The 57,211-nt window shown below is 74.9% G+C and carries 50 protein-coding genes and 1 tRNA gene (1 of these 51 running past the window's edge); 17 read left to right on the top strand and 34 right to left on the bottom strand.

The genetic code is table 11. From position 1 onward, the window contains the following. Positions 1–260: 260 nt before the first annotated feature. Entirely contained in the window at positions 261–404 is a 144-nt protein-coding gene (locus tag HNR08_RS18490; RefSeq protein ID WP_146831862.1) for a chromosome partitioning protein, read from the bottom strand. Continuing rightward, complete coding sequence (locus tag HNR08_RS18485; RefSeq protein WP_146831859.1) at positions 401–1,360, bottom strand: hypothetical protein; 960 nt, start codon at positions 1,358–1,360, stop codon at positions 401–403. Before HNR08_RS18485 ends, HNR08_RS18490 begins: the two co-directional genes overlap by 4 nt. Positions 1,361–1,569: 209 nt before the next feature. On the opposite strand from HNR08_RS18485, the gene HNR08_RS18480 reads away from it, so the two are divergent. Next, positions 1,570–2,430, top strand: a complete 861-nt coding sequence (locus HNR08_RS18480; RefSeq protein WP_146831855.1) for an alpha/beta hydrolase — start codon at positions 1,570–1,572, stop codon at positions 2,428–2,430. A gap of 16 nt (positions 2,431–2,446) precedes the next feature. Here the strand turns inward: HNR08_RS18480 and HNR08_RS18475 are convergent, their stop codons facing one another. From HNR08_RS18475 to HNR08_RS18375, 21 genes are all read right to left on the bottom strand, one after another. Further along, on the bottom strand, positions 2,447–3,133 hold the full coding sequence (locus HNR08_RS18475; protein ID WP_146831851.1) for a nucleoside/nucleotide kinase family protein: 687 nt from the start codon (positions 3,131–3,133) through the stop codon (positions 2,447–2,449). 7 nt (positions 3,134–3,140) lie between these two features. Further along, the gene (locus tag HNR08_RS18470; protein WP_222595985.1) at positions 3,141–3,647 is read right to left on the bottom strand and encodes a mycothiol transferase; all 507 of its coding nucleotides are present in this window, start codon (positions 3,645–3,647) and stop codon (positions 3,141–3,143) included. A 74-nt stretch (positions 3,648–3,721) separates the two neighbouring features. Then, complete coding sequence (locus HNR08_RS18465) at positions 3,722–4,354, bottom strand: SRPBCC family protein (protein ID WP_146831848.1); 633 nt, start codon at positions 4,352–4,354, stop codon at positions 3,722–3,724. 114 nt (positions 4,355–4,468) lie between these two features. Beyond that, positions 4,469–5,899, bottom strand: coding sequence for a pyruvate kinase (pyk, locus tag HNR08_RS18460; RefSeq protein WP_146831844.1), 1,431 nt, complete (start codon positions 5,897–5,899; stop codon positions 4,469–4,471). Positions 5,900–5,987: 88 nt separating this feature from the next. Further along, positions 5,988–7,460: a glutamate synthase subunit beta gene (locus tag HNR08_RS18455; protein ID WP_146831841.1), complete on the bottom strand. Its 1,473-nt coding sequence runs from the start codon at positions 7,458–7,460 to the stop codon at positions 5,988–5,990. A 66-nt stretch (positions 7,461–7,526) separates the two neighbouring features. Next, positions 7,527–9,008: a glutamate synthase subunit beta gene (locus tag HNR08_RS18450; protein ID WP_146831839.1), complete on the bottom strand. Its 1,482-nt coding sequence runs from the start codon at positions 9,006–9,008 to the stop codon at positions 7,527–7,529. Then, complete coding sequence (gene gltB / locus HNR08_RS18445) at positions 9,001–13,572, bottom strand: glutamate synthase large subunit (protein ID WP_146831837.1); 4,572 nt, start codon at positions 13,570–13,572, stop codon at positions 9,001–9,003. Before gltB ends, HNR08_RS18450 begins: the two co-directional genes overlap by 8 nt. A 153-nt stretch (positions 13,573–13,725) precedes the next feature. Beyond that, positions 13,726–14,601 (bottom strand): prolipoprotein diacylglyceryl transferase, encoded by an 876-nt coding sequence (lgt, locus tag HNR08_RS18440; protein ID WP_146831834.1) that lies wholly within the window; start codon positions 14,599–14,601, stop codon positions 13,726–13,728. Between the two features lie 47 nt (positions 14,602–14,648). Then, the gene (trpA, locus tag HNR08_RS18435; protein WP_146831831.1) at positions 14,649–15,467 is read right to left on the bottom strand and encodes a tryptophan synthase subunit alpha; all 819 of its coding nucleotides are present in this window, start codon (positions 15,465–15,467) and stop codon (positions 14,649–14,651) included. Further along, the gene (gene trpB / locus HNR08_RS18430) at positions 15,464–16,738 is read right to left on the bottom strand and encodes a tryptophan synthase subunit beta (protein WP_246802859.1); all 1,275 of its coding nucleotides are present in this window, start codon (positions 16,736–16,738) and stop codon (positions 15,464–15,466) included. The genes trpA and trpB overlap by 4 nt, the downstream gene beginning before the upstream one ends. Positions 16,739–16,788: 50 nt before the next feature. Further along, complete coding sequence (gene trpC, locus HNR08_RS18425; RefSeq protein WP_146831825.1) at positions 16,789–17,604, bottom strand: indole-3-glycerol phosphate synthase TrpC; 816 nt, start codon at positions 17,602–17,604, stop codon at positions 16,789–16,791. A gap of 110 nt (positions 17,605–17,714) precedes the next feature. After that, positions 17,715–18,098, bottom strand: coding sequence for a DUF2752 domain-containing protein (locus tag HNR08_RS18420; RefSeq protein ID WP_246802852.1), 384 nt, complete (start codon positions 18,096–18,098; stop codon positions 17,715–17,717). A 55-nt stretch (positions 18,099–18,153) separates the two neighbouring features. Next, entirely contained in the window at positions 18,154–18,645 is a 492-nt protein-coding gene (locus HNR08_RS18415; protein ID WP_146831819.1) for a DUF4190 domain-containing protein, read from the bottom strand. 145 nt (positions 18,646–18,790) lie between these two features. After that, the gene (locus HNR08_RS18410; protein WP_146831816.1) at positions 18,791–19,111 is read right to left on the bottom strand and encodes an HGxxPAAW family protein; all 321 of its coding nucleotides are present in this window, start codon (positions 19,109–19,111) and stop codon (positions 18,791–18,793) included. Between the two features lie 47 nt (positions 19,112–19,158). Continuing rightward, positions 19,159–19,767, bottom strand: coding sequence for a Trp biosynthesis-associated membrane protein (locus HNR08_RS18405; RefSeq protein WP_146831813.1), 609 nt, complete (start codon positions 19,765–19,767; stop codon positions 19,159–19,161). Beyond that, entirely contained in the window at positions 19,764–21,335 is a 1,572-nt protein-coding gene (locus HNR08_RS18400) for an anthranilate synthase component I (RefSeq protein WP_146831809.1), read from the bottom strand. The genes HNR08_RS18405 and HNR08_RS18400 overlap by 4 nt, the downstream gene beginning before the upstream one ends. Continuing rightward, complete coding sequence (gene hisI / locus HNR08_RS18395) at positions 21,332–21,757, bottom strand: phosphoribosyl-AMP cyclohydrolase (protein ID WP_146831806.1); 426 nt, start codon at positions 21,755–21,757, stop codon at positions 21,332–21,334. The genes HNR08_RS18400 and hisI overlap by 4 nt, the downstream gene beginning before the upstream one ends. Positions 21,758–21,809: 52 nt before the next feature. After that, on the bottom strand, positions 21,810–23,639 hold the full coding sequence (locus HNR08_RS18390) for an ABC transporter ATP-binding protein (protein WP_146831803.1): 1,830 nt from the start codon (positions 23,637–23,639) through the stop codon (positions 21,810–21,812). Next, positions 23,636–25,513, bottom strand: a complete 1,878-nt coding sequence (locus HNR08_RS18385; RefSeq protein WP_146832077.1) for an ABC transporter ATP-binding protein — start codon at positions 25,511–25,513, stop codon at positions 23,636–23,638. The genes HNR08_RS18390 and HNR08_RS18385 overlap by 4 nt, the downstream gene beginning before the upstream one ends. 235 nt (positions 25,514–25,748) lie before the next feature. Further along, positions 25,749–27,230 (bottom strand): 30S ribosomal protein S1, encoded by a 1,482-nt coding sequence (rpsA, locus tag HNR08_RS18380; RefSeq protein ID WP_146831799.1) that lies wholly within the window; start codon positions 27,228–27,230, stop codon positions 25,749–25,751. 126 nt (positions 27,231–27,356) lie between these two features. After that, positions 27,357–28,382: a 6-phosphofructokinase gene (locus HNR08_RS18375; RefSeq protein ID WP_146831796.1), complete on the bottom strand. Its 1,026-nt coding sequence runs from the start codon at positions 28,380–28,382 to the stop codon at positions 27,357–27,359. A 121-nt stretch (positions 28,383–28,503) separates the two neighbouring features. On the opposite strand from HNR08_RS18375, the gene HNR08_RS18370 reads away from it, so the two are divergent. The 3 genes from HNR08_RS18370 to HNR08_RS18360 all read left to right on the top strand — a co-directional run bounded on the left by HNR08_RS18370 (position 28,504) and on the right by HNR08_RS18360 (position 32,247). Next, positions 28,504–29,367: a class I SAM-dependent methyltransferase gene (locus HNR08_RS18370; RefSeq protein ID WP_146831793.1), complete on the top strand. Its 864-nt coding sequence runs from the start codon at positions 28,504–28,506 to the stop codon at positions 29,365–29,367. A 101-nt stretch (positions 29,368–29,468) separates the two neighbouring features. Then, positions 29,469–30,767: an MFS transporter gene (locus tag HNR08_RS18365; RefSeq protein ID WP_221286384.1), complete on the top strand. Its 1,299-nt coding sequence runs from the start codon at positions 29,469–29,471 to the stop codon at positions 30,765–30,767. Between the two features lie 55 nt (positions 30,768–30,822). Then, positions 30,823–32,247 (top strand): GH1 family beta-glucosidase, encoded by a 1,425-nt coding sequence (locus tag HNR08_RS18360; RefSeq protein WP_146831790.1) that lies wholly within the window; start codon positions 30,823–30,825, stop codon positions 32,245–32,247. On the opposite strand, the gene HNR08_RS18355 is transcribed toward HNR08_RS18360, so the two are convergent. Together HNR08_RS18355 and polA are read right to left on the bottom strand one after the other, a co-directional pair. Further along, positions 32,171–32,788, bottom strand: coding sequence for a TetR/AcrR family transcriptional regulator (locus tag HNR08_RS18355; RefSeq protein WP_146831787.1), 618 nt, complete (start codon positions 32,786–32,788; stop codon positions 32,171–32,173). The two genes, HNR08_RS18360 and HNR08_RS18355, sit on opposite strands and share 77 nt — an antisense overlap. Positions 32,789–32,790: 2 nt before the next feature. Then, entirely contained in the window at positions 32,791–35,490 is a 2,700-nt protein-coding gene (gene polA / locus HNR08_RS18350; protein WP_146831784.1) for a DNA polymerase I, read from the bottom strand. On the opposite strand from polA, the gene HNR08_RS18345 reads away from it, so the two are divergent. Beyond that, entirely contained in the window at positions 35,489–35,908 is a 420-nt protein-coding gene (locus HNR08_RS18345; protein WP_146831781.1) for a PaaI family thioesterase, read from the top strand. The genes polA and HNR08_RS18345 overlap by 2 nt on opposite strands. On the opposite strand, the gene HNR08_RS18340 is transcribed toward HNR08_RS18345, so the two are convergent. Next, positions 35,821–36,507 carry a GNAT family N-acetyltransferase gene (locus tag HNR08_RS18340; RefSeq protein WP_146831778.1) on the bottom strand — a complete coding sequence of 229 codons (687 nt, stop codon included), beginning with the start codon at positions 36,505–36,507 and terminating at the stop codon, positions 35,821–35,823. The genes HNR08_RS18345 and HNR08_RS18340 overlap by 88 nt on opposite strands. A gap of 406 nt (positions 36,508–36,913) precedes the next feature. Here HNR08_RS18340 and HNR08_RS18335 point away from each other — a divergent pair, with 406 nt between their 5' ends. Genes HNR08_RS18335 through HNR08_RS18320 form a run of 4 tightly spaced genes read left to right on the top strand, consistent with a single transcriptional unit; the run spans position 36,914 to position 41,067 of the window. Then, a complete protein-coding gene (locus tag HNR08_RS18335; protein WP_146831775.1) occupies positions 36,914–38,320 on the top strand; it encodes a branched-chain amino acid ABC transporter permease in 1,407 nt (468 codons plus the stop codon). Between the two features lie 8 nt (positions 38,321–38,328). Next, on the top strand, positions 38,329–39,315 hold the full coding sequence (locus HNR08_RS18330) for a branched-chain amino acid ABC transporter permease (protein WP_146831772.1): 987 nt from the start codon (positions 38,329–38,331) through the stop codon (positions 39,313–39,315). Continuing rightward, positions 39,305–40,252 (top strand): ABC transporter ATP-binding protein, encoded by a 948-nt coding sequence (locus HNR08_RS18325; RefSeq protein WP_146831769.1) that lies wholly within the window; start codon positions 39,305–39,307, stop codon positions 40,250–40,252. Before HNR08_RS18330 ends, HNR08_RS18325 begins: the two co-directional genes overlap by 11 nt. Further along, the gene (locus tag HNR08_RS18320; RefSeq protein WP_146831767.1) at positions 40,249–41,067 is read left to right on the top strand and encodes an ABC transporter ATP-binding protein; all 819 of its coding nucleotides are present in this window, start codon (positions 40,249–40,251) and stop codon (positions 41,065–41,067) included. Before HNR08_RS18325 ends, HNR08_RS18320 begins: the two co-directional genes overlap by 4 nt. Positions 41,068–41,166: 99 nt before the next feature. On the opposite strand, the gene HNR08_RS18315 is transcribed toward HNR08_RS18320, so the two are convergent. From HNR08_RS18315 to HNR08_RS18295, 5 genes are all read right to left on the bottom strand, one after another. Beyond that, the gene (locus HNR08_RS18315; RefSeq protein ID WP_146831764.1) at positions 41,167–41,505 is read right to left on the bottom strand and encodes a DUF2277 domain-containing protein; all 339 of its coding nucleotides are present in this window, start codon (positions 41,503–41,505) and stop codon (positions 41,167–41,169) included. Next, entirely contained in the window at positions 41,505–41,882 is a 378-nt protein-coding gene (locus HNR08_RS18310) for a VOC family protein (RefSeq protein ID WP_146831761.1), read from the bottom strand. The genes HNR08_RS18315 and HNR08_RS18310 overlap by 1 nt, the downstream gene beginning before the upstream one ends. 116 nt (positions 41,883–41,998) lie before the next feature. Then, on the bottom strand, positions 41,999–43,264 hold the full coding sequence (locus HNR08_RS18305) for an ABC transporter substrate-binding protein (RefSeq protein ID WP_146831758.1): 1,266 nt from the start codon (positions 43,262–43,264) through the stop codon (positions 41,999–42,001). Positions 43,265–43,495: 231 nt separating this feature from the next. Next, on the bottom strand, positions 43,496–44,122 hold the full coding sequence (locus tag HNR08_RS18300; protein WP_246802858.1) for an ANTAR domain-containing response regulator: 627 nt from the start codon (positions 44,120–44,122) through the stop codon (positions 43,496–43,498). A 167-nt stretch (positions 44,123–44,289) separates the two neighbouring features. After that, entirely contained in the window at positions 44,290–45,069 is a 780-nt protein-coding gene (locus HNR08_RS18295; protein ID WP_146831752.1) for an alpha/beta fold hydrolase, read from the bottom strand. A 118-nt stretch (positions 45,070–45,187) separates the two neighbouring features. On the opposite strand from HNR08_RS18295, the gene HNR08_RS18290 reads away from it, so the two are divergent. Then, a complete protein-coding gene (locus HNR08_RS18290; RefSeq protein ID WP_246802851.1) occupies positions 45,188–46,234 on the top strand; it encodes a PQQ-dependent sugar dehydrogenase in 1,047 nt (348 codons plus the stop codon). 3 nt (positions 46,235–46,237) lie between these two features. Here HNR08_RS18290 and HNR08_RS18285 read toward each other — a convergent pair whose 3' ends face one another. Together HNR08_RS18285 and HNR08_RS18280 are read right to left on the bottom strand one after the other, a co-directional pair. Next, on the bottom strand, positions 46,238–46,804 hold the full coding sequence (locus tag HNR08_RS18285; protein ID WP_146831746.1) for a dihydrofolate reductase family protein: 567 nt from the start codon (positions 46,802–46,804) through the stop codon (positions 46,238–46,240). A gap of 54 nt (positions 46,805–46,858) precedes the next feature. Next, positions 46,859–46,932, bottom strand: a tRNA-Leu gene (locus HNR08_RS18280). A gap of 233 nt (positions 46,933–47,165) precedes the next feature. Here HNR08_RS18280 and HNR08_RS18275 point away from each other — a divergent pair. The 4 genes from HNR08_RS18275 (at position 47,166) to HNR08_RS18260 (ending at position 51,477) form a co-directional block, all read left to right on the top strand. Beyond that, positions 47,166–48,620: a basic amino acid/polyamine antiporter gene (locus tag HNR08_RS18275; RefSeq protein WP_146831743.1), complete on the top strand. Its 1,455-nt coding sequence runs from the start codon at positions 47,166–47,168 to the stop codon at positions 48,618–48,620. Positions 48,621–48,654: 34 nt separating this feature from the next. Then, positions 48,655–49,944 carry an arginine deiminase gene (locus tag HNR08_RS18270; RefSeq protein WP_146831740.1) on the top strand — a complete coding sequence of 430 codons (1,290 nt, stop codon included), beginning with the start codon at positions 48,655–48,657 and terminating at the stop codon, positions 49,942–49,944. Between the two features lie 23 nt (positions 49,945–49,967). Beyond that, complete coding sequence (locus HNR08_RS18265) at positions 49,968–50,747, top strand: putative protein N(5)-glutamine methyltransferase (protein WP_146831737.1); 780 nt, start codon at positions 49,968–49,970, stop codon at positions 50,745–50,747. Between the two features lie 94 nt (positions 50,748–50,841). Beyond that, complete coding sequence (locus HNR08_RS18260) at positions 50,842–51,477, top strand: isochorismatase family protein (protein ID WP_146831734.1); 636 nt, start codon at positions 50,842–50,844, stop codon at positions 51,475–51,477. A gap of 316 nt (positions 51,478–51,793) precedes the next feature. Here the strand turns inward: HNR08_RS18260 and HNR08_RS18255 are convergent, their stop codons facing one another. Further along, complete coding sequence (locus HNR08_RS18255; RefSeq protein WP_146831732.1) at positions 51,794–52,000, bottom strand: hypothetical protein; 207 nt, start codon at positions 51,998–52,000, stop codon at positions 51,794–51,796. A 204-nt stretch (positions 52,001–52,204) separates the two neighbouring features. Here HNR08_RS18255 and glgX point away from each other — a divergent pair, with 204 nt between their 5' ends. The 3 genes in view from glgX to treZ are tightly spaced (each overlapping or abutting the next) and all read left to right on the top strand, a layout consistent with a single transcriptional unit that may run on beyond the window. Next, positions 52,205–54,424: a glycogen debranching protein GlgX gene (gene glgX, locus HNR08_RS18250; RefSeq protein WP_146831730.1), complete on the top strand. Its 2,220-nt coding sequence runs from the start codon at positions 52,205–52,207 to the stop codon at positions 54,422–54,424. Continuing rightward, entirely contained in the window at positions 54,421–56,952 is a 2,532-nt protein-coding gene (gene treY, locus HNR08_RS18245; protein ID WP_146831728.1) for a malto-oligosyltrehalose synthase, read from the top strand. Before glgX ends, treY begins: the two co-directional genes overlap by 4 nt. Continuing rightward, positions 56,949–57,211 carry the start of a malto-oligosyltrehalose trehalohydrolase gene (treZ, locus tag HNR08_RS18240; protein WP_146831725.1) on the top strand. It continues 1,573 nt past the right edge of the window, so only the first 263 of its 1,836 coding nucleotides appear in the window; it begins with the start codon at positions 56,949–56,951; its stop codon lies beyond the right edge, outside the window. The genes treY and treZ overlap by 4 nt, the downstream gene beginning before the upstream one ends.

The following is a 57,211-nucleotide window of genomic DNA, read 5'->3' as shown; positions in this document are numbered from 1 at the left end:
TTCTCCGCCGCCCGAGCGCGCGGTGCGCCACGCTGTGGCGTCCGTCTCACATGCGGCTCCACCCGGCGCTCCCCGGCCGCAGCGGCCGGCGCGGTCACCCGGCCCGGCCGGGGCGCCGACCACGACCGCCGGCGTGACGCTCAGCACATCCGCCCTCTCCCGCACCGCGCCGACGAACCGTTCCGACGGCGCGGAGCGGTTCGACGTGGAGACGCACGCGCGCCTGGCGACGGACGACCGACGCCGGGCCCCCGGCCGCCTCAGGCGTCCCGGGCGTCCGCCTCGGGCTCCTCGCGGGTGGGCGCCTCGCCGTGGTGCTCGTCCGGCACGGGGTCGGGGTCGACCGCGAGGCTGGGCACGTCGGGCTGCTGCGGGTCGAAGCTGTCGGGCAGGTCCTCGCTCATGCGTCCAGCCTCGCACCGGTGAGCCCGGTCAGCACCCGCTCGGCGTCCGACCCCGCGGGCACGGGCAGGTCCAGCGCGGTGTCCCCTGCGCGGAGCGTCACCACCGCGACCCCCGGGTACCGCGGGTGCCGCCGGGTGGTCACGGCGGTCAGCCGGTCGAGGGGCAGGACGAGCCGGGAGTCCGAGTGCACCGGCGTCCGCCCGCGCACGAGCCAGGACGCCCGGCCGAACACCTGGAGCTCGCGGCCGTCCGAGCAGACCACGGCACCCTGGACCGTCATCGGCCGCAGCACGTGCGCGACCCGGCGCAGCGCGCACCGGGCCGGCGGGACCGTGCGCCGCGGGTGGGCGGCGAGGGTGCGCAGCCCGGGCTCGCGGTCGGCGACCTCGCGGTAGGCGGCCAGCAGCCCGATCTCCCGGTCACCGAGCGCACGCCGGGACAGCTTGCCGAGCCCCGGACCGGGGTCGACGCCGCCGGACGCTCCGGGCGCGCCCGTCGCCCCGGACGCCCCCACCGGCCACGCCAGGAGCCGTAGCAGGTCGACGAGCTCCTCGATGACGTCCGCGGACGACCCGGAGTACCGCACCCGCACGGGCGCGCCGGCCAGCGCGTGCACGGCCAGCCGCCCGTCCAGCAGGTCCACGGACGTCCGCACGGCGGCGACCCGGTCGTACGGGACGTCCCGCACGTCGTAGCGCGCGCCCTCGCGCCGGCTGAGCGCGACGAACCGGTCCGTCCCCAGCACGAGCAGGTGGTCGTACAGGTCCATGTCGGGCGTGGCGTCGCGGCGGGCGATGTCGCGCGGCACCTTGAGGACCAGCCGGCTGCCGGCGAGGTCCAGGGGGTAGTCCTGGTAGAGGCGTGGCACGTCCTCGGGGCTCCGCACCGGGTCGACCCACGGCCCGAACGCGTCGTACTCGGCCGTGCTCCGGGTCCTGCTCGCCGCCGCCGCCATCGCGATCGCCTCCCTGACTCCAGGATGCACCCGTGGTGACGCTCCCACCACGGAGCGGACCGCACCTTCCGCCGGACGGCCCGGGCGCGGAATGATGCGCGCGGGGGACGCTCCACGCCCCGGGTGCACCGCGCGAGACCACCGAAGTCGCAGCAGACCGCCGCGCCTGCTGCTCGTCAGCCGTCAGACACCACCGAACGGGAGCCGCCATGACCACCGCACCGCAGCCTGCCGCGAGCCCGGACACGATCGTCCTGGTGCACGGCCTCTGGATGACCCCCCGCTCCTGGGAGCACTGGGTGCCCTACTACGAGGCGAAGGGCTACCGGGTGCTGACCCCGGCGTACCCGGGCTTCGAGGTCGAGGTGGAGGCGCTGCGCGCCGACCGCTCGGTGATCGCCACGCTGACCGTCCCGGAGACCGTCGACCACCTGGCGTCCGTGATCGAGGCCCTGGACGCGCCGCCGATCATCATCGGCCACTCGTTCGGCGGCACGCTGACCCAGCTGCTGCTGGCCCGCGGGCTGGGCGCGGCGGGCGTGGTCGTCGACTCGGCGCCGACGGAGAACGTGTACGTCACGCCGCCGTCGCAGCTCAAGTCGCTGCTGCCGGCGTTCACGCACCCGTCGAGCCGCCACGAGGCGCTGGCGTTCACGCCCGAGCAGTTCCACTACGCGTTCACGAACACCCTGAGCCGCGCCGACTCCGACGCCGCCTGGGAGCGGTACGCGATCGGCGCTCCGGGGGCGTGGCTGTGGGCGTACGGGCTGATCGCCAACTTCAAGCCCGGCCACCAGGAGACGTGGGTCGACTACGACCGGGACCGGGCTCCCCTGCTGTTCATCGCGGGCGGGGAGGACCACATCATGCCGCCGTCGGTGAACAAGGGGAACGCGAAGAAGTACGCGAAGTCCCCCGCGGTCACCGAGTACCAGGAGCTGCCCGGCCGGTCGCACTGGACCTGCGCGGAGCCGGGCTGGGAGGCCGTCGCCGACCTCGCGCTCGAGTGGGCGGTCGCACACGCCGCCCCCGTCCCGGCCGCCGGGACCCCGGCCACCGAGGCCGGCTGACCGCGCCCGCGGCGGCTCAGGGCTCCAGCACCCAGCCCGGCCGCCGCGGGTCGTCCACCCGCAGCACGACGTCGGCCGTGCCCTCGGGGTCCGCCTCCGCGCGGTACCGCTCCTCGGCCGCGAGCCGCCACGCCTCGTCCTGCGGGGTGAGCCGCGCGAGCGTCCCCGGGCGCACCGCGAGGTGCACGGTCAGGTCGGCGGGCAGCCACCGGCCGAGCAGCAGCCCGCCGTCGAGCAGGAGCACGGCGCCGGGCGGGGCGGTCGTCCGGGCGGCCCGGGCCGAGCGCTCCCGCTCGGCGTCCCAGAGCGCGGGCAGGTACGTCCCGTCGCCGTCGGGGCCGAGCGGGTCCAGGACCTCCCGGATCAGGGCCCCGGTGTCGAGCGCGTCGTCCAGCAGCGCGTCCGGGTCCTGCCGGCCGTGCTCGAACCGCACGCCCGCCGGCCGCAGGAAGTCCCCGGCGGAGACCCGCAGCGCGGCGTGCCCCCGGGCGCGCAGGGGCTCGACCAGTGCGTCGGCCAGCGCCCCGGGACGGGTGGGCGGAGCGCCGTCCAGCAGCACCCGCCACCGCCGCCCCGGCTCGCCCGGCCCGGCAGTCGCGCCCGACCCGCCCGGATCCCCCGACGACTCCGCCGCCAGGCCCCCGAGGACGCGCTCGACCAGCCGGTCGACGACGACGTCCGGCGTGACCGGCTCGACCCGCACCCGCGGCTCAGCGGGACGTGACGACGCCGCGCACGAACGCGGCCTGGCCGGCGTGCTCGAGGACGTCGCCCAGCACGCTGACGAGCCGCACCCCCACGGTGACCGGGGGGTCCCAGCGCTCGTCGACCACCCGCGCGAGGTCCTCGTCCTGCAGCCGGGCGAGGTAGGCGTCGGTGGCCGCGCGCGTGGCGTCGGCGTACGCGGCGAGCAGCGCCGGCTCCGCGCGGACCTGCGCGACCTGCCCGGGGCTCTGACCGTAGCCGGTGGCGTCCCGGTCGAACGGCAGCGCGAACCGGTCGGCGAACCCCTGCGCGTGCCAGACCTGGTCGGTGCCGGCGAGGTGGGCCACCTGGGCGTCCTCGACGCGGGCGAGGTGCCACACCAGCCACGCGATCGTGTTCGCCTCCGGACCCAGCCGGGCGGTGAGCTCGTCCTCCCCCAGCCCGTCCAGGACGCCGTGCACCAGATCCCCGACCCGGCCGAACCCGTCGACCAGCACCCCGACCCCGTCCACGCCCGCTCCCTCCTCGCGCCCGGCGGCCGCGACCGGCCGCCGCAGCCGACGCTATGCCCCGGCCGTCGCGGGCGCTACGCGGGTGTCGCCTCGACGCGGTCCCGGACGCCGCGCAGCATCCGCGTGCTCATGAGCGTGCTCAGCGCCGCGACCACCTCGACCATCGGGCGCGCCGCCGGCGTGCGGCACAGGTACCGCTCGCGCACCACCAGGCGGGTGGTCCCGGCGTCCGGCCCGGGCCGGAGCACGAAGGACCACGTGAAGTCGTAGGGCGCGGGCGCGGCGTCGGTGCCCTCCGGGGCGGCCCCGGCGAGCACCAGCGCCCGGCGCGGCTCGGCGAGCACCACCTCGAGCCCGACCTGCGGCGCCAGGTGCACCCGGTCGCCCACGCCGAGGTCCTGCCACTCCGGCACGATCTCGTCCGCGGAGCGGATGTCCAGCCCGACGAGGTTCTCGAGCGCGTCGTAGGAGTAGAAGCCGCCGCGCCCCCAGCCGATCTGCACGAGCCACGGCCAGACCCGGTCCGGCTCCGCGGCGATCGTGATGCCGCGGGTGGCGGTCACGTGCGCGAACGGCAACACCCCGTCGCCGGGGAGGTCCACGGCGCGCTCGACCTGGGTCGCGCCCCAGCGCATCCCCTGGTGCCGCGCGACGGCGACCCCCGCGAGCAGCCCCGCCCCGACCAGTACCCGTCGCGCACGCGTCATGCCGAGCACTTCACCACGCCGACCGGGCGTCCACCAGGACCAACGGTCCCGGACGTGCGCGAGGGGCCCCGCAGCACGCGGCTGCGGGGCCCCTCGCGGGCGGTGCGGTGTGCGTCAGGCGATGCGGCCCGCGGCCTCGTCGCCGATCTTGTGCACGATGATCGAGTTGGTCGACCCGACGACCCCGACCGGCGTGCCGGCCACGACGACGACGTAGTCGCCCACCTCGGCGAGGCCCTGCGCGCGCAGGGTGGACTCGACCTGCTGGACCATCGCGTCGGTGTGCTCGACCTGCGGGACCTCGTACGTCTGCGTGCCCCAGCTCAGCGACAGGGTGTTGCGGACCGAGGCCTGCGGGGTGAACGCCAGCAGCGGGATGGACGAGCGCAGGCGGGACATGCGGCGCGCGGAGTCGCCGGACTGCGTGAAGGTCACGAGGTACTTCACGCCGAGCGTCTCGCCGATCTCGGCCGCCGCGCGGGTGATGGCGCCGCCGCGGGTGTGCGGGGTCGAGCCGAGCGGGGCGATGCGCTCCCGGCCGAGCTCCTCGGTCGCCTCGATGATCCGGGCCATGGTGCGGACCGTCTCGATCGGGTAGTCGCCCACGCTGGTCTCGCCGGACAGCATGACCGCGTCGGCCCCGTCGAGCACCGCGTTGGCGCAGTCGGAGGTCTCGGCGCGCGTCGGGCGCGGGTTGTTCGTCATCGACTCGAGCACCTGGGTGGCGACGATGACCGGCTTCGCGTTGCGGCGGGCCAGCTCGACGGCGCGCTTCTGGACCAGCGGCACCTGCTCCAGCGGGAGCTCGACGCCGAGGTCGCCGCGGGCGACCATGATGCCGTCGAACGCGTCGACGATCTCGGCCAGGTTCTCGACGGCCTGCGGCTTCTCGACCTTGGCGATGACCGGGACGACCCGGCCCTCCTCCTCCATGATCCGGCGGACGTCGTCGTAGTCGGCGGCGTTGCGGACGAAGGACAGGGCGATGATGTCGGCGCCGGTCCGCAGGGCCCAGCGCAGGTCCTCCTCGTCCTTCTCGCTCATCGCGGGGACGGAGACGGCGACGCCGGGCAGGTTGATGCCCTTGTTGTTGGAGACGGGGCCGCCGACCTCGACGCGGGTCACGACGCGCGGGCCCTCGACGGCCGTGACGCGCACGAGGACGCGGCCGTCGTCGATGAGCAGCGGGTCGCCGACGCGGGCGTCGTCCGCCAGGCCCTTGTGGGTGGTGGAGACGAGCTCCTTGGTGCCCGGCACGTCCTCGGTGGTGATGGTGAAGACGTCACCCTCGGCGAGCTCGTGCTTGCCCTCGATGAAACGCCCGAGGCGGATCTTCGGGCCCTGGAGGTCCACCAGCACGGCCACGGAGCGCCCGGAGGCCTTCGCGGCGGCGCGCACGTTGTCGTACACGCGCTTGTGCACCTCGGTGTCACCGTGGCTGCGGTTCAGTCGGGCGACGTCCATCCCGGCGTCGACAAGGGCCTGGATCTGCTCGGCGGACTCCGTGGCGGGGCCGATGGTGCAGACGATCTTCGCTCTACGCATGGGGGAAAGCCTAGGCCTTTCGTGACAGACGGTTCGGACCGAACGTCCTGGTGGGCACAGACCGGCCCGGACGTGCGCGGTTGATGGTCTACGGCCGCATCGCCACCGTGCTCGCGGTCACCGGAGCGGGCAGAGCGGTACTGCCAGACAGGTAGGAGTCTACGGCCGCCGCGGCGGCCCTCCCCTCCGCCACGGCCCAGACCACGAGGGACTGCCCGCGGCCGGCGTCGCCTGCGACGTACACACCCGGGACCTTGGTCCTGAAGTCGTCGCGGCGCTCGAACGTGCCGCGCGGGCCGACCTCGAGGCCGAGCTGCGCCAGGAGCGGCCCCTGCTCGGGTCCGGTGAACCCGAGCGCGAGCAGCACGAGCTGCGCCGGGATCTCCCGCTCCGTCCCGGGCACGGGCTCCATCCGGCCGTCGACCGCCCGGACCTCGACGAGGCGCAGCGCCCGCACCCGGCCGTCCGCGTCGCCGACGACCTCGGTGGTCGCCGCGGCGAACTCCCGCTCGCCGCCCTCCTCGTGCGCCGAGGACACCTTGAACAGCACCGGCCAGGTCGGCCACGGCTGCTCCGGGCCGCGCGCGGTCGGCGGGGCGGGCATGATCTCGAGCTGGGTCACGGACCGGGCGCCCTGGCGCAGGGCCGTGCCGAGGCAGTCCGCGCCGGTGTCGCCGCCGCCGACGACGACCACGTCCAGCCCGGTCGCCACGACCTGACCGGGGGCGTCCAGGCCGACCGCGACCCGGTTCGCGGGGCGCAGGTAGTCCATCGCCGGCAGGACGCCCGCCAGTTCCCGGCCCGGCACCGGCAGGTCGCGCGGCACGGTCGAGCCCACGCACACCAGCACGGCGTCGTACCGGTCGCGGAGCTCGTCGCCGGACAGGTCGACGCCGATCTCGACGCCGCACCGGAAGCGGGTGCCCTCGGCGGTCATCTGCGCGATGCGGCGGTCGACCACGGCCTTCTCGAGCTTGTACTCCGGGATGCCGTACCGCAGCAGACCGCCGGGCGCGTCGGCCCGCTCGTAGACCGCCACGGTGTGCCCCGCCCGCGTCAGCTGCTGCGCGGCGGCGAGGCCCGCCGGGCCCGAGCCGACGACGGCGACCGTCTGCCCGGTCTGCCACTGCGGGACCTGCGGCACGAGCAGGTCGCGCGCGAAGCCCTCCTCGGCGATCGCGAGCTCGATCTCGCGGATCGTCACGGCCTCCTGGTTCAGCCCCAGGACGCAGGACGCCTCGCAGAGCGCCGGGCACACCCGCCCGGTGATCTCCGGGAAGTTGTTCGTGGCGTGCATCCGCTCCACGGCGTCCGGCCACTGGTCGCGCCACACCAGGTCGTTCCACTCCGGCATGAGGTTGCCGAGCGGGCACGCGTGGTGGCAGAACGGCACGCCGCAGTCCATGCACCGCGACGACTGCCGGTGCAGCCGCTCCAGGTCCTCCGGGTGGCCCGCGCGGTGCGCGTGCACCTCCCGCCAGTCCTGCAGCCGGACCGGCACGGGCCGGTTCGGGGGCAGCTCGCGGGAGCGGTGGGCGAGGAAGCCGCGGGGGTCAGCCATGGTGCCCGAACCTAGGCCGCCCCCGCCGCGCTCCTCTGGACCGAACGTCCCGGGCGCGGGCCGGGCTCAGGCCCGCAGCGCGACCGTCCCGGCCGTCACCGGCGCCGGGAGCTCCGTGGAGCCCCCGAGGTAGGTGTCCACCGCCGCCGCGGCGGCCCGGCCCTCGGCGATCGCCCACACGATGAGCGACTGCCCGCGGCCCGCGTCGCCGGCGACGAACACGCCCGGAACCGACGTCGCGAAGTCGTCCGACCGCGCGACCAGGCCGCGCGCCGTGAGGTCCACGCCCGCCTGCTCCACGAGCTCCGCGGTCTCCGGGCCGGTGAAGCCCATCGCGATGAGCACGAGGTCGGCCGGGATGTCCCGCTCGGTGCCCGGGGTGGGCACGCGGCGGCCGTCCGGCAGGTACTCGGTGGTCGCGAGGCGCAGGTGCGTGACCCGGCCGTCGTCGTCGCCCACGAACGCCACGGTGGACGCCAGGTAGGCGCGCTCGCCGCCCTCCTCGTGCGAGGAGGACACCTCGAACAGCACCGGGTCCGTGGGCCACGGCTGGTTCGCGGGCCGCTCGGTCGGGGGCTGCTTGCCGATGGCCAGCGTCGTGACGGACGCCGCGCCCTGGCGCAGGGCCGTGCCGACGCAGTCCGAGCCGGTGTCGCCGCCGCCGATGACGACGACGTGCTTGCCGGCCGCGTCGATCGGGTCGGGCACGTCCTTGCCCGCCACCAGCGCGTTCGACCGGTGCAGGTACTCCATCGCCGGGTGGACGCCCGCGAGCTCGCGCCCGGGCAGGGGCAGCTCGCGCGGCACGGTCGCCCCGGTGGCCACCACGACCGCGTCGTACCGGGCGCGCAGCTGCGCCCAGGTGACGTCCCGGCCGATCTCGACGCCCGGGCGGAACCGGGTGCCCTCGGCGGCCATCTGCTCCAGGCGGCGGTCGATGTGCCGCTTCTCGAGCTTGAAGTCCGGCACGCCGTAGCGCAGCAGGCCGCCGATCGCGTCGTCCCGCTCGTACACCGCGACGGTGTGCCCGGCGCGGGTCAGCTGCTGGGCGGCCGCCAGGCCGGCGGGGCCGGAGCCCACGACGGCCACGGTGTGCCCGGACAGGCGCTGCGGCACCTGCGGGTGCACCAGCCCCCGGTCGAAGGCCTCGTCGATGATCGAGACCTCGATGTTCTTGATCGTCACCGCGGGCTGGTTGATGCCCAGCACGCAGGCCGACTCGCACGGGGCCGGGCAGATCCGGCCCGTGAACTCCGGGAAGTTGTTCGTCGCGTGCAGCCGCTCGATGGCGTCCGCCCACTGCCCGCGCCACACGAGGTCGTTCCACTCGGGGATGAGGTTCCCGAGCGGGCAGCCGTTGTGGCAGAACGGCACGCCGCAGTCCATGCAGCGCCCCGCCTGCCGGTGCAGCAGGGTCGGCGTCTGCGGGTCGTCGGCGGCGCTGCGGTGCTCGTGCACCTCGCGCCAGTCCATGAGCCGCAGCGGCACCGGACGGTTGGCGGGCAGCTCGCGCTCCCGCACCTTCAGAAACCCACGGGGGTCAGCCACGTGCCACCTCCAGGATGCCCTCCCACACGCCGGGCGCGCTCGGGTCCAGCCCGTCCGCCTCGGCCTTCGCCAGTGCCGCGCGCACGCGGGCGTACTCGCGCGGCTGCACCCGGGTGAACCGGGCGCGGGTCGCGTCGGGGTCCGCGAGCAGCTCGGCGGCCACCCGCGAGCCCGTCTCGTCGGCGTGCCGCCGCAGCAGGTCCAGCACCAGCGCCGCGTCCTCGTCGCCGAGCGGGTCCAGCCCGATCTCGCCGGTCGCGACCGACTGGACGTTCACGCGCTCGGGCTTGAGGTCCAGCACGTACGCCGTGCCGCCCGACATGCCCGCGGCGAAGTTCCGCCCCGTGCGGCCGAGCACCAGCACGGTGCCGCCGGTCATGTACTCGCAGCCGTGGTCGCCCACGCCCTCGACGACCAGGGTCGCGCCGGAGTTCCGGACGCCGAACCGCTCGCCGACGACGCCGCGCAGGAACATCTCCCCGGACGTGGCGCCGTAGCCCAGCACGTTGCCGGCGATGACGTTGTGCTCGCCGCTCAGCACGGCGTTGCGGTCCGGCCGGACCACGATCCGGCCGCCCGAGAGGCCCTTGCCGACGTAGTCGTTCGCGTCGCCCTCGAGCCGCAGCGTGATGCCCGCCGGCAGGAACGCGCCGAACGACTGCCCCGCCGACCCGTTCAGCGCGACCTCGATCGTGCCGTCCGGCAGGCCGGCGCCGCCGTAGCGGCGGGTGACCTCGTGGCCGAGCATCGTCCCGACGGTGCGGTTGACGTTGCGGACCGGCAGCTCGATGCGCACCGGCCGGGCGTCCTCCAGGGCGTCGGCGGCCAGCGCGATGAACTGGTTGTCCAGCGCGCGGTCCAGGCCGTGGTCCTGGTCGTGGACGTGGTGCAGCGCGGAGCCGGGGACCGGCTCGGGCTGCGCGAGCACCGGGGCGAGGTCCAGGCCCTGCGCCTTCCAGTGGTCCACCGCCTTGCGGGTGTCCAGCAGCTCCACGTGGCCCACGGCCTCCTGGATGCTCCGGAACCCGAGCTCCGCGAGGATCTCGCGCACCTCCTGGGCGATGAACTCGAAGAACGTGACGACGAACTCCGGCTTGCCGGTGAACCGGGACCGCAGCTCGGGGTTCTGCGTCGCGACGCCCACCGGGCAGGTGTCCTGGTGGCAGACGCGCATCATGATGCAGCCCGACACCACGAGCGGTGCCGTCGCGAAGCCGAACTCCTCCGCGCCGAGCAGCGCGCCGACGACGACGTCCCGCCCGGTCTTGAGCTGGCCGTCGACCTGCACCACGACGCGGTCGCGCAGGTTGTTCAGCACCAGCGTCTGCTGGGTCTCGGCGAGGCCGATCTCCCAGGGCGTCCCGGCGTGCTTCAGCGACGTCAGCGGGGACGCGCCCGTGCCGCCGTCGTGGCCCGAGATGAGCACCACGTCGGAGTGCGCCTTGGCCACGCCCGCCGCCACGGTGCCCACACCGAACTCGCTGACGAGCTTGGTGTGGATCCGCGCCCGCGGGTTCGCGTTCTTGGCGTCGTGGATGAGCTGCGCCAGGTCCTCGATCGAGTAGATGTCGTGGTGCGGCGGCGGCGAGATCAGGCCGACGCCCGGCGTCGAGTGCCGTGTCCGCGCGACCCACGGGTACACCTTCGGGCCGGGCAGCTGGCCGCCCTCGCCGGGCTTGGCACCCTGGGCGAGCTTGATCTGGATGTCGTCCGCGAACGTCAGGTACTCGGAGGTGACGCCGAACCGGCCGGAGGCGATCTGCTTGATCGCCGAGCGCCGCTCGGGGTCGTGCAGCCGCTCCGGGTCCTCGCCGCCCTCGCCGGTGTTCGACTTGGCGCCGAGCCGGTTCATGGCGATCGCGAGCGTCTCGTGCGCCTCCATGGAGATGGAGCCGTAGGACATCGCGCCGGTGCTGAACCGCTTGACGATCTCGCTCACCGGCTCGACCTCGTCGACCGGCACCGGGGTGCGGTCCGCGGTCCGCAGCTCCAGCAGGCCGCGCAGCGTCATCAGCCGGGAGGACTGCTCGTTCACCCGGTTCGTGTAGGACCGGAACACGTCCATCTGCCGCGTGCGGGTGGAGTGCTGCAGCCGGAACACGGTCTCCGGGTCGAACAGGTGGTCCTCGCCGTCCCGGCGCCACTGGTACTCGCCGCCGGTCGCGAGGCGGCGGTGCGCCAGGCGGTTGCCGTTCGCGGGGTACGCGTCCGCGTGCCGGGCGGCGACCTCGGCCGCGATGACGTCCAGGCCGATGCCGCCGAGCCGGCTGGTGGTGCCGGTGAAGTACCGCTCCACGAGCGCCTGGGACAGGCCGATGGCCTCGAACACCTGCGCACCGCGGTAGGACGCGATGGTCGAGATGCCCATCTTCGACATGACCTTGAGGACGCCCTTGCCGAGCGCCTTGATGAGGTTCTTGACCGCCTGCTCCGGGCCGACGCCCGGCAGGTAGCCGTTCGTCGCGAGGTCCTCGACCGACTCCATCGCCAGGTACGGGTTCACCGCGGCGGCGCCGTAGCCGATGAGCAGCGCCACGTGGTGCACCTCGCGGACGTCGCCGGCCTCCACGACCAGCGACACCTGGGTGCGGGTGTGCCGGCGCAGGAGGTGGTGGTGCACGGCCGACAGCAGCAGCAGCGACGGGATCGGTGCGCGGTCCGCGTCGGAGTCCCGGTCGGACAGCACGAGGAAGCTCACGCCGTCGGCGATCGCCGCGTCGCACTCCGCGAAGATCTCCTCGAGCCGCTGCTCCAGGGCCTCGCCGCCGCCGCTCGCCGGGTACAGGCCGCGCACGATCGTCGACCGGAAGATCCCGGCCATCGCGGGGTCCTTGTCGATCTTGACGATCTTCGCCAGGCCGTCGTTGTCCAGCACCGGGAACGGCAGCACGAGCTTGCGCGCGTGCAGCGGGGTGTCCTCGAGCAGGTTCGGCTCGGGGCCGATCGCGCCGCCGATGGAGGTGACGAGCTCCTCGCGGATGGCGTCCAGCGGCGGGTTCGTCACCTGGGCGAACATCTGGGTGAAGTAGTCGAACAGCAGGCGCGGGCGCTCGGAGAGCACGGCGACCGGGGTGTCCGAGCCCATCGCGCCCAGCGGCTCCGCGCCGGTCGCGCCCATGGGCGTGAGGATGACCTTGAGCTCCTCCTCGGTGTACCCGAAGGTCCGCTGCCGGCGGCGCACGGAGGCCGACGAGTGCGCGATGTGCTCGCGCTCGGGGAGCTGCTCCAGGTAGACCGAGTTCTCCCGCACCCACTCCGCGTACGGGCGCTGCTCGGCGAGCTGGGCCTTGATCTCGTCGTCCTCGATGATCCGGCCCTGGCCGGTGTCCACCAGGAACATGCGGCCCGGCTCGAGGCGGCCCTTGCGGACGACGGTCGCCGGGTCGAGGTCGAGCACGCCGGCCTCGGACGCCATCACGACCAGGCCGTCCTCCGTCACCCAGAACCGGCCGGGGCGCAGGCCGTTGCGGTCCTGCACCGAGCCGATCAGGGTGCCGTCCGTGAAGGTCATCGCCGCCGGGCCGTCCCACGGCTCCATCAGCGACGCGTGGTACTCGTAGAACGCCCGCCGCGCGGGGTCCATCTGGGCGTGGTTCTCCCAGGCCTCCGGGATCATCATCATGATCGCGTGCGGCAGGCTGCGGCCGCCCAGGTGCAGCAGCTCGAGCACCTCGTCGAACGAGCCCGAGTCCGAGCCGCCCGGCGTGCACACCGGCAGCAGCGGCGCCAGGTCGCCCAGCAGGTCGGACTGCAGCGTGCCCTCGCGGGCGGCGACCCAGTTGCGGTTGCCGCGCACCGTGTTGATCTCGCCGTTGTGGGCGATCATCCGGAACGGCTGCGCGAGCGGCCACGACGGGAACGTGTTCGTCGAGAAGCGGGAGTGCACGAGCGCGAGCTCGGAGGCGTACCGCGGGTCCGACAGGTCCGTGAAGAACGGCTCGAGCTGCCCGGTGGTGAGCATGCCCTTGTAGCTGAGCGTCCGGGCGGACAGCGAGGCGAAGTACACGCCCAGCTCGCGCTCGGCGCGCTTGCGGAGCCGGAACGCCCGGCGGTCCAGGTCGATCCCGGCGAGCTCGCGGGACGGGTCCGCCACGACGAGCTGGCGGAACACCGGCATCGAGGCGCGGGCGGTCGGGCCGACGAGGTCGGCCGTCACCTGCACGTCGCGCCACGCGAGGACGTCGAGCTTCTCCTCCGCCGCGATCGCCTCGACGGCGCGCACGGCGACGGTGCGCTCCTCGGCGTCCTGCGGCAGGAACGCCATGCCGATCGCGTAGCGGCCGGCCGGGGGCAGCTCGGCGTCCACCACGTCGCGCAGGAAGGCGTCGGGGATCTGCGTGAGGATGCCGGCGCCGTCGCCGCTGTTCTCCTCGGCGCCGACCGCACCGCGGTGGTCGAGGTTGAGCAGCGCCGTCAGCCCGGCGTCCACGATGTCGCGGCCGGGGGTGCCGCGCAGCGTCGCGACGAACGCGAAACCGCACGCGTCGTGCTCGGCAGCCGGGTCGTAGAGACCCTGCTGCGGCACCGCAGGGGAAGCACCGAGACGCACAGGCGACGCGGGCATCAGCACCGTCCTCTCGACCCAGGGAGGGCCGGGTAGAGCTATGGGGGGCTGGGACGTCATCGGCCCGGGCTAGGTGTGGCGACGATACCCGCCGGAAACACGGGGGCTCACATCGCGAGAAAGTGAGGTGGGTCACACGCGCGGGGCCCGCGGTCAGCGGGCGGTGCCGTGCTCCTCCACCTCGTCGTCCTGCGCCGCTGCTTCCCGCAGGAGAGGTGTGGTCTCGCGTCCTGGATGACGACGTCCGACGACCAAGAACGCTACCAGCGCCCCGAGACCGACGATGATCGACGTCCACACGTTGAGCCGGAACGGGCCGATCATCTCGGCGGGGTCGATCCGCAGCAGCTCGATCCACAGGCGGCCCGTCGTGTAGATCACCACGTAGAGCCAGAACACCCGGCCGTGGCCCAGGCGGAACCGCCGGTCGAGCCAGATGAGCAGCGCCGCCCCCGCGAGGTTCCACAGCAGCTCGTACAGGAACGTCGGGTGGAACAGCGTGCCGGACTCGTAGCCCGCGGGCAGGTGCGCGTCGTCGATGCGCAGGCCCCACGGCAGGGTCGTCGGGCCGCCGAACAACTCCTGGTTGAACCAGTTGCCGAGCCGGCCGATCGCCTGCGCGACCAGCAGCCCGGGCGCGAGCGCGTCCGCGAACGCCGGGAACGAGACGCCCTGCCTGCGGCAGCCGATGAACGCGCCGACGGCACCGAGCGCGATCGCGCCCCAGATGCCGAGGCCGCCCTCCCAGATGGCGAGCGCCTTCCACGGGTCGCCGCCGGCGCCGAAGTACGCGTCCGGGGAGGAGATGACGTGGTACAGCCGCCCGCCGACGATGCCGAACGGCACCGCCCAGAACGCGATCTCCAGCACCTGGTCGGGGTCGCCGCCCCGCTCCCTCCACCGGCGCTGCGTCAGCCACACGGCGACGACGATGCCGAGCAGGATCGCCAGCGCGTAGGCGCGCAGCGGCACGGGGCCCAGGTACCAGACGCCCTGCGACGGGCTGGGGATCGCGGCGGGGATGATCACGACGCGAGCCTAAGCCACGGCGGCGCGCGCACCGCCCGCCGGTCCGGTCAGCGGGAGCGGCGGACGCCCTCGGCCAGGCCGGAGGCCACCGCGGCGAGCGCGTCCAGGCCCGCGGCCTCGTCCGGCGCGTCGGCCAGGGCCCGGACGAACGCCGAGCCGACGATGACGCCGTCCGCGTACCGGCCGATGTCCTGCGCCTGCTCCGGGCGGGACACGCCCAGCCCGACGCAGACGTGCTCGGCGCCGGCGGCGCGGGTGTCGGCCACGAGCTGCTCGGCGCGGGCGCCGACCGTGGTCCGCTCCCCCGTCACGCCCATGGTCGACGCCGCGTACACGAAGCCGCGCGAGGCCGCCGCGGTCATCGCCAGGCGCTCGGGCGTCGAGGACGGCGCGACCAGGAAGACGCGGTCCAGGTCGTGCGCCGTGGACGCGGCGATCCAGTCCTGGCCCTCGTCGGGGATGAGGTCGGGGGTGATGAGCCCGGCGCCGCCGGAACCCGCGAGGTCGCGCGCGAACGCGTCCACGCCGTACCGCAGCACGGGGTTCCAGTAGGTCATGACGAGCACGGGCGCGCCGGTCGCGGCGATCTGCTCGACCGCGCCCAGGACGTCCCGCACGCGCGTGCCGCCGGCCAGCGCGTGGTCCACCGCGTGCTGGATGACCGGTCCGTCCATGACGGGGTCCGAGTACGGCAGGCCGAGCTCGACGACGTCGACGCCCGCCTCGACCATCGTGCGGGCCGCCGCGACCGAACCGGCCACCGACGGGTAGCCGAGCGGCAGGTAGCCGACCAGGGCGGCCCGGCCCTCGCCGCGCAGGCGGTCCAGGGTGGCGCCGGTGCGCGAGGTGGTCACGGTCCCGCTCACAGCTGCTCCCCCTCGTCGGCCTGGACGACCGGCTTGTCCTCGATCAGGTCGAACCAGGCCGCCGCGGTCGCGACGTCCTTGTCCCCGCGCCCCGACAGGTTCACCAGGATCACGGGCTCGCGGCCGTCCGGCGTCTCCCAGGTCGCGGCCTCGCGGCCGAGCTGGAGCGCGCCGGCCAGCGCGTGCGCCGACTCGATCGCGGGGATGATGCCCTCGGTGCGGCACAGCAGCTGGAACGCGTCCATCGCCTCCGCGTCCGTCACCGGGCGGTACTCGGCGCGGCCGATGTCGTGCAGCCAGGCGTGCTCGGGGCCGACGCTCGGGTAGTCCAGTCCGGCGGAGACGGAGTGGCTCGGCAGGGTCTGGCCGTCGTCGTCCTGCAGCAGGTACGACTTCGTGCCCTGGAGGACGCCCGGGGAGCCGCCGCTGAACCGCGACGCGTGCCGGCCGGACGCGATGCCCTCGCCGCCTGCCTCGAAGCCGAACAGCCGGACCGACGGGTCGTCGAGGAACGCGTTGAAGATGCCCATCGCGTTCGACCCGCCGCCCACGCACGCGGCGACGGCGTCGGGGAGCCGGCCGATCTCCTCCGCGAGCTGGGCCTTCGCCTCCTCGCCGATGAGCTTGTGGAAGTCCCGGACCATCTCCGGGAACGGGTGCGGGCCGGTGACCGTGCCGAGCAGGTAGTGCGTCGTGTCGACGTTCGCGACCCAGTCGCGCAGCGCCTCGTTGATCGCGTCCTTGAGCGTGCGGGAGCCGATCGTCACGGGGACGACGGTCGCGCCGAGCAGCCGCATCCGGGCGACGTTGAGCGCCTGGCGCCGGGTGTCCTCCTCCCCCATGTACACGACGCACTCGAGGTCGAGCAGCGCCGCGGCGGTCGCGGTGGCCACGCCGTGCTGGCCCGCGCCGGTCTCCGCGATGACGCGCGTCTTGCCCATCCGCTTCACGAGCAGCGCCTGGCCGAGCACGTTGTTGATCTTGTGCGAGCCGGTGTGGTTGAGGTCCTCGCGCTTGAGGAAGACCCGGACCCCGGGCGCGACGTGCTCCGCGAACCGCTTCACCTCGGTCAGCGGGCTCGGCCGGCCGGTGTAGGTGCGGTGCAGCCGCGCGAGCTCGGCGCCGAACGTGGGGTCGGCCAGCGCCTTGTGGAACGCGGTGTCGAGCTCGTCGAGCGCGGCGACGAGTGCCTCGGGCACGAACCGCCCGCCGAAGTCCCCGAAGTAGGGGCCCGCGTGCGTGGCCAGCGGCCCGCCGGGGGTCGTGCTCACCTGCGGACCGGTCCGACCCGTCGTCACGTGCTGCTCCTCGTCCCTCGTGCTCACTGCCGGACGGCGCGCAGCGAGGGGTGCGCCCCCGCCGCCACCAGGTCCGCGACCGACTGCCGCGGGGCGTCGTCCGTGACCAGCGCCTCGCCCACCAGCACGGCGTCCGCGCCGGCCCGGGCGTAGTCCATGACGTCGTGCGGCCCGCGCACGCCCGACTCCGCGACCTTGACCACGTCCGCCGGGATCGACGGGGCGACCCGCGCGAACGTGCCGCGGTCGACCTCGAGCGTCTTGAGGTCCCGGGCGTTCACGCCGATCACCCGCGCGCCGGCGTCGACCGCGCGCATGACCTCCTCGGTGTCGTGCACCTCGACCAGGGCGGTCATGCCCAGGGAGTGCACCCGCTCCACCAGCGAGGTCAGCACGGTCTGCTCCAGCGCCGCCACGATGAGCAGCACCAGGTCGGCGCCGTGCGCCCGCGCCTCCCACACCTGGTACGGCGTGACGACGAAGTCCTTGCGCAGCACCGGGATGTCGACGGCCGCGCGCACGTGGTCCAGGTCGGCCAGGCTCCCGTTGAACCGGCGCTGCTCGGTGAGCACCGAGATGACGGTCGCGCCGCCCTTCTCGTACTCCGCGGCCAGCGCGGCCGGGTCGGTGATCGTCGCGAGCGCGCCCTTGCTCGGGCTGGAGCGCTTGACCTCCGCGATCACCGTGACCGCGTCCTCGACGCGGAGCCGGGAGACGCAGTCCTTCGCCCCGGGCACCCGCGCGGCGCGCTCCTTGAGCTCCGCCAGCGGCGTGGCCGCCTCGCGCACCGCGAGGTCCTCGCGGACCCCCGCCACGATGTCGTCCAGCACAGTGCCCATCGCCGCCTCATCTCCCCCGCCATCGGCAACGGCACCCCGCGCGGCGCCGCCTCGGCCATGGTACGGGCGGCCGGCACGTCGCCCGACCACGGCCCAGCGTGTGGGACGGGTCACGGCGCGAGGAGCGGCGCCCAGGCGGGGACGTTGCGCGCGACGGAGTACGCCGCGACCAGCAGCAGGCCGCCCACGGCGACCCACGCGGGCGGGGCGGCGGGCGGGGTCCCGGTCCGCCAGCCCCGCACGAGCCCCCGGACCCAGAACGCGACCAGGACGGGGACGACGAGCACCCACAGCGGGTTCATCGCCCACGCCCCCGCCAGGTCGCCGGTCAGCAGGTCGCGCGACGCGCGCAGCACGCCGCACCCGGCGCAGTACCGGCCGGTCAGCGCGTACACCGGGCACACGCCCCACGAGCCGGGCTCGTGCGGGTCGACCAGCAGGAGCCCGGACGTGACGACGGCCGCGCCGCCCGCCAGCAGCAGCGGCGTCCGCACCGCCCGGAGGCGGCTCGGACGCGCGGCGCGGACGGGCGGCGCGGCCGGGGTCATCTCAGTAGCCGTTGAGGCTGTTCTGGTACTCGTCCCAGAACGCGTCCCAGCCGCCGAGCGAGACGATCGCGATGATGACGAACACCGTCGCGAGGACCGTGAGGACGGTGGCGATCCAGGAGATCACGAGGCCGGCCGTCGCCATGCCGCCGTTGTTCGCCTCGCCGCGGGCCACGGCCTGCTTGGCCTTCGTGCCGACGACGATGCCGGCGATGCCGGTGACGAACCCGCAGACGAACAGGCCCACCAGGCCCAGCACCAGCGACCACACCGCGAGGTTGTTCTTCGGGTAGTAGCCGCCGTAGCCGGCAGGCTGGCCGTACGGCTGCTGCTGCCCGTAGGGCTGCTGGCCGTAGGGCTGGGGCGCCGGCTCCCCGCCGGCGTACTGCCCGTACTGCGGGATGCCGCCGGGCTGCTGGCCGCCGGGCTGCTGGCCCTGGCCGGAGCCGTCGGGGGCGGAGTACGGGTCCTGCGGCTGGTTCGGGGTCGACATCTCGGCGGGCTCCTGTCGTGGGTCCGTGCGGGGTCTCTGCCCGGCGTCGCCGCTGCTCGCGAGCGTGCCGGAACCCCCCAGGTCTACCGGAGCCGGGTTCCGCCGTCCAGCCGGGGCCGGGCGCGTCGCCCGTCCGCGCGGGCGCTCAGTGGCCGCCGGTGCGCCGGGCCTTCGCGACCGTGTGCCGCCCGCCCTGGCCGAAGCCCGCGACCTGCAGCACCTTGCCGACCACGACGCCGCCGAGCGCGACGCCGATACCGGTCCAGAACAGCCACATCTGGCCGAAGATCAGGCCGAGCGCGCCGGCGACCGAACCGACCAGCACGATGATCGTCGTGGTCCACGCGGCGGTGGTGTGGCCGTGGTTGGTGGGCGGGGCCGACGGGGGCAGACGCAGGGTCTCCGTGCCGGGCTGCTGCTGGGCACCCGACACGACACCGGGGGGACGGAGCGACTGCTCGACCATCGTGGGCACACCTTTCATGACGTCGTGTCGTCACCCTAGCGGACGGTTCAGGTCGGGTCGTCCCCACGGGACAGCGCGTCCCAGGTGCTGCGCTCGTCGTCGCCGCCCGCGGCGGCGGGCGGCGCGCTCCCGCCCGCGCGCTCGTGCCGGTCCGAGGCGGCGGGCCAGCGGCCGGAGACAAGGGCCAGGCGCACGGCGGCCGCGACCACGACCACGCCGAGGCCGGCGGCGACGAGCGGCCACGGGCCGACCGCGACCTCGCCGACGACCCCGGACACGCCCGTCGCGTCCGCGGCGGCCCGCTCGGCGGCGGCGGCCGCCCCGCCCCACGCGGCCAGGCCGGAGGCCACGACGAGCACGCCCGCCGCGGCGACGACCCCGACCACCACCCAGCGCCCGATCCGGCCGACCAGCGCGACCGCGCCGGCGGCGGCCAGCAGCACGAGGGCCGCCGCGACCAGGCCGGGCGCGGCGGCGGAGCCCCGGACGGTGACGGCGACCTGCTCGCCCTGCGCGCCGGCGGCGGTGGCCGTGACCCAGGTCGGCAGCGTGGTGAGCGCGACCAGGCCGGACAGGAGCAGCAGGGCGAGCACCGACCCGGCGCGCCGGGGGGTGCGGGGGCTCCGGGGCGCCTCGGTGTCGGGCGCCGAGGTCACGACCGCTCCGCCCGCCGCAGCCGCGACGCCACCTGCACCGCCCGGACCGCCGCGGCGGCCTTGTCCCGGGACTCGCGGTACTCCGCCGCAGGGACCGAGTCCGCGACGATGCCGGCGCCCGCCTGCACGCTCGCGCGGCCGCCCCGGATCAGGGCGGTGCGGATGGCGATGGCCATGTCCATGTCCCCCGCCAGGTCGAAGTACCCGACGGTCCCGCCGTAGATGCCGCGCCGGGCCGGCTCGATCTCGTCGATCAGCGCGATCGCCCGCGGCTTCGGGGCGCCGGACAGGGTGCCCGCGGGGAACGTCGCGGTGAGGGCGCCGAGCGCCGTCGCCCCGGCGCGCAGCCGGCCGACCACGGTCGAGCAGATGTGCATGATGTGGCTGAAGCGGCGGACCGCCATGAACTCGACGACCTCGACGGTGGCGGGCTCGCACACCTTGACCAGGTCGTTGCGGGCCAGGTCCACCAGCATGAGGTGCTCCGCGCGCTCCTTCGGGTCGGCGAGCAGCTCGTCGTGCAGCGCGCGGTCCTCCTCGGGGGTCGCGCCCCGCGGGCGGGAGCCGGCGATCGGGAACGTGGTGACGTGGCCCTCGGTGACCTTGACCAGCGTCTCCGGGCTGGAGCCGACGACGGCGAAGTCGCCGCCGTCCGCGTCCCGGAGCTGCAGGTAGTACATGTACGGGCTCGGGTTGATGGTCCGCAGCACCCGGTACACGTCGAGCGGGTCCGCGGGGCAGTCCAGGTCGAGCCGCTGGGACAGGACGACCTGGAACACCTCGCCGTCGCGGATCGCCTCCTTGCCGGTGGCGACCGCGGCCTCGTACTCCGCGGCGGTGGACCGGAACTCCAGCTCGGGCACCGGGGCGTCCACGAGCAGGGCGGCTGCCGGGGCGGCGGGGCGGAGCAGGGCGTCCTGCATCGCGTCCAGGCGGGCCATCGCGTCGGCGTGCGCCTCGTCCACCCGCTCGTCGGTGCCGTCGAAGTTGATCGCGTTGGCGACGAGCCACACCGAGCCGTCCCGGTGGTCGGTCACCGCGAGGTCGGTCGCGAGGCAGAGCGTCAGCTCCGGCACGCCGAGCTCGTCGGGGGCGGCCGCGGGCAGCGTGGGCTCCCAGTGCCGGACCACGTCCCAGCCGAGCGCGCCCACCAGGCCGCCGGTGAGCGGGGGCAGGCCCGGGACGGCGGGCGTGCGCAGCACCTCGAGCGTCTCGCCGAGCACGGCCAGCGGGTCGCCCTGCGTCGGCACGCCGGCCGGCACGTCGCCGGTCCACACGGCGCGCCCGTCGCGGACGCTCAGGGTCGCGCGCGACCGCACGCCGACGAACGACCAGCGCGACCACGTGCCGTCCTGCTCGGCGGACTCGAGGATGAACGTGCCCGCCCGGCCGGCCGCGAGGGTGCGGTACAGGCCCACCGGCGTGGTGTCGTCGGCGAGCAGGCGGCGGACCACCGGGACCACCCGGCGCGTCGCGGCCCGCTCGCGGAACTCGTCCAGCGCGGGCCAGGTCGCGCCCCAGGGCACGTCCACGGGGGCCTCGGCGGGCGCCGCCGGCCCGGCGGTCACGGCTGCTCCCCCGCGGTGGCCGAGGGGCGCTCGCCCACGACGGCGTCCAGCGGGCCGCCGGCCTCGAAGCAGGTGCGCGTGCCCGTGTGGCAGGCCGCGCCGACCTGGTCGACCCGCACGAGCAGCGCGTCGCCGTCGCAGTCGAGGGCGACCGACTTCACGTACTGCGCGTGCCCGGACGTGTCGCCCTTGCGCCAGTACTCCTGCCGCGACCGGCTCCAGAACGTCACGCGGCCGGAGGTCAGGGTGCGGTGCACCGCCTCGTCGTCCATCCAGCCGACCATGAGCACCTCGCCGGTGTCGTGCTGCTGCACGACCGCGGCGACCAGGCCGGCGGCGTCCCGGGACAGGCGCGCCGCGACGGCCGGGTCGAGCGCCGAGGGGCGGACGGGGACGGACGGGACGGAGGAGTGCTGTGCCACCCGCCGATCCTCCCACGGCGCCCCGCGCGACCGCCCGGCGCGTCCACGCCGGTCAGCGCGTCTGCGCCACCCACGCCCGGTGCATCGCGGCGTACACGCCGTCGCGCCCGGCCAGGTCCTCGTGCGGGCCGACCTCGACGACCCGCCCGGCGTCCACGACCACCACCAGGTCGGCCGCCTCCGCCGTCGACAGCCGGTGCGCGATCGTCACCGTGCTGCGGCCCGTGGTCAGCGAGTCGAGCGCCCGGGCGATCCGCACCTCGGTCGCCGGGTCGACAGCGGAGGTGGCCTCGTCCAGGACGAGCAGGTCGGCGTCCGCCAGGTACGCGCGGGTGAGCGCGACGAGCTGCCGCTCCCCCGCGGACAGCGCCTCGCCGCGCTGGCCGACCGGCGTGTCCAGGCCGGCCGGGAGCTCCGCGACCCAGTCCGACAGCCCGAGCTCCGCCAGCGCCGCGCGCAGCTCCGGCTCCGCGGCGTCCGGGTCGGGGGCGGTGCCGTCGGCGCCGCGCAGGCCGTAGACCAGGTTCTCCGCGAGCGTGGCGTCGAACAGGAACCCCTCCTGCGGCACCATGACGACCCGCCGGCGCAGGTGCTCGGTGCTGACCGTGCGCAGGTCGGTGCCGTCCAGCAGCACCGAGCCGTCCGTCGGGTCCATCAGGCGGGTGATGAGCTTGGCGATCGTCGTCTTGCCGGAGCCGGTGGCGCCCACGACGGCGACCGAGCGGCCCGCCGGCAGGTGCAGGTCCACCTCGTGCAGCACCGGCGGCCCGCCCGGGTAGGCGAAGCCGACGCCGCGCAGCTCGACCGCCGCCGGTCCGCGGGGCGACGGCACGCCGCGCGGGCCGGGGTCGGCCACCTGCACGGGCGTGTCGATGATGCCCAGCACCCGGCGCCAGCCGGCGACGGCGTTCTGCAGCTCGTTGAGCACCTCGGTGGCCTGCTGCACCGGGCCGGTGAACAGCTGCACGAGGAACAGGAAGGCCAGCAGCTGGCCGACGCTGAGCTCGCCGGCCACGCCCAGCGCCGTCCCGGCGACCACGACGACCGCGAGCACGAGGTTCGCGACCAGGACGCCCGAGGAGAACACCAGCGACACGGTGTTCTGCGCGTGCACCATCGCGTCCCGGGTCGCGCCGATCCGGGCGTCCACGGTCCGCTGCACCCGGCGCTGCACGCCGTACGCCCGGATCGTCTCGGCGCCGACGACGGCCTCGGACACCGCGCCGAGCATCGCCCCGACGCGCTCGCGCACCCGGGTGTAGGCCGCGTTCACCCGCTTCTGCAGCGGCCGCAGCGCCACGACCAGGGGCCCGAAGCACAGCCACACCAGGATCGTGAGCTGCCACGAGTAGACGGCCATGAGCACCGTCGCGACGGCGACCTGCAGCGTCGAGACCAGCAGCATGATGCCGCCCCACTGCACGAACATCGAGATCGTGTCGACGTCCGAGGTGACGCGCGAGACCAGGGACCCGCGGCGCTCGGTGTTCTGCGTGAGCACGGACAGGTCGTGCACGTGCCGGAACGCCCGGACCCGCAGCTCCGCGAGCCCGGCTTCGGAGGCCCGGAACAGCCGCACGTTCACCAGCGCGGAGCACAGCCCGCCCGCGACCAGCGCGAGGGCGGCGGCGCCCACCAGCGTGACGACCCGGCGCACGTCGGGGCCGCCGTCCGCGAGGATGCCGGTGTCCATCACCTGCTGCACCGCCACGGGCACGACGACCTTGCCGGCCGCCGCGACGACGGCGAGCAGGAAGGTCAGGCCGATGCCCTGCACGAGCTGCGGGGAGACCTGCACGCCGCGGCGCAGGGTGCCGAGGACGCCGAGCGGCTCGGCGCCGCCGCCCAGGCCGGCCTGGTCGGCCGGGTCCGCCGCGCTCATCGCGCCTCCTCCTCGTCCAGCTCGGCCGCCACCAGCGCGTCGGCCTCGCGGTCCTCGTCGTCCTCCTCGGCGGACTCCCCCGCGGCCAGGGCCTCGGCCCGGCGGGCGGCACGGCGCTCCGACTCCTGCTCGTAGGCCGTCGCGAGCTCCCGGTAGCCGGGGTCGCGGGCCAGCAGCTCCGCGTGCGTGCCGCGGTCGACCACCCGGCCGCCCGCGACGTGCACCACCTCGTCGGCCAGCAGCACCGAGGACATCCGGTACGCGACCAGCAGCACCGTCGGGCCGGTGCCGCCGTCGCCCGTGTGCTCGCGCAGGCCGGTGAGGATGCCCTGCTCCACCCGCGGGTCCACCGCCGACGTGGCGTCGTCCAGCACGAGCAGGCGCGGCCGGCGCACGAGCGCCCGGGCGATCGCGAGGCGCTGCCGCTGCCCGCCGGACAGGTTCGAGCCGCGCTCGCCCAGCGGGGCGTCCAGCCCGCCGGGCAGCTCCCGGACCACGCCGTCCACCCGGGCGAGCCGCAGCGCGGCCCAGACCTCGTCGTCGGAGGGGGCGGCCGGGTCGTCGGCGTCGCACAGCGTGACGTTGCCGCGCACGGTGTCCTCGAAGACGAAGGTCTGCTGCCCGACCAGGACCACCTGGCCGGTCAGGTCGCCGGGGACGAGGTCGCGCACGTCCGTGCCGTCGACGGCGATGGTCCCGGTCGTGGGGTCGGTGAGCCGCGGGACGAGCGACACCAGCGTCGTCTTCCCCGCCCCCGTCGGGCCGACGACCGCGACCACGCGGCCGGGCGCGACGTCGAGGTCCACGTCCCGCAGCAGGTCGACCGGTCCGCCGTCCGGGCCGGGCACCCGCACGCCGACGCCGGACATCCGCAGCGCCGCGCCGCCGGGCCGGCGGGTCAGCGGCACCGCGCCCGCCGCGAGCTCGCCCTCGGCGTCGACGACGCGCGCCACCCGGTCGTGCCCGACCAGCGCGCGCGGCAGCTCGCCCAGCACCCAGCCGAACGCCCGCACCGGGACCGCCATCAGGGTGAGCAGGTAGGCCGCCGCGACGATGTCGCCGGTGTCGACCGCGCCGACGGACACCCGCCACACGCCGACCAGCAGCACGAGCAGCGTCCCGATGCTCGGCAGCATGTCGATGACCGGGTCGAAGTAGGCGCGCACGACGCCCACGCGGACGTTCGCGTCCCGGAGGGCGCCCGCGCGCTCGGCGAACCGGCGCTCCTCGCGGTCCTCGGTGCCCAGCGACTTCACCAGCAGCGCGGCCTCGAAGCTCTCGTGCGCGATGTCCGCCACCTCCGCGCGCAGCTGCTGCGCGCGGGTCGCGGCCGGGGACATCCGGCGCTGGAACACGAGGTTCGCGACGACGGCGGCGGGCAGCACCACGAGGGCGGCCAGCGCGAGCCACACGTCGGTGGACAGCAGCGCCACCGCGGCCACGGCGATCATCACGACGACGCCGAGCGCGAAGGGCAGCGGGTTGAACACGCCGGTCGCGGCCTCGACGTCCGCCGAGGCGTTCGACAGCAGCTGCCCGGTCGGGTGCCGGCGGTGCCAGCTCATCGGCAGCCGCAGGTACTGCCGGGTCACGGCGCGCCGGTGCATGGCCTGCTGGTCGGCCACGCCCATGCCCGCGAAGATGCGCCGCCCGGCGACCGCCGCGGCCAGCGAGACCGCGACCAGCGCGAGCACGCCCCCCGCGAGCCAGATGCGCCCGCGCGCCACGCCGTCCCCGGCGATGGCCGGGACCACGACGTCGTCGGTCGCCCAGCCGAGCACCCGGCTCACGGCGACCGTCAGCGCGCCGAACGCGGCGGACGTGCCGATGGCCAGGACGTACGTGCGCGGCTGCGACGCGATCCCGCGGCCCATGAGCAGCAGGGACCGCCGCAGCACCGACCCGGTCAGGGTGGCCGGACGGGGCGTGGTGGAGCGCGCGGGCACAGCTCGGCCTTTCACGGGGTGGATCAGCGGCGCCGTCGATCCTCTCACGCACCGGTGACACGGCCCGGACGGGCGTCCCGGCCGGTGAGACGCCGACGGGCCGGCCACCCGCAGGTGGCCGGCCCGTCGGACCGCTGACCGGGCGCAGGCCCGGCCGGTCGGCTCAGTTGCCGGTGAGCTTCTCGCGGAGCGCGGCGAGCGCCTCGTCCGACGCCAGCGTGCCGGTCGCCTCCTGGGCCGGGGCCGAGGAGTAGGAGGAGCTCGACGACGAGGAGGACGACGAGGACGCACCCTCGGACGCGGCCTCCGCGTCGGCCTGGACGGCGTCCAGGACCTGCTTGCGGTGCGCCTCCCAGCGCTCGTGGGCCTTGGCGTACTGCGCCTCCCAGGCCTCGCGCTGGGTCTCGAAGCCCTCGAGCCACTCGTTGGTCGCCGGGTCGAAGCCCTCGGGGTACTTGTAGTTCCCCTCCTCGTCGTACTCGGCCGCCATGCCGTACAGCGCGGGGTCGAAGTCCTCCGAGGTCGGGTCGAAGCCCTCGTTCGCCTGCTTGAGCGACAGCGAGATGCGGCGGCGCTCCAGGTCGATGTCGATGACCTTGACGAACACGTCGTCGCCGACCTGCACGACCTGCTCCGGGATCTCGACGTGGCGCACGGCCAGCTCCGAGATGTGCACCAGGCCCTCGATGCCGTCCTCGACGCGCACGAACGCACCGAACGGGACGAGCTTGGTGACCTTGCCGGGGACGACCTGGCCGATGGCGTGCGTCCGGGCGAACGCCTGCCACGGGTCCTCCTGCGTCGCCTTCAGCGACAGCGAGACCCGCTCGCGGTCGAAGTCGACGTCCAGGACCTCGACCGTGACCTCCTGGCCGACCTCGACGACCTCGGACGGGTGGTCGATGTGCTTCCAGGACAGCTCGGAGACGTGCACGAGCCCGTCCACGCCGCCCAGGTCGACGAACGCACCGAAGTTGACGATCGAGGACACGACACCGGGGCGCACCTGGCCCTTCTGCAGGGTCTGCAGGAAGGTGGAACGGACCTCGGACTGCGTCTGCTCGAGCCACGCCCGGCGCGACAAGACCACGTTGTTGCGGTTCTTGTCGAGCTCGATGATCTTCGCCTCGATCTCCTTGCCGACGTACGGCTGGAGGTCGCGGACGCGGCGCATCTCGACGAGGGAGGCCGGCAGGAAGCCGCGGAGGCCGATGTCGAGGATGAGGCCACCCTTGACCACCTCGATGACGGTGCCGGTGACGACGCCGTCCTCCTCCTTGATCTTCTCGATCGTGCCCCAGGCGCGCTCGTACTGGGCGCGCTTCTTGGACAGGATCAGACGACCCTCCTTGTCCTCCTTCTGGAGGACGAGGGCCTCGACCTCGTCACCGACCTTGACGACCTCGCCCGGGTCCACGTCGTGCTTGATGGACAGCTCGCGGGACGGGATGACGCCCTCGGTCTTGTAGCCGATGTCGAGCAGGACCTCGTCACGGTCGACCTTGACGATGGTGCCCTCGACGATGTCGCCGTCGTTGAAGTACTTGATCGTGGCGTCGACGGCGGCGAGGAAGTCCTCGGCCGTGCCGATGTCGTTGACCGCGACCTGCGGGGTGCCGGGCTTGGCGGGGGTGGAGATGCTCATGTAGGGATGGGCTCCGATGCGGACAGTTGTCGTGCGAACAGGGATTCGGCGGTGCCGCGCGCCCCACGCAGGGCACGCCACACCGCCGAATACCTTACCGGCCCCGGTGACGGCGGGTCAAAGCCGTCAGGCCAGGGCGCGCGCCACCCGGAGCAGCTCCGACGGGACGCGCTTCACCTTGCCCGCGATCTCGGGCAGCGGGACCAGCACGACCTCCTCGCCGCGCAGCGCCGTCATGACGTTCGACTCGCCCCGGGCCAGCGCGTCGATCGCGGCGACGCCGAACCGGCTGCCGAGGATCCGGTCCGCCGGGACCGGGCTGCCGCCGCGCTGCACGTGGCCGAGCACCGTCACGCGGGTGTCGAACCCGGTGCGCTCCTCGATCTCCGCCTTCACCCGCGCGGTGATCGCGCCCGCGACGATCTCGCCGAACTGACCGACCGGCGCCTCGTACGACATCGACGTGCCCTCGGCCGGGACGGCCCCCTCGGCGACGACGACGATCGAGAAGTTCGCGTGCGCGCGGTGCCGGTGCTTGAGGAACTTGATCACCTTGTCGATGTCGAACGGCTCCTCCGGGGCCAGCACGACCTCGGCGCCGCCGGCGATCCCGGCGGTCACGGCGATCCAGCCGGCGCTGCGCCCCATGACCTCGACGATCATCACGCGGTTGTGCGACTCGGCGGTGGTGTGCACCCGGTCGATCGCCTCGGTCGCGATGCCCACCGCGGTCTCGAAGCCGATGGACCGGTCGGTGCCCCAGACGTCGTTGTCGATCGTCTTGGGGATCGCGACGATCTTGACGCCCGCCTCGGCCACCTTCGACGCCGCGTGCAGCGTGCCGTCGCCGCCGATGCAGATCAGCGCTTCGATCCGCTCGGCCTCCAGGGTCGCCAGGACGCCGTCCATGCCGCCGTTCGACGCGTGCGGGTGGTACCGCGCCGTGCCGAGGAGGGTGCCGCCGCTGGGCAGCACGTTGCGGATGTGGTTGCGGGTCAGCGGCACGATGTCGCCGTCCACCACGCCGCGCCAGCCGTTGCGGAACCCGATGATGGAGTGCCCGTACTCCCCCTCGCCCCGCTTGACGACCGCCCGGATCGCCGCGTTCAGACCGGGGACGTCGCCACCACCGGTGAGCAGTCCGACTCGCACGCTGAGGTCTCCTTCATCCGAGGGTGGGGGTTGGCCGCGGCGCCGTCGCGCGACCTGACCAGGCTATCGGCACGCCGGGCCCCACCGTGAGCCGGAGGTCCCGGACGGCTACCGTCGGGGGGTGACGACCGACGACGCGCCGGGCCCGCAGCTCGCCTCCGCGGGGTACCGCGACGTGCCCGCCGCGGCCGCCGAGGGTGCCGGCCGGCGCTGGTGGGACGCGAACGCCGGGGACTACCTCGACGAGCACGGCGCCTTCCTCGGGGACGACGACTTCGTCTGGTGCCCCGAGGGCCTGCGGGAGGCCGACGCGCACCTGCTGGGCGACGTCGCCGGACGGCGGGTGCTCGAGGTCGGCTCGGGCGCGGCGCAGTGCTCGCGCTGGCTGGCCGCGCACGGCGCGCTGGCGGTGGCGACCGACGTGTCCGCCGGGATGCTCGGCGCGGCCGCGGCGGTGGACCGGGCGCGCGCCGCCGACGCGGGGCGCGAGGCCGGGCCGGTCGCCGGGCGGGCGGTCGCCGTGCCGCTCGTGCAGGCCGACGCCCGGACGCTGCCGTTCCCGGACGCCTCGTTCGACGTCGTGTTCACCGCCTACGGCGCCATCCCGTTCGTGCCGGACGCGCGGCGGGTGCACGCCGAGGCGGCGCGGGTGCTGCGGCCGGGCGGGCGCTGGGTGTGCTCGGTGACCCACCCGGTGCGGTGGGCGTTCCCCGACGACCCCGGGCCGCCCGGGCTCACCGCGGAGCGCTCGTACTTCGACCGGCGGCCCTACGTCGAGGCGGACGACCGCGGGCGGGTGCTGTACGCCGAGTACCACCGGACCCTCGGCGACCACGTGGCCGACCTGGTGGGCGCCGGGCTGGTGCTGGACGCGCTGGTCGAGCCGGAGTGGCCCGAGGGCCACGACCGGACGTGGGGCGGCTGGAGCCCCCTGCGCGGACGCCTGCTCCCGGGCACGGCGATCCTGGTGTCCCACCGCCCCTGAGCGCCCCCGCCCGGCGTGCCCCGTCGAACTCGCGGGCTCGCGGATCGTGCCGGGGGTCTGGCGGCGGACCGGGGCAGGCAGTACCTTGCGTTCTGGATCAGGTGATACACCAAAACGCGGAGGACGCGATGCCGGAGTCGAACCCGCCGGGCGCGCCGGCCGTGGCCGTCCTCGCCGGGCCCCGCGTACCCACCCGGGGGTGGCTCGTCGCGTACGTCCTCGCGATGGTGGGCGTGGCCGCGGGGTGGTTCGGGCCGATCCAGGTGCTGCTGCCCGCCCAGGCCGACCGGATCGCGGCGGACGGCAAGGAGGCGCTGCTGGCCCTCGTGACGGGGTACGGCGCGTTCGCGTCGATGGTCGCCAACCCGCTGTGGGGCGCGCTGTCCGACCGGCTGCGCACGCGGTGGGGACGGCGCCGGCCCGTGCTGGTCGCCGGCACCGCCGTCGGCGTCGCGGGCCTGCTCGTGCTCGCCGCCGCGGACACGCCGGCGGCGATGGTCGCGGGGTGGCTGCTCGTGCAGGTCGGCCTGAACGGGCCGCTCGCCGCGCTGGCGGCCATGCTCGCGGACCACGTCCCGGAGCGGCGGCGCGGGACCGTCGGCGCCTGGTTCGGCATCGCGCAGACGATCGGGGTCGTCGCGGGCACCGCCGTCGCCGTGGCCGCGGGCGAGGGGCCGCTCGGGTACGTCGCGCTGGCCGTGGCCGTGCCGTGCCTGGTGACCGCGCTGCTCGTCGTGCACCACGAGGCGCCCGGCAGCTCCCCGCAGGCGCCCGAGAGCCCGCGGGACGGGCTGCGCGGGCTCCGGCCCACCGTCCCGTTCGCGTGGGCCTGGGGCGTGCGGCTCGCACTCAACCTCGTCAACGCGCTCGTGCTGCTCTACCTGTACTTCTACCTGCAGGACGGCGTCGGGGTGGACCACCCCGGCACCTGGGTCCTGGCGCTCACCGCGATCACCGCCCTCGTCACCGCCGTGGTGGCCGGCGTCGCGGGTGCCGCCTCGGACCGCCGGGGCCGGCGCCGGCCGTTCGTCGCCGCGTCCGCGGTGCTGCTGGCGGCCGCGGCCACGCTGCTCGCTGCGTTCCCCGTGCTGCCGGTCGTGCTGGCGGCGACGGCGCTGGTCGGCGTCGGCTGGGGCCTGTACGTGGCCGTCGACCTGGCCGTGCTCACCGCCGTGCTGCCCGACCCGCGCACCCGGGCGACCATGCTCGGCGTCGGGAACGTGGCCTCCGCGCTGCCGCAGGTGCTCGCGCCGGTGCTCGCCGCGCCGCTGGTCACCCGCGCCGGCGGGTACCCCGTGCTGTACGGCGTGACCGCCGCCCTCGCGCTCGCCGCGCTCGTCGGCGTCCGCCACCTGCGCGACGCGCCCGACTCCGCCGACGCCCGCGCCGACGCGGCGTGACCCCCACCCCGTGACTCCCCGCCACCTGACCCCCGCGCCCTGGAAGGACCCCGCCGTGCCCCGAGACCTGCCGCCCGGATTCCGCTTCGGCGCCGCCACCTCCGCCTACCAGGTGGAGGGCGCGTGGGACGCCGACGGGAAGGGCCCGAGCATCTGGGACGAGTTCACGTCCCGCCCCGGCGTGATCCGGAACGGCGACACCGGCCGCGTCGCGATCGACCACTACCACCGGTACGCCGAGGACGCCGCGCTCCTCACCGGGCTCGACGACTACCGGTTCTCGATCTCCTGGCCGCGGGTCGTCCCGGGCGGCACCGGGCCGGTGAACCCCGCCGGGCTCGACTTCTACGACCGGCTGGTGGACGCGCTGCTCGCCGCCGGCGTCCGCCCGGTGCCCACGCTGTACCACTGGGACCTCCCGCTGGCCCTGCAGGCGGACGGGGGGTGGCTGGACCGCCGGACGGCGCACGCGTTCGCGGACTACGCGGGGCACGTGGTCGACCGGCTCGGCGACCGGGTGCACGACTGGCTCACGCTCAACGAGATCAACGTGCACACGCTCTACGGCCACGGGCTGACGGACCACGCGCCGGCGCTCGGCCTCGGGCTGGGTGCGCTCGCCGCGGGGCACCACCAGCTCCTCGCGCACGGACTCGGCACGGCGGTGCTGCGGGCCGCGGGACCCGGGCACCGCGTCGGGATCGCCCAGCAGCACTTCCCGGTCGAGGCCGCGTCGGACGCCCCGGAGGACGTCGCCGCCGCCGAGCTGTTCCGCGTCGTCACCAACTGGGCGTACTCCGACCCGATCCTGCTGGGCCGCTACCCCGAGGGCGTCGAGGAGCTGCTCCCGGTGCACGGCGGCGCGCTGGACGCCGACCTCGCCGTGATCGCCGCGCCGCTCGACGTGTACGGGGTGAACTACTACGAGCCCGCCCGCGTCGAGGCGCCGCGGGCCGGCAAGGACTACCGCGGCGTCATGGAGGTCGACGTCCCGGACGGGCTGCCGTTCTCCCCCGTGCCGGTGGACTGCGCGGAGCGGACCGACTTCGGCTGGGCCGTCGTCCCGGAGGCGCTGACCGCGGTGCTGGTCGCGCTGCGCGACCGGTACCCCGGCCTGCCGCCGGTCGTGGTGACCGAGTTCGGCGCGTCCTACCGCGACCCCGACCCGGACCCGGTCACCGGCCGGGTGGCGGACCCGCGCCGGGTCGCGTTCCTCGACGCGCACCTCGGCGCGGTCGCCGACGCGGTGGCCGCGGGGGTGGACGTCCGCGGCGCCTACGTGTGGTCGGCGTTCGACAACGTCGAGTGGGCCGCCGGGTTCGAGGAGCGGTTCGGGCTGGTGCACGTCGACCGCGCGACGCAGGCCCGCACGCCGAAGGACTCGTGGTCCTGGTGGCTCGGGGTCAGCGCGGAGCAGCGGGCCCGGGACGCCGCAGCCGGTCGACGAACTCCGCCGCCTGCCGCCGCACCCGTGCCGTGACCTCGGGGTCGCCGTCGCCGTCCAGCCCCACGGACAGCGCGGCGCCCTCCGCGAGCACGAAGAACTCCTGGACGACCGCGCCGTCGTCGACGCCGTCGCGCAGCTCGGCCGCCTCGCGGGCCTCCGCGAGGCAGCCGTCCAGCACCCGGCGGATGTCCGCGCGGCTGCTCCGGCGCGCGGCGGCCAGGTCCGGGTGCGCAAGGGCCGCCGCGGCGAAGGCGGCGTTGGCCGCGGCGTCGGCGGACCGCTCCGCGTCGAGCGGGAGCGCCGCGTCCAGGGCGCCCGCGAGGGCCTCGAGGCCCATCAGCTCACCCGAGGACCGGAAGGCGCGCCGGACGATCCGGTCGAGCACCTCGGTCTGCGCGGCGACCAGCAGCCCCTCCTTGCCGCCGAAGAAGTGCGCGAGCACGCTCAGCGTGCAGCGCGCCTCGTCCGCGATCGCGCGGGTGGTGGCCCCGTCCAGCCCCTCGCGCGCGACGACGCGCAGCGCGGCGTCGACGATCTCCGCGCGCCGCTGGTCCCGGTCGACCCGCCTGGGCACGCTCAGTGGCCCGCGTCGTGCCAGCTCGCCCCGACGCCGACCGAGACGTCCAGCGGGACGTCCAGGGCGTACGCCGCGCCCATCTGCGCCCGCACGAGCGCCTCGACCGCGTCGCGCTCGCCCGGTGCGACCTCGAGCACGAGCTCGTCGTGCACCTGGAGCAGGAGGCGCGACGCGAGGCCCTGCGCGTCGAGCTCGCGCTGCACGCCGAGCATCGCGAGCTTGATGATGTCCGCCGCGCTGCCCTGGATCGGGGCGTTCAGGGCCATCCGCTCGGCGGCCTCGCGCCGGACGCGGTTGTCGCTCGTGAGGTCCGGCAGGTAGCGGCGGCGGCCGAGGATGGTCGCGGTGTACCCGGTGGCGCGGGCCTCGTCGGCGACGGTCTCCAGGTAGTCGTGCACGCCGCCGAACCGGGAGAAGTAGTCCGCCATGAGGGTCTCCGCCTCCTTGACGGCGACCTTGAGCTGCTGGGAGAGGCCGTACGCGGACAGGCCGTACGCCAGGCCGTAGGACATCGCCTTGATCTTCGACCGCTGGGCGCTGGTGACCTCGTCGGTCGGGACCCCGAACACCCGCGAGCCGACGTACGAGTGCAGGTCCTCCCCCGCGGTGAACGCCTCGATCAGCCCGGCGTCGCCGGACAGGTGCGCCATGATCCGCATCTCGATCTGCGAGTAGTCGGCCGTCAGCAGCGTCTCGTAGCCGGCACCCACGACGAACGCGCGGCGGATCTGCCGCCCCGCCTCGGTGCGGATCGGGATGTTCTGCAGGTTCGGGTCGGTGGACGACAGCCGGCCGGTGGCCGCGATGGTCTGCTGGAACGTCGTGTGGATCCGGCCGTCCGGGGCGACCGAGCGCAGCAGGCCCTCGACGGTCTGGCGCAGGCGGATGGCGTCGCGGTGCGCGAGCAGGTGCTCGAGGAACGGGTGCCCGGTCCGCGCGAACAGGTCCGCCAGCGCGTTCGCGTCGGTGGTGTAGCCGGTCTTGGTGCGCTTGGTCTTCGGCATCTCGAGCTGGTCGAACAGCACCTCCTGCAGCTGCTTCGGCGACCCGAGGTTCACCTCCCGGCCGATCGCGTCGTAGGCCTCGCCCGCGGCGCGCTGCACGGCGCTGTCGTACTCCTTCTCCAGCGCCGAGAGGTAGCCGGCGTCCGCGGCGATGCCGACGTGCTCCATGCGCTCGAGCACGCCCTCCAGCGGCAGCTCGACGTCCCGGAGCAGGTGGTCCGCGCCGCGGTCGGCGAGCTGGCCCCCGAGGACGTCGACCAGGTCGAGGACGGCCGCCGCCCGGACGGCGCCGCGGGTGCCCTCCTGCGAGCCCTCCAGGTCGAGGTCGAGCGCGCCCTGCCCGGACTCGTCGGCCACCGCGCCGAGCTCGCGGCGCAGGTAGCCGATCGCCAGGTCGGACAGGTCGTACCCGCGGCGGTCGGGCTGCAGCAGGTACGCGCCGAGCTCGGTGTCGAACTCGACGCCCGCCAGCGCGAACCCGCGACCCGCCAGGGCGTGCCAGGCCTCCTTGGCGGCGTGCAGCACCTTGGGCTGCGCGGGGTCGGCGAGCCACGCGCCCAGCGCCGTCTCGTCCTCGGGGGAGATCTGCGCCAGGTCGTACGCCACGGCCTCGTCGCCGACCACGAGGGCGACGCCCCACGCGTCGCCGCCGGCCGGGGACGCCGAGCCCTGCACGTCCAGCGCCGTTCGGGCGCCGGCGTGCCGCTCCAGCCACGCCGCCAGCCCGCCGTCCACGGGGGTGACGATGACCGGCCCCTCGGACGGCCCGGCGACCTCGGCGGCGTCGGCCTCGCCGGGCAGCATCGCGAACAGCCGGTCGCGCAGGGTGCGGAACTCGAGCTCGTCGAGGATGGTGTGCAGCGCCTCCCGGTCCCACGGGCGCGCGGCCAGGTCCTCGGGGCCGAGCGGCAGCTCCAGGTCGTCCAGCAGGCGGTTGAGCTGCCGGTTGAGCAGCACCTGGTCGAGGTTCGCGCGCAGGGACTCACCCGCCTTGCCCGTGATCCGGTCGACGTTCGCGACGACGCCCTGGAGGCCGTCGTAGGTGGCGATCCACTTCGCGGCCGTCTTCGGGCCGACGCCCGGGACGCCCGGCAGGTTGTCGGAGGACTCGCCGACCAGCGCCGCGATGTCGGGGTACCGCTCCGGCGGCACGCCGTACTTGGCCTGGACCGCGTCCGGGGTCATCCGGGCGAGCTCGGAGACGCCCTTGACCGGGTAGAGCACCGTGACGCGCTCGTTCACGAGCTGCAGGGAGTCGCGGTCGCCGGAGCAGATGAGCACGTCCATGCCCTCGGCCGCGCCCTGGCGCGCCAGCGTCGCGAGGATGTCGTCCGCCTCGAAGCCCGGCTTGTCGAGCGTCGGGATGTGCATGGTCGCGAGGACCTGCTTGACGATCTCGACCTGGCCGCGGAAGGGCTCGGGCGACGCGGAGCGGTTCGCCTTGTACTCCTCGTACTGCTCGGTGCGGAACGTGGTCCGCCCGGCGTCGAACGCGACCGCGACGTGCGTGGGCTCCTCGTCCCGCAGCAGGTTGGCCAGCATCGACACGAAACCGAACACCGCGTTGGTGGGCTGGCCGGTCGAGGTGGCGAACTTGTCCACCGGGAGGGCGAAGAAGGCCCGGTACGCCATCGAGTGGCCGTCCACCAGGAGGAGTCGCGTCGCGTCAGTCACGGGTGCCAACCTATCGGTCATGTCCGACACCGGCCCGGAGCCCCAGACCCCGCCCCCCTACCCGCCCGGCACCCTCATGGAGCGCATGGGCATCGAGCTGCTGGAGGTCGGTCCCGACCGCGCCGTCGGCACGATGCCCGTCGCCGGGAACGCCCAGCCCTACGGCCTGCTGCACGGCGGCGCGTCGGCGGTGCTCGCCGAGACCCTGGGCTCGTACGCCGCCGCGGCGCACGCCGGCCCGGACCGCCGGGCGGTCGGCATCGAGCTGAGCTGCACGCACCACCGCGCGGCCACCGACGGCGTGGTGACCGGCACGGCCACCGCGGTGCACCTCGGCGGGCGGGTCGCGACCTACGACGTGGTGGTCGAGGACCCGCGCGGCCGGCGGATCTGCTCCGCCCGGCTCACCTGCATGCTGATGGACGCCCGGCCGGTCTGAACCGCCGCGGCCTCCGCGCCCGCCACGCCCCGCCCCGCGCGGGCGCGGCGGCGGCGGGCGATGAGGTCGTCCAGCCCGACGCGCCCCGACGGGCGGCGGGCCGGCGCGTCGGCCACCAGGCGGCGCTGCAGCGCCTCGGTGCTCACGACGCGGTGCGCGGCCGCGGGCGCGAAGCCCAGCCGCGCCAGGAACCGCAGCATGCCGCGCGCGCCCGGCAGCGGGACGGCGAGCACGTCGGACGCCCCGGCGCGCTGCGCCTCCTCGACCACCCCGCCGAGCAGCGCGTGCCCGACGCCGCGGCGCCGCGCGCCCTCGGCGACGAACACGGCCTCGATGGAGACGGTCACCTCGTCGGTGAACAGGCTGGGCCCGACGATCCGCGCGAGCGCCATGCCGCACACCTCGCCGTCCAGCATGCCGACCAGGCCCAGGGCGCCCGGCTCGGCGACCAGGGCGCCGATCTGGTGGCGGAGCCGGTCGGCGTCGTCCGTGCAGAGCTGGGCCCCGACCAGGGACTCCGACCGCGCGGCCAGGCTGAGGGTGACGAGGACGTCCAGGTCCTCCGGACGAGCAGGACGGACGGCGACGGGCGACGGCACGGTGCGGCGACCTCCAGTCGGACTCGGACGGCGCGGCGACCTCGGTGTCGTCGCGAGCCTGCTGCGCCCCCCGCGGCATTCGCCCGATCATGGCCCACCGCAACCCGTCCTGCCTAGTCGCCTCCGACAACCGTCGCGGGGGTCCGGCGCGAACCCGCTGGTCAGCGACCGGGCGTGTGGGACGGCTCACTCTCGCGGGTGAACGGCCCACCGTGGGACCGCTCCCGCCCGGCGTCCCGGCCGCCCGGCGCAAGGACGCGATCGCCTCGAACACGCCCGTAATCGGCCGGACACACGGCCTCCCTACTGTCGCGCCCAACCCGCCCGGCAGGACCGTCCTGCCGTCCACCGCGGGCCCGCTGCCGACTCCGGCCGATCCGTCGGCCACGACCGGACGGAGGACCAGGTGCGCCGAGCCGCGACCAGGGACCGTTCCACCGCCGGGGCGCTCGCCGCCCTCGGCGTGCTCCTCCTCTCCTTGCTCCTCACCCTCGCCGCGCCGGCGACCGCGCGGGCGGCCACGGCCGGCTGCGTCGCGGACGCGGCGACGGGGTGCCTCAACGGCACGATCCGCACGGCCGACCAGCAGCCCGCCGCCGGCGTGGTCCTCGACGTCGAGGGCCCGGGCGGCACCAGCACGGCGACCACGGACGCCGACGGCCGGTGGACCGTGGCGGTGACCGCCGCCGGCGACTACACCGTCACGCTGGACGTCGCGACCCTGCCCGCGGGCGAGACGCTGCGGGACCCCGCCGGGAACCCCCGCACGGTCACCGTCGCGCTCGGCTCCTCCGCGGGGGCGCTGTTCCCGCTCGGGGCACCGGCCGCCGGAGGGTCCGACGACGCCTCGGCCGAGCCGGACCCGGGCAGCACAGCGCCCGCGTCCGACGCCGAGGCCGACGCCCCGTCCGGCTCGGGCGGCAGCGGGTTCTCCTGGGGGCGGCTCGCGCAGCAGGCCACCAGCGGCCTGGTCTTCGGCGTCCTCCTCGCCCTCGCCTCGGTCGGCCTGTCGCTGATCTACGGCACGACGGGGCTGTCGAACTTCGCGCACGGCGAGCAGGTCACCCTCGGCGCGATCCTCGCGTACGTCGGCTGCCAGATCCTCGGGCTGCCGCTCGTGGTCTCCGGCGTGCTGGCCGTCGCCGTGGGCGCCGCGTCCGGCTGGCTGCAGGACGCCGGGATGTGGCGCCCGCTGCGCCGCCGCCGGGTGGGCCTCACCCAGCTGATGATCGTGACGATCGGCCTGTCGATGGCGCTGCAGTACGCGTTCCAGTTCTTCTTCGGCGGCGGCGCGCTGCGCATCGTCACGACGAACCCGACGACCGTCACCCTCGGCTCGGTGCGGATCAGCACCACGTCGCTGTGGTCGCTGCTCATCGCGGCGGTCGTCCTGGCGGGGGTCGCGTACTTCCTGCTCGGCACGCGCGTCGGCCGCGCCACCCGTGCCGTCTCGGACAACCCCGCGCTCGCCGCGGCGTCCGGCATCACGGTGGACCGGATCATCCGGCTCGTCTGGACGCTCGGGGCCGGCCTGGCCGCGCTCGGCGGCGTGCTCATGGGCCTGTACCTCAACGCGACCTCCTGGAACATGGGCGGCGCCCTGCTGCTCCTGATGTTCGCGGCGGTCACGCTCGGCGGCCTGGGGCAGGCGTTCGGCGCGCTGGCCGGGTCGATCGTCATCGGCCTGGTCGTCGAGATGTCGAACCTCGTCATCCCGAGCGACATGCGCTACGCCGGCGCGCTGCTCATCCTCATCCTCGTCCTGCTGCTGCGGCCCCAGGGCATCCTCGGCCGCGCCGAGCGGATCGGTTAGGAGCCGTCATGGAGTGGTCCCGCATCCTCGTCAACGTCGCCGGCGAGATCTTCGCCCCGACGACCGCGGCCTACGCGCTCGCCGCCATCGGCCTCAACGTGCACTTCGGCCTCACCGGCCTGCTGAACATGGGCCAGGCCGGGTTCATGCTGCTCGGCGCCTACGGCTTCGCCATCGCCACGATCGCCGGGTGGCCGCTGTGGGCCGCGGTGGCGGTCGCGTTCGCGTGCGCCGCGGTGTTCGCGCTGCTGCTCGGCATCCCGACCCTGAAGCTGCGCGGCGACTACCTCGCGATCGTCACGATCGCCGCGGCGGAGATCATCCGCATGGTCGGCCGGTCCTCCGCGCTGACCGACCTCACCGGCGCCTCGTCCGGGCTCACGGGCAACTCGTACAAGCACACGTTCCAGGACGCCTCGCCGTTCCCGGACGGCAGCGTCGCGATCGGGCCGTTCGAGTACGCGATGAACGCCTCGAACTCCTGGTGGGTCCGCATCGTCGGGTGGTCGGTGGTCGCGCTCGCCTGCCTGCTGGTCTGGCTGCTGATCCGGTCCCCGTGGGGGCGCGTGCTCAAGGGCATCCGCGAGGACGAGGACGCCGTGCGGTCGCTCGGCAAGAGCGTCTACTCGTACAAGATGCAGTCCCTCGTCCTCGGCGGGGTGATCGGCGCGGCGGCCGGGATCATCTACGTCCTGCCGCGCGCCGTGCAGCCCGACTCCATGGGCCGCCCGATGACGTTCTTCGTCTGGACGATCCTGCTGCTCGGCGGCGCCGCGACCGTGTTCGGTCCCGTGCTGGGGTCGATCATCTTCTGGGCCGCGCTCATGCTCATCAAGTCCGTGATGCGCGTCGGGGTCCCGGAGTCCGTCATGCGCACCGAGCAGATCGAGCAGTTCGGCTGGATCGTCGTCGGCGTCACGCTGATGCTCCTGGTGATCTTCCGACCGCAAGGCATCCTCGGCGACAAGAAGGAGCTGGCGATCGATGTCCGCTGACGTCCCCCGGGGCCACGTCCCCCCGCCCGTCCCGTACGCGACCACGGCCACCGGCAAGGACCGCGTCACGGCCGACCTCGCGCACGTCGCGCACACGCCCGGCGTGCCGAAGCCGGACGCGATCGTCGTCGCCGACGGCGTCACGCGGCACTTCGGCGGCATGACCGCCGTCGACGTCGGGCACCTCGAGGTCCAGCGCGGTGCGATCACCGCGCTCATCGGGCCGAACGGCGCCGGCAAGACCACGCTGTTCAACCTGCTCACCGGCTTCGACAAGCCGTCGACCGGCACCTGGTCGTTCGAGGGCCGGTCGCTGTCCGGGGTGTCCGCGGCGCGCGTCACCCGGTCCGGGATGGTCCGCACCTTCCAGCTGACCAAGGCGCTGTCCCGGATGACCGTCATCGAGAACATGCGGCTCGGTGCCGCCCACCAGCCCGGCGAGAACCTGCTCACCGCCCTCGTGCCGCCGCTGTGGCGCGCCCGCGAGCGGGAGATCACGGAGCAGGCCGAGGAGCTGCTGGTCCGGTTCAAGCTCGACGCCAAGCGCGACGACTTCGCCGGCAGCCTGTCCGGCGGGCAGCGCAAGCTGCTGGAGATGGCCCGGGCGCTGATGTCGAAGCCGACCATGGTCATGCTCGACGAGCCGATGGCCGGCGTGAACCCCGCGCTCACGCAGTCGCTGCTCGGGCACATCCAGGCCCTGCGGGAGGAGGGCACCACCGTGCTGTTCGTCGAGCACGACATGCACATGGTCCGGCACATCTCCGACTGGGTCGTCGTCATGGCCGAGGGACGGATCGTCGCGGAGGGACCGCCCGAGGACGTCATGGCCGACCAGGCCGTCATCGACGCCTACCTCGGCGCGCACCACGACACCGACCTCGGCGACGACGCCCTGCTGGAGGACGCGACCACGACCGAGGAGGGCACCCGATGAGCAGCACCGCCGTGCAGGGGAACGACCCCTCGACCGTCCACCGCGGCGCACCCGCCGGGGAGCCGCTGCTCGCGGCCACCTCGCTGGTCGCCGGCTACGTGCCGGGGGTGAACATCCTCAACGACTGCAACCTCGTCGTGCACCCCGGGGAGCTCGTCGGCATCATCGGCCCGAACGGCGCGGGCAAGTCCACGCTGCTCAAGGCGCTGTTCGGGCTGGTGACCATCCGGTCCGGCTCGGTGGTGCTGAAGGGCGAGGACATCACCAACCACCGGGCGGACTCGCTCGTGCGGCGCGGCGTCGGCTTCGTGCCGCAGACCAACAACGTGTTCCCGTCGCTCTCCATCCAGGAGAACCTCGAGATGGGGCTGTTCCAGTCGCCGAAGCGGTTCGCCGAGCGGTTCGCGTTCATCGTCGACCTGTTCCCCGTGCTCGGGGAGCGGCGCAAGCAGCGGGCGGGCTCGCTGTCCGGCGGCGAGCGGCAGATGGTCGCCATGGCGCGCGCGCTCATGATGGACCCGTCCGTGCTGCTGCTCGACGAGCCCTCGGCCGGCCTGTCCCCCGTGCGGCAGGACGAGACGTTCCTGCGCACCCGCAAGATCAACAAGGCCGGGGTGTCCGTCGTCATCGTCGAGCAGAACGCGCGGCGGTGCCTGCAGATCTGCGACCGGGCGTACGTGCTGGACCAGGGCTCGAACGCCTACTCCGGCCCCGGCCGGGACCTGATGCACGACCCGAAGGTGATCGAGCTCTACCTGGGCACCCTGGCGACGGACGTGGAGGCGGCGACCCGGTGCGAGTCCCCGGAGGCCTGAGGCGCGGGGCGGGCCGGAAGGGGCGAGGTCCGAGGGTCTCATGCGAGGTCGAGGGTGTCGGGGGCGCGCTCCGGACGAGACCCTCGACCTCGCGCTGCGCTACGCGGGCACGTGCTCGTGCGGGTGCGCGTGGGAGTGCTCGTGCCCGTGCTCGTGCTCGTGGGAAGGCTCGGCGTCGAGGCCCAGGCGGGCGCGGACCTCGGGGCGGCGCAGGGGCGGGACCGTGGCCGGCGGGCGGCGGCGCTCGGGGAGCTCGTCGAGCAGCCGCGTCACGATCGCGGCGATCTCCGCCACGGCCCGCTCCACCGGCTCCTCGGTCACGGCGCTCAGCGACTGCACGCCCGTGACCTTCCGGACGAACTGCCGCGACGCGGCCTCGATCTCCTCCGGCGTCGCGGCGGGCTCCAGGCCCCGCAGCGTGGTGATGTTCCGGCACATCAGGCGCTCCCCCCGGTGACGATCTGCTGGACGGCCCACCGGTTCCCGTCGGGGTCCGCGAAGAACAGGAACCGCCCCCAGGGGTAGTCCTGCACCTCCCCCACGTCCAGCCCGCGCCCGGTGAGCTCCGCGCGGGCCTCCTCGATGTCGGCGACGACGAGCTGCAGCCCCTCCACGGACCCCGGCGGCATCGTCGTCAGGCCGGTCCCGATCGCGATCGACGCGGGCGACCCCGGCGGCGTGAGCTGCACGAACCGGATGCCGCCGCCGACGGCGTGGTCGTGGTCGAGCACGAACCCGGCGCGCTCGGTGTAGAAGGCGATGGCCCGGTCCACGTCGGAGACGGGCACCTGCACGAGCTCCAGTCGAAGGTCCATGCCCCGCGACGCTACGCCCGGCCCGCCGCCCGGGGAACCCCGCCCGGGCGCGCGCGAGGGCCCGGGACGCGGCTGGTGCGCGCGCCCCGGGCCCTCGTGCCGGGCGGGTCAGGCGGTCACTCGACCGCGCCCTCGACCGCCTTCACCCAGACGTTCTTGTTGTCGGCCCCGTACTGGTACACCCCGATGAACGCGGACGACGGGTCGTTGTCCTCGTTGAACGGGCCGATGCCGGACTGGCCGACGTACTGGATGTCCTCGCCGGCGTCGAGCAGCTCGACGCAGTCCGCGAACGTCGAGCACTTCTCGCCGCCGTCCGCACCGGAGACCGCCGCCAGGTTCGCCTGGATCGTCGGGCCGTCGGTGCCGCCGCCCTTGACCGCCGCGAGGGCCGCCAGGATGGTCGCGTCGTACGACTCGGGGCCGTACGCGAAGTCCGTCAGCGCCGGGTCGACGGACTTCAGCCGCTCGGCGAACTCGTCGCTCGGGAACGCGCCGGGGATGGTGCCCTGGGCGCCCTCGAGCGTGCCGGGCTGGAAGTCGGCGGAGTAGTCGGCGGTGTTGCCGTCGACCATGTAGATCGTCGCCGGGTCGACGCCGGCGGCGACGAGCTCGGGGATGATCTGCTTCGTCTGCTCGAACGCGAGCACGACGACGGCGTCCGGGCTGGTGGCCATGAGCGCCGTGACGTCGGTCGCGAAGCTGCTGGACGCCGGGTCGAACTCCTCGCCCTGGTTGCCGTACACGACCGTGGCGCCGGCCGCCTCGACGGTGTCCTTGACGACGTTCCGCAGCGAGGTGCCGTACTCCTCGTTGAACACCAGGATGCCGATGTTCGAGTGCCCGTCCCCGGTGATGAGGTTGCCGAGCGCGGAGCCCTGCACGGTGTCCGGCGGGGCGGTGCGGAAGTAGAAGTCCGAGTAGCCGGACAGCGTGGTCGCCGTGTTCGCCGGGGAGATCTGGACGATCTCGGCCCCGGTGATGTCGTCGATCACGATCTGCGTCACCGAGGACGAGGCCGCCCCGATGATGACCTGCACGTCCTTCGAGATCAGGTCGGTGACGGACTGCGTCGCGACCTCGCCGTGCTCGGCGTCCGAGGAGTCCGCGTGCTCGACCTCGACGTCCTCGCCGAGCACGCCGCCGGCCTCGTTGATCTCCTGGATCGCCAGGTCGACGCCCGCGACCTCCGGCGGGCCGAGGTAGGCCAGCGTGCCGGTCTGCGGGAGCAGCGTGCCGATGATGAGCGGGCCGCCCGCCCCGCCGGCGGACGTCTCCTCGCCGCCGGCACCGTCGTCGTCCGAGCCGGCGCACGCGGTCAGCGCGAGGGCGACGACCCCCGCGAGAGCCGCAGCCTGCACGGCGTGTGTCCTACGAGTCATGCGTGGTACCCCTGTCGTGAGTACTGCCGGCCAGGTCCCCGGGCCGGTGCTTGCGCGAGAACGTAGGGGCCCGATGTGTCGGGGACGTGTCGCCCGTGTCTCCACCAGTGGTCGTTGCCGATTCGTGACCCGGAGGTGCCGCGAGCCGCCCCACGACCCGCCCCGGACGCGACGAGGCCCGGCCCACCGCGAGGGTGGACCGGGCCTCGTCGAGACGCGGGGGCGGGTGCCTCAGGAGGCGCCGCCGACCTGGTCGATCACGGCGTCCGCGACCTCGCGCATGGTGAGGCGGCGGTCCATCGAGGTCTTCTGGATCCAGCGGAACGACTCCGGCTCCGTCAGGCCCATCTTCGTCATGAGCAGGCCCTTGGCGCGGTCGACGCGCTTGCGGGTCTCGAACCGCTCGGCGAGGTCGGCGACCTCGGACTCCAGCGCGGTGATCTGCGCGTAGCGGGAGATGGCGATCTCGACCGCCGGCAGCAGGTCCGCCGGGCTGAACGGCTTGACGACGTACGCCATCGCACCGGCGTCGCGGGCGCGCTCGACGAGCTCGGTCTGCGAGAACGCGGTGAGCAGCACGACCGGCGCCAGGTGGCCCTTCGCGATGCGCTCCGCCGCGGAGATGCCGTCGAGCACGGGCATCTTCACGTCCATGACCACGACGTCCGGCTTGAGCTCGGTGGCGAGCGCCACCGCCTGCTCGCCGTCGCCGGCCTCGCCGACCACGTCGAAGCCCGCCTCGCGGAGCGTCTCGACGACGTCCATGCGGATGAGGGCCTCGTCCTCCGCGACGACCGCGCGGCGGGCCGGCCGGGAGGTCGCCTCCGGGGCCTTCTCGGCCGCGCGGGCCTGCGGGATCTCGAGGTCGAGGGGGGTGTCGGCGGCCTGCGCCTCGCCGCCGGGCGTCGCGTCCTGGGTGCTCACGGGAACAGATTCTAGGGGCACGCGGGCCCCGGCGGCCGTGCGGCGGCCTGTGAACCTCGGCACGCCGACCGGGCGGTCGGGGTTCGCCAGGGCGCACGCGGTCACCGCGGGACGCGGGCCAGCCACTCGCGCAGCAGCCCCGCCAGCACCTCCGGGCGCTCGTGCGGGAGGGCGTGCCCGGCGTCGTCCACCACCGCGAGCGTCGCCCGCGGGTACACGTCCAGCAGCCGGACCGCTTCCGCGTACCCGACGGTCGAGTCCCGGCGTCCCGCGACGACGAGGACCGGACCGCCGTAGGCCGGGCCGCCGGGCTCGGCGAGCTCCCACCGCACGCCGATCCGCTCGGCCGCCGCCGCGTCCGCGAGCGCCGCGCCCGGCTCCACCCACCGCCGGTAGCGGTCGAGCATCGCGGGGGTCTGCACGACGACGTAGCCCCGGAACCCGGCGTCGCCGAGGGCGTCGTCCGCGACCACCGGCCGGTGCGGGGGGACGTCGCCGCCGCCCCCGGGGAGCAGCGGGCACACGAGGGCCAGCCCCGCGACCCGCTCCGGGCGGCGCGCGGCGAGGCCCCGGGCGTAGTGCGCGCCCGCCGAATGCCCCACCAGCAGGAGCGGGTCGTCGCCCGCCACCGCGTCCGCCAGGCCGAGGATCACGTCCAGCACGTCGTCCGCGCTGCGCAGCCCCGGCGGTGCGGGGGTGCGGCCGTGGCCGGGCAGGTCCGGGTAGATCCGGCGCAGGCCGCCCTGTGCGGCGAGGGCCGGTTCGAAGCAGGCCTCGGGCTCGCGGTGGTCGACGCCGGCGCCGTGCAGCACGAGGACGGGCCGCCCCGCGCCGTGGGCGGCCAGGTGCACGTCGACGTCACCGACGCGGTGCCGTTCCATGCGGTCCATCGTGGGCCGGCGCGGGGTGGCGCGCCTATCGTCGGGTGCACGACCGTCGGGGGGAGGGATCGTGGGGCGCGCTCGGGGCCGGAGGCCGGCCGTCGCAGGGGTCGCCGCCGTGCTGCTGGTGGCGGCATGCTCCCCCGGCACGCCGGACGCGCCCCCGCCGGCGCCCTCGTCCACCGCGCTGCCGTCATGGGGCGCTCCGGCGGACGTGGTCACCGGGCTCGACGTGCCGTGGTCGGTGGTGTTCGCGGACGGCGCGCCGCTGGTGTCCGAGCGCGACACGGGCCGGGTGCTGGAGGTGCTCCGCGGCGGCTCGACCCGGGAGGTGGGCACGGTCCCGGACGTGGTGCACGGCGGCGAGGGCGGGCTGCTCGGGCTGGCGGTGGACGCCGACGACCGGCTGTACGCCTACTCCACCGGGCCGGACGGCAACCGGATCCAGCGCTACCCGCTGCGGGGCGGTCCGGGGTCGTGGGCGCTGGGCGATCCGGTGACGGTGGTCGACGGGCTGCCGTCGGCGGGCAACCACAACGGCGGGCGGATCGCGTTCGGCCCGGACGGGATGCTCTACGCGGGCGTCGGCGACGCGGGCGACCCCGCGAGCGCCCAGGACCCGGGTGCGCTGTCCGGGAAGATCCTGCGCCTCACCCCCGACGGGGACGTGCCGGCGGACAACCCCGACCCGGGCTCGCCGGTGTACAGCCTCGGGCACCGCAACGTGCAGGGGCTGGCATGGGCGCCCGACGGCCGGCTGTTCGCGACGGAGTTCGGGCAGGACACCTGGGACGAGCTCAACGTCATCGAGCCGGGCGGGAACTACGGCTGGCCGGAGGTGGAGGGGGTCGCGGGCGACCCGCGGTTCGTGGACCCCGTGCAGCAGTGGTCCCCGGACGCCGCGAGCCCCAGCGGGCTGGCCGCCGTCGGGGACGTGGTCGTGGTGGCGAACCTGCGCGGCGAGCGGCTGCGGCTGGTCCCGGTCGCGGAACCGGGCACCGCGATCGAGGCGCTGACCGACCGCGGGCGGTTGCGGGACGTCGCGCTCGCGCCGGACGGGACGCTCTGGGTGCTCACGAACAACACGGCACGCGGAGAGCCGCGGCCCGGGGACGACCGGGCGCTGTCCGTGCCGCTGGCCGGCGGCGCGACGCGCGGGCCGTGACGCTCAGGGCCGCCGCACCGCGTACCGCAGCCAGAGCGTCCCGTTGCCGAACCGGCGCTCCTCGAGGAGGTCCAGGTCGAGGCGCAGGCCGTCCGGCCAGAACCGCAGCCCGCCGCCGACGGCCACCGGCGCGAGGTACGGCTGCACCTCGTCGACGATCCCCGCGCGCAGCGCGTGCGCGGCCAGCGTCGGGCCGTCGACCGTCACGTCGTGGTCGAGCCCGTCCACCCACGCGCGCACGGCCGCGGGGTCGAACGCCCGCTCGACGGTGGTGCGCGCCGTCGTCGGCGCGTCGAGGGTGGTCGAGTAGACGACCTTGGTCGCCGCCTGCCACACCCGGGCGTACGTGCGGACGAACTCCGGCGGGTCCGGCTCCTCGAGCGCCGTCTCCCAGTACGCCATCGTGTCGTACATGCGCCGGCCGTACAGGTACGTGCCGACCGACCGCGTCTGCTCGGAGATGAAGTCGTGCAGCGCCGGGTCGAGCGCCCCGCCCCAGTCGCTGCTGCCGGACGCGTCCGACGCGTAGCCGTCGAGCGAGGTGAACATCGAGTAGATCAGCCGCCCCATCGGCCCACAGTAGGGACGCCCGGACGGCGGGTCGAGGGGTGGGGACGAGCACGGTGCCCCGAGTGGGATTCGAACCCACACTGGATCGGGTTTGAGCCGAACGCCTCTGCCGGTTGGGCTATCGGGGCCGCGCGGCCAGCCTACCCGGGGGTCGGTTCGCCGCCCGACCCTCAGTCGCGGGCCGCATCCGGTCCCCGTCACTACTCAATTCTCCGCGTTCGCCCCGGTCGCGGGCCCGCGACGCCACTCAGGGGTTCCCCCGGTGCGAGCCGGTGTGCTGCGGTGAGGGCTGTCCGGCGGTCGGAGGGGGCCGCCGGACAGCCGGTCCCGCCCCCTCCCGGGACCGGAGGGACCCGCCGCCATGACCTCACCCGCTCCTCGGACGCAGGACGGCGCCGCCGGGCCGGCCGTCTCCCCCGGCACCGTCACGATCGGCGTCGGCGGGCTCACCGCCATGGTCGTCGGCTCGATGGTCGGAGCGGGGGTGTTCTCGCTGCCCGCGCGGTTCGCCGCCGGGACCGGCGTGTGGGGCGCGCTCGTCGCGTGGGCCGTCGCCGGCGCCGGCATGCTCATGCTCGCGTTCGTCTTCCAGCGGCTCGCGATCCGCGCCCCCCACCTGGACGCCGCGGTGTACGCGTACGCCAAGGCCGGGTTCGGCGAGTACGCCGGGTTCTTCTCGGCGTTCGGGTACTGGGCCAGCGCCTGCGTCGGGAACACCTTCTACTGGATCCTCATCATGTCGACGCTGGGCGCCGCGGTGCCCGCGCTGGGCGCCGGGGACACCTGGCTCGCGGTGGGGATCTCGTCCGTGTGCGCGTGGGGGTTCTTCCTGCTGGTGCGGCGCGGCGTGCAGGAGGCGACCGGGCTCAACCGGGTCGTCACGGTCGCCAAGCTCGTGCCGATCGTCGTGTTCGTCCTGCTCGCGCTCTTCGCCCTGGACGTGGACGTCCTCATGGCGAACCTGCAGGGCGGCGTGGACGGCGGGACGCTCGTCGACCAGGTGCGCGGCACGATGATCGTGACCGTCTTCGTGTTCCTCGGCGTCGAGGGTGCGAGCGTGTACTCACGGCACGCGCGCCGCCGCGAGGACGTCGGACGGGCGACGGTGCTGGGCTTCCTCACGGTGCTGGCGGTGTTCGCCTCGGTGACCGTCGTGTCCTACGGCGTGCTGCCGTCGGCGGAGATCGCCGCGCTGCGGCAGCCCTCGATGGCCGGGGTGCTGGAGGCGGCGGTCGGGCCGTGGGGGGCCGTCCTCGTCTCCGTCGGCCTCGTGGTCTCCGTGCTCGGCGCGTACCTGGCGTGGAGCCTGATGGCGGCCGAGGTGCTCTACGTCGCCGCGCAGGACCGGGACATGCCGCGGTTCCTCGCCCGGAAGAACGCCCGCGACGTGCCCGCCACCGCGCTGCTGCTGTCGACGTGCACGGTGCAGGTGATGCTGCTGCTCACCAAGGTCGCCGAGGACGCCCTCGACCTCGCGCTCGACCTGACCGCGGCGCTGTCGCTGCTGCCGTTCCTGCTCGCCGCCGGTTACGCGCTGCGGCTCGCGACCGACCGCGCCGCCGGCGTCCGGCCCCGGGACGCCCTGGTCGCGGGGCTCGCGGTGCTGTACACGACGTTCCTGCTCGTCGCCGCGGGCTGGGAGCTGCTGCTGATCGCGTTCCTCGTGTACGCCCCGTCGACCGTGCTGTTCGTCATGACCCGCCGCGAGCAGCACCGGCGCGTGTTCTCCCCGACCGAGGCCCTGCTGTTCGCCCTGTCGCTCGCCGGCGCGGTCGCCGCCGTCGTCGCGCTGGCCCGCGGCGCGATCAGCCTCTGACGTCCCGTCCGCCGCCCGACCCCCGGAGGTCCGCATGTCCCCGTCCACGTCCGTCCCGGCCGCCCAGGTCGCGTCGTCCGCCGAGCCCGGCGCCCTCCCGTTCGGCGTGCACTCGGAGGTCGGCCGGCTACGGTCCGTCCTGGTCTGCGCGCCCGGCCTCGCGCACCGCCGGCTCACGCCCCGCAACGCCGGCGACCTGCTGTTCGACGACGTGCTGTGGGTCGAGCGGGCGCAGCGCGACCACGCCGACTTCGTCGCGAAGCTGCGCGGCCGCGGCATCGAGGTGCTCGAGCTGCACCAGGTGCTCGGCGAGGCGCTGTCCGTGCCCGGCGCCCGGGACTGGCTGCTCGACCGGGCCCTCGTGCCCGCCGCCGTCGGGATCGGGCTCGTCGAGCCCGCCCGCGCGCACCTGGAGTCCCTGACCCCGCGCGAGCTCGCGGAGCAGCTCGTCGGCGGGCTGGCGACGGCCGACCTGCCGGACCCGCCCGCGTACGCCGCGCTGGTCGACCACGACGGCACGAGCCGGGAGTACCTGCTGCCCCCGCTCCCGAACATGCTCTACACCCGGGACACGACGTCCTGGCTGTACGGCGGCGTGACGCTCAACCCGCTCTACTGGCCGGCGCGGCACGACGAGACGCTGCTCATGAAGGCCGTCTACCTGTTCCACCCGCGGTTCGCCGGCTCGCACGTCTGGTGGGGCGACCCCGAGGTGGACTGGCGGCGGGCGACCGTCGAGGGCGGCGACGTCATGCCGGTCGGCAACGGCACCGTGCTGATCGGGATGAGCGAGCGCACCTCCCGCCAGGGCATCACGCAGCTCGCGCAGGCGCTGTTCCGGCAGCAGGCCGCCGAGCGGGTCGTGGTCGCCGGCATGCCGCGGCTGCGCGCCGCCATGCACCTCGACACCGTCATGACGTTCGCCGACCGCGACCTGGTGACCGTGTACCCGCGGATCGTCGACGACATCCACGCGTTCACCCTGCGGCCCGGCGAGCGCGAGCCCGGGGTGCACGTCACCGACGAGGGCGCCACCCCGTTCCTCGACGTGGTCGCCCGGTCGCTCGGGCTGGACGCGCTGCGGGTCGTGGAGACCGGCGGTGACGACTACGCCAGCGAGCGGCAGCAGTGGGACTCCGGGAACAACGCGGTCGCCCTCGAGCCCGGGGTGGTCGTGACGTACGACCGGAACACGATCACGAACACGCTGCTGCGGAAGGCCGGGGTCGAGGTCATCACGATCGACGGCGGCGAGCTGGGCCGCGGGCGCGGGGGCGGGCACTGCATGACCTGCCCGCTGGCCCGCGACGCAGTGGCGGTCTAGCGGGCGGCGTACATTCACGGTCCGTGAACCGTGCCGCTCCGCCCGCCGCCCTCGTGGCGCGGCTGCGTGCCGCGGGGTGCGTGTTCGCCGAGGACGAGGCCGCGCTGCTCGTCGCCGAGGCGCCCGACGCCGCCGCGCTCGAGGCGATGACCGCGCGCCGGGTGGCCGGCGAGCCGCTGGAGCAGGTCGTCGGCTGGGCGGCGTTCCGCGGGCTCCGCGTCGGGGTCGCGCCGGGCGTGTTCGTGCCTCGGGCGCGGACGGGTGTGCTGGTCGCGGCGGCGCTGTCCGGTCTGCCGCGCGGCGCGCGGGTCGTGGACCTGTGCTGCGGCACCGGCGCGGTGGGGCTGGCGGTGCTCGCGGAGCGGCCGGACGTGCGGCTGTGGGCGGCGGACCTCGACCCGGCCGCGGTGGCGTGCGCCCGGGCGAACCTCGGGTCGCGCGCGACCGTGCTGCTCGGGGACCTCGACGCCCCGCTGCCCGACGCGCTCGGCGGCCGGGTGGACGTGCTCGTCGCCAACGCCCCCTACGTGCCGACCGCGGAGATCGCGCACATGCCCGCCGAGGCCCGAGAGCACGAGCCCCGCACGGCCCTCGACGGCGGCGCGGACGGCGTCGACCTGCACCGCCGGGTGGCCGCCGCGGCGCCCCGGTGGCTCGCGCCCGGCGGCCGGCTGCTGATCGAGACCAGCCCACGGCAGGCCCCGGCCACGCTCGCCGCCTGCACGGCTGCCGGGCTGGACGCCGAGGTCGTCCGGGACGAGGACGTGGACGGCACCGCCGTCGTCGCCCGCCGCGCTGCCTGAGCCGCGCTGCCTGAGCCCTCCTGCCTGAGCCGCGCTGCCTAGAGTGGGCGCGGGCGGCGCGCACCGGGCGGGCCGCCGCGACGGGAGGATCGCCGTGGGCCGGGCGCTGATCGTGGTGGACGTGCAGAACGACTTCTGCGAGGGCGGGTCCCTCGCGGTCACCGGCGGCGCGGCGGTGGCCGAGCGGGTCACCGCGTTCCTCGCGCGTGCCGCGTCCGCCTACGACATGGTCGTCGCCACCGCCGACTGGCACGAGCCCCTCCCCGACTCCAACGCCGGGCACTTCGCCGTCGGCGCGGACCCCGACTACGTGACCACCTGGCCGGAGCACTGCGTCCGGGACACCGTCGGTGCCGCGTACCACCCGGCGCTGCGCCTGCCGGACGGCACCGTGCACGTCCGCAAGGGCCAGGGGCGGCAGGACTACTCGGGCTTCGCGGGCGCGGTGCAGCCGGCGCACGAGTCCGCCGCCGAGGCCGGCGCCCTGGCCGACGCCGCCCCCGCGGGCCTGGCGGACGCCCTGCGCGCGGCCGGGGCGGAGGGCGTCGACGTCGTGGGCCTCGCGACCGACCACTGCGTGACCGCCACCGCCCTGGACGCCCGGGACGCCGGCTTCGACGTCCGGGTCCTCACGGACCTCACCGCGGGCGTCGGCGTCCGCACGACGATCGACGCCCTCACCCGCCTGTCGGCGGCCGGCGTCACCCTGACGACGTCCGCCGCCCTCTGACGCTCGCCCGCGCCCCCGCGCTGCCGAGGGGGCACCATCCGGGCGACCGGGCATGCCGCGCGGTACCCCGACTGCACGCCACATGCCCCGCGGCGCCTGGCGGGCGCACACCTGGAGCGCACGCCGGCACGCCGGCCCCGCACAGGCACCGCGCCCGGCAGAGCAGAGCCTCCGTGCCGAGGGGGCACCATCCGGACGACCGGGCATGCCGCGCGGTACCCCGACTGCACGCCACATGCCCCGCAGCGCACAGGCCCCGCGCGCGGCCCGCACGCGCGCCCCACGAAAGGGCGGGCCGCACCCGGCCCCGCGGCCGTCAGCCCTGGTCGGCGCGGAGGGCGCCGGTGGCGCGGAACGTGTCGGCGATCTGCTGGGCCTGGGCCGAGACGAGGCGGCGGTAGAGGTCGTACGCGGCGTCGATCCGGTCGGGGAGGTCGCCGCGGGAGCGCGCGAGCTGCCAGTCGCGCTTCGCCGCCGCGATGTCCGCGTTGGTGATGACCACCCGCGCCTCGTCCCCGTCCATGCGTCGAGCATGCGTCCGATTTGCCCGATATGCGATAGTCCGTCGGAGTGAACGGGCCGGTGACCTCGGGTGAAACCCCGGCACCCACCCACCCGGACGGCCCCGGCGGCGTTCGTCCTGCGGACCTGGGGGTACCCCTGGCACGCTGTGCACCTGGGCACCGACCGCCCGGTAGCACCGAACGCCCCCCGGAGGACGAACCGCATGAGGATCTGGCCCGGACGCCCCTACCCGCTCGGCGCGACCTACGACGGCAGCGGCACGAACTTCGCGCTGTTCTCGGGCGTCGCGGAGCGGGTCGAGCTCTGCCTGTTCGACGAGGCGGGGAACGAGACCCGGGTGGACCTCCCGGAGGTCGACGCGTTCGTCTGGCACGGCTACGTCCCGGCGCTCCAGCCCGGCCAGCGGTACGGCTACCGGGTGCACGGCCCGTACGACCCCGCGCAGGGCCACCGGTGCGACCCGTCGAAGCTGCTGCTCGACCCGTACGCCAAGGCGATCGACGGGGCCATCGACAGCGACCCGTCGCTGTACTCGTACACGTTCGGCGACGAGGACCAGCGGAACACCGACGACTCCGCGGGCCACACGATGACCTCCGTGGTGGTGAACCCGTACTTCGACTGGGGCCACGACCGGCCGCCGCAGCACGAGTACCACGACTCCGTCATCTACGAGGCGCACGTGCGCGGGCTGACGCGGCTGCACCCGGCGGTGCCGGAGGAGATGCGCGGCACGTACTCGGCGCTCGCGCACCCGGCCGTCATCGAGCACCTGACCTCGCTCGGCGTCACCGCGGTCGAGCTGATGCCGGTGCACCAGTTCGTCAACGACCCGGCCCTGCAGGAGCGCGGGCTGGCGAACTACTGGGGCTACAACACCATCGGCTTCTTCGCGCCGCACAACGGGTACGCCGCCTTCGGCAGCACCGGGCAGCAGGTGCAGGAGTTCAAGGCGATGGTCAAGGAGCTCCACGCCGCGGACATCGAGGTCATCCTCGACGTGGTCTACAACCACACCGCCGAGGGCAACCACCTCGGCCCGACGCTGAGCTTCCGCGGCATCGACAACGCCTCGTACTACCGGCTCGTGGACGACGACCTCGCGCACTACTTCGACACCACCGGCACGGGGAACTCGCTGCTCATGCGGTCCCCGCACGTGCTGCAGCTGATCATGGACTCGCTGCGGTACTGGGTGCAGGACATGCACGTCGACGGGTTCCGGTTCGACCTCGCCGCCACGCTGGCCCGGCAGTTCCACGAGGTCGACCGGCTGTCCGCGTTCTTCGACATCGTCCAGCAGGACCCGATCATCTCCCAGGTCAAGCTCATCGCGGAGCCCTGGGACCTCGGCGACGGCGGCTACCAGGTCGGCGGGTTCCCGCCCCTGTGGTCGGAGTGGAACGGGCAGTACCGGGACACCGTGCGGGACTTCTGGCGCGGCGAGCCGTCGACGCTCGCCGAGTTCGCCAGCCGGCTGTCCGGGTCGTCCGACCTGTACGAGCACACCGGCCGCCGGCCGATCGCCAGCGTCAACTTCGTCACCGCGCACGACGGGTTCACGCTCGCGGACCTGGTGTCGTACAACGAGAAGCACAACGAGGCGAACGGCGAGGGCAACCGGGACGGCGAGAGCCACAACCGGTCCTGGAACTGCGGCGTCGAGGGCCCGACGGACGACCCGGTCGTGAACGACCTGCGCGGCCGGCAGCAGCGGAACTTCCTCACCACGCTCCTGCTGTCCCAGGGCGTGCCGATGATCGCGCACGGCGACGAGCTCGGCCGCACCCAGCAGGGCAACAACAACGTGTACTGCCAGGACGACGAGCTGTCCTGGGTGGACTGGGACCTGGACGAGGCCCGTACGTCGCTGCTCGACTTCGCCCGCCGCGTGGTGCACCTGCGCCGGGACCACCCGGTGTTCCGCCGCCGGCGGTTCTTCTCCGGCGCGCCCGAGCGGGGCGGCGAGTCCGAGCTGCGCGACATCGCGTGGCTGTCCCCGTCGGGGCAGCACATGTCGGACGCGCAGTGGCAGGAGGACCTGGCGCGGGCGGTCATGGTGTTCCTCAACGGCGACGCCATCGCCGAGCCGGACCTGCGCGGCGAGGAGATCGTCGACGACTCGTTCCTCGTGCTGTTCAACGCCCAGCCCGAGCCGGCGTCGTTCACCCTCCCCGACGCGGAGTACGGCGAGACCTGGACCGTCGCGCTCGACACCGACCACCAGCTCACCCCGGGCGACGAGCTCGCGGCCGGGACGGAGCTGCAGCTGGAGCACCGGTCGACCGTCGTGCTGGTCCGGCCGCCGGTGCAGGCGGTCGACCCGGTGACGCAGGCGCCGGCGACCACGTCCCGCGCGGACGGGGCGCAGCCCCCGGCGCCCAACCCGCTGCCCGCGCCGGCCCCCGGGCGCCGCCCGTGAGCGTCGACCGCGGGCCCGAGGCCCGCACCCCGTCGCGCCGGCTCCCCGCGCCCGGCCGCCCGGTGCCGACGTCCACCTACCGGGTGCAGCTCGGTGCGGACCTGACGCTGGACGACGTCGCGGAGCGGGTGCCGTACCTGGCGACGCTCGGGGTGACGCACGTCTACCTGTCCCCGATCCTCACCGCGGCCCCGGGTTCGACGCACGGGTACGACGTCGTCGACCACGACGAGGTCTCCCCCGTCATCGGCGGGGAGCCGGCCCTGCGCCGGCTCGCGGACGCCGCGCACGCCGCGGGCCTCGGCCTGGTGCTGGACATCGTGCCGAACCACATGGCCGTCCCGACCCCCGTGTGGCACAACCGGGCGCTGTGGTCCGTGCTCGCGGAGGGCCCGGAGTCGCCGTACGCGTCCTGGTTCGACGTGGACTGGTCGGCGGGAGCGGGCGACGTGCTCATGCCCGTGCTCGGCGACCGGATCGGCACCGTCCTCGCCTCGGGCGAGCTGCACCTGGAGCACGAGGTCGTCCCGGGCCACGGCGACGAGCCGCAGTGGGTGCTGCGCTACTACGACCACGCGTTCCCGGTCCGGCCCGGCACCGAGGCGCTGCCGCTCGCCGAGCTGCTGGAGCGCCAGCACTACCGGCTGGCGTACTGGCGGGTCGCGGACGAGGAGCTGAACTACCGGCGGTTCTTCGACGTGGGCACGCTCGCCGCGATCCGGGTCGAGGACCCGGCGGTGTTCGACGCCACGCACGCCCTGGTGCTGCGGCTGCTGGACGAGGGCGTGCTCGACGGCCTGCGGATCGACCACCCCGACGGTCTGGCCGACCCCGGCGGCTACCTCGAGCGGCTGCGGGAGAAGTCCGGCGGCGCGTGGGTCGTCGTCGAGAAGATCCTGCAGGGCGACGAGGAGCTGCCCGCCGACTGGGAGACCGCCGGCACCACCGGCTACGAGGCGCTGTGGCGGATCCAGCAGGCGTTCGTGGACCCGGGCGGCGGCGCGCGGCTCGGGGCGCTCATGCACCGGCTCACCGGCGACTCCTCCGACGCGCTGCCGGAGATCGTGGACGACGCGAAGCGGCAGGTCGTCGACCGGGCGCTGTACGCCGAGGTGTATCGGCTGACCGAGCTCGCCGCCGAGGTGTGCCGCGGCGACCTGCGCCTGCGGGACCACACCTGGCGGTCGCTGCACGACTGCCTGGTCGAGCTGCTCGTGGCGATGGACCGGTACCGCGCCTACGTCGCGCCCGGCAGCACCCCGCACGCGACCGACGTCGAGGCCCTCGAGTCCGCCGCCCGGATCGCCCGCGAGCGCCTGTCCCCCGAGCGCGCCGCGACGATGGACGTGCTCGTGGACCTGCTGCTCGGCCGCGAGGTGGGCAGCGCCGGCCGGACCCGGGAGCCGCAGCGCGACGAGCTCGTGGTGCGCTTCCAGCAGGTGTGCGGCGCGGTGATGGCCAAGGGCGTGGAGGACACCGCGTTCTACCGGTGGACCCAGCTCGTCGCCCTGACCGAGGTCGGCGGCGAGCCCGGGAGGTTCGCCCTGTCCCCCACCGAGCTGCTCGCGTGGGCGGCCCGGGCGCAGCAGCAGACGCCGCTCGGCATGACGACGCTGTCCACGCACGACACCAAGCGCAGCGAGGACGTCCGGGCGCGGCTCGGGGTGCTGTCCGAGCTGCCGGTGGAGTGGGCTGACCTCGTCGGCCGGCTGCGCGCCGCGTCCGCCCCGTATCGCAGCGCCCTGCTGGACGGCCGCACGGAGAACCTGCTGTGGCAGACCCTCGCGGGCACGTGGACCGCGGACGGGCCGATCGGCGGCGACCGGCTCGCGGAGTACCTGACCAAGGCGACGCGCGAGGCGAAGGACCGCACGTCGTGGATCACCCCGGACGAGGCGTACGAGCGCGCGGTGCTGGACGCCGCCGCGCAGGCGCTGGCCGACCCGCGGGTCGCGGAGCTGTTCGCCGAGTGGGAGCACCGCACGCGGGACGCCGTCCGGGCGGCGACGCTCGGGCAGAAGCTCGTGCAGCTCACGCTCCCGGGCGTCGCGGACGTCTACCAGGGCACCGAGGTCCCGGCCGTCGCGCTCGTCGACCCGGACAACCGCCGGCCCGTCGACACCGGCGCGCTCGCCGCCCGGCTGGCGCGGCTGGACGAGGGCGCGGGCCCGCGGGACCTGGCCGACGAGAAGCTGCTGGTGACCTCCCGGGCGCTCCGGCTGCGCCGGGACCTGCCGGAGGCGTTCGTCGGCCCGGGCGCCGGGTTCGCCCCGCTGCCGCACTCGACCGGGCACGTGCTGACGTTCGCCCGCACCGCGGACGGCGAGCCCCGGGTCGCCGTGGTGGCCACCCGGCTGGCGGCGATGGTGGACCGGCTCGGCGGCTGGGCGGACCACACCGTCGCCCTGCCGGACGGCGACTGGCACGACGTGCTCGCGGACCGGCCGGTCGACGGCGGGGTGCGCCCGCTGGCCGCCCTGCTCGACCGACTGCCCGTCGCCCTGCTGGTGAGGAGGACCGACGCATGACAGCCCCCCGCATCCGGCCGCCCGGCGCCGTCTGGGCGCCCGCCGCCCGCGACGTCGCCCTGCACCTGCCCGCCGCCGACGACGGCGGGGCGGAGTCCGTCCCGCTGACCCGGGGCGACGACGGCTGGTGGTCCGCGGACCGCGACCTCCCGCACGGCACGGACTACGCGTTCGTGCTGGACGGCGGCGACCCGCGCCCGGACCCCCGCAGCCCGTGGCAGCCCGCCGGCGTGCACGGCCCCTCGCGGGTGTTCGACGC

It is taken from the genome of Cellulomonas hominis, from assembly GCF_014201095.1.
Taxonomy (GTDB): Bacteria; Actinomycetota; Actinomycetes; order Actinomycetales; family Cellulomonadaceae; genus Cellulomonas; species Cellulomonas hominis.
The sequence above is the reverse complement of the archived record's forward strand: the minus strand, read 5'-3'. Positions and strand labels throughout refer to the sequence as shown.

What these genes read in the sequence shown, in the direction of transcription:
- HNR08_RS18490 (WP_146831862.1), bottom strand. Translation starts at nt 404, where the DNA reads ATGAGCGAGGACCTGCCCGACAGCTTCGACCCGCAGCAGCCCGACGTG.
- HNR08_RS18485 (WP_146831859.1), bottom strand. Translation starts at nt 1,360, where the DNA reads ATGGCGGCGGCGGCGAGCAGGACCCGGAGCACGGCCGAGTACGACGCG.
- HNR08_RS18480 (WP_146831855.1), top strand. Translation starts at nt 1,570, where the DNA reads ATGACCACCGCACCGCAGCCTGCCGCGAGCCCGGACACGATCGTCCTG.
- HNR08_RS18465 (WP_146831848.1), bottom strand. Translation starts at nt 4,354, where the DNA reads ATGACGCGTGCGCGACGGGTACTGGTCGGGGCGGGGCTGCTCGCGGGG.
- pyk (WP_146831844.1), bottom strand. Translation starts at nt 5,899, where the DNA reads ATGCGTAGAGCGAAGATCGTCTGCACCATCGGCCCCGCCACGGAGTCC.
- HNR08_RS18455 (WP_146831841.1), bottom strand. Translation starts at nt 7,460, where the DNA reads ATGGCTGACCCCCGCGGCTTCCTCGCCCACCGCTCCCGCGAGCTGCCC.
- gltB (WP_146831837.1), bottom strand. Translation starts at nt 13,572, where the DNA reads ATGCCCGCGTCGCCTGTGCGTCTCGGTGCTTCCCCTGCGGTGCCGCAG.
- trpC (WP_146831825.1), bottom strand. Translation starts at nt 17,604, where the DNA reads ATGGGCACTGTGCTGGACGACATCGTGGCGGGGGTCCGCGAGGACCTC.
- HNR08_RS18415 (WP_146831819.1), bottom strand. Translation starts at nt 18,645, where the DNA reads ATGTCGACCCCGAACCAGCCGCAGGACCCGTACTCCGCCCCCGACGGC.
- HNR08_RS18410 (WP_146831816.1), bottom strand. Translation starts at nt 19,111, where the DNA reads ATGGTCGAGCAGTCGCTCCGTCCCCCCGGTGTCGTGTCGGGTGCCCAG.
- HNR08_RS18390 (WP_146831803.1), bottom strand. Translation starts at nt 23,639, where the DNA reads ATGAGCGCGGCGGACCCGGCCGACCAGGCCGGCCTGGGCGGCGGCGCC.
- HNR08_RS18385 (WP_146832077.1), bottom strand. Translation starts at nt 25,513, where the DNA reads ATGGGCCGCGGGATCGCGTCGCAGCCGCGCACGTACGTCCTGGCCATC.
- rpsA (WP_146831799.1), bottom strand. Translation starts at nt 27,230, where the DNA reads ATGAGCATCTCCACCCCCGCCAAGCCCGGCACCCCGCAGGTCGCGGTC.
- HNR08_RS18345 (WP_146831781.1), top strand. Translation starts at nt 35,489, where the DNA reads ATGTCCGACACCGGCCCGGAGCCCCAGACCCCGCCCCCCTACCCGCCC.
- polA (WP_146831784.1), bottom strand. Translation starts at nt 35,490, where the DNA reads ATGACCGATAGGTTGGCACCCGTGACTGACGCGACGCGACTCCTCCTG.
- HNR08_RS18330 (WP_146831772.1), top strand. Translation starts at nt 38,329, where the DNA reads ATGGAGTGGTCCCGCATCCTCGTCAACGTCGCCGGCGAGATCTTCGCC.
- HNR08_RS18325 (WP_146831769.1), top strand. Translation starts at nt 39,305, where the DNA reads ATGTCCGCTGACGTCCCCCGGGGCCACGTCCCCCCGCCCGTCCCGTAC.
- HNR08_RS18320 (WP_146831767.1), top strand. Translation starts at nt 40,249, where the DNA reads ATGAGCAGCACCGCCGTGCAGGGGAACGACCCCTCGACCGTCCACCGC.
- HNR08_RS18315 (WP_146831764.1), bottom strand. Translation starts at nt 41,505, where the DNA reads ATGTGCCGGAACATCACCACGCTGCGGGGCCTGGAGCCCGCCGCGACG.
- HNR08_RS18310 (WP_146831761.1), bottom strand. Translation starts at nt 41,882, where the DNA reads ATGGACCTTCGACTGGAGCTCGTGCAGGTGCCCGTCTCCGACGTGGAC.
- HNR08_RS18305 (WP_146831758.1), bottom strand. Translation starts at nt 43,264, where the DNA reads ATGACTCGTAGGACACACGCCGTGCAGGCTGCGGCTCTCGCGGGGGTC.
- HNR08_RS18295 (WP_146831752.1), bottom strand. Translation starts at nt 45,069, where the DNA reads ATGGAACGGCACCGCGTCGGTGACGTCGACGTGCACCTGGCCGCCCAC.
- HNR08_RS18285 (WP_146831746.1), bottom strand. Translation starts at nt 46,804, where the DNA reads ATGGGGCGGCTGATCTACTCGATGTTCACCTCGCTCGACGGCTACGCG.
- HNR08_RS18275 (WP_146831743.1), top strand. Translation starts at nt 47,166, where the DNA reads ATGACCTCACCCGCTCCTCGGACGCAGGACGGCGCCGCCGGGCCGGCC.
- HNR08_RS18270 (WP_146831740.1), top strand. Translation starts at nt 48,655, where the DNA reads ATGTCCCCGTCCACGTCCGTCCCGGCCGCCCAGGTCGCGTCGTCCGCC.
- HNR08_RS18255 (WP_146831732.1), bottom strand. Translation starts at nt 52,000, where the DNA reads ATGGACGGGGACGAGGCGCGGGTGGTCATCACCAACGCGGACATCGCG.
- glgX (WP_146831730.1), top strand. Translation starts at nt 52,205, where the DNA reads ATGAGGATCTGGCCCGGACGCCCCTACCCGCTCGGCGCGACCTACGAC.